The sequence below is a fragment of the Streptomyces sp. NPDC017991 genome (assembly GCF_044328075.1).
Lineage (GTDB): Bacteria > Actinomycetota > Actinomycetes > Streptomycetales > Streptomycetaceae > Streptomyces.
The window spans coordinates 883,014-932,838 of the sequence record NZ_JBIRGP010000003.1; the positions used below are offsets into that span (position 1 = coordinate 883,014).

42 protein-coding genes (1 of these 42 running past the window's edge) are annotated in these 49,825 nt (G+C 70.2%); 21 read left to right on the forward strand and 21 right to left on the reverse strand.

Features of this window, described 5'->3' with window-relative positions; genetic code table 11:
- Positions 1 to 275 carry the beginning of a PepSY domain-containing protein gene (locus ACH4DZ_RS12465; protein WP_398287003.1) on the reverse strand. 436 nt of this gene lie to the left of the window's left edge, so only the first 275 of its 711 coding nucleotides appear in the window; it begins with the start codon at positions 273 to 275; its stop codon lies off the left edge, out of view.
- A gap of 144 nt (positions 276 to 419) precedes the next feature.
- Between ACH4DZ_RS12465 and ACH4DZ_RS12470 the strand changes: the two genes are divergently transcribed.
- Both ACH4DZ_RS12470 and ACH4DZ_RS12475 read left to right on the forward strand, forming a co-directional pair.
- Positions 420 to 1,085: a response regulator transcription factor gene (locus ACH4DZ_RS12470; RefSeq protein WP_210889765.1), complete on the forward strand. Its 666-nt coding sequence runs from the start codon at positions 420 to 422 to the stop codon at positions 1,083 to 1,085.
- Positions 1,082 to 2,548 carry an ATP-binding protein gene (locus tag ACH4DZ_RS12475; RefSeq protein WP_398287004.1) on the forward strand — a complete coding sequence of 489 codons (1,467 nt, stop codon included), beginning with the start codon at positions 1,082 to 1,084 and terminating at the stop codon, positions 2,546 to 2,548. Before ACH4DZ_RS12470 ends, ACH4DZ_RS12475 begins: the two co-directional genes overlap by 4 nt.
- Before the next feature lie 78 nt (positions 2,549 to 2,626).
- On the opposite strand, the gene ACH4DZ_RS12480 is transcribed toward ACH4DZ_RS12475, so the two are convergent.
- The 4 genes from ACH4DZ_RS12480 to ACH4DZ_RS12495 form a co-directional block, all read right to left on the reverse strand.
- A complete protein-coding gene (locus ACH4DZ_RS12480; RefSeq protein ID WP_398287005.1) occupies positions 2,627 to 3,103 on the reverse strand; it encodes a MarR family winged helix-turn-helix transcriptional regulator in 477 nt (158 codons plus the stop codon).
- 93 nt (positions 3,104 to 3,196) lie between these two features.
- Positions 3,197 to 3,994: an AIM24 family protein gene (locus tag ACH4DZ_RS12485; protein WP_398287007.1), complete on the reverse strand. Its 798-nt coding sequence runs from the start codon at positions 3,992 to 3,994 to the stop codon at positions 3,197 to 3,199.
- Complete coding sequence (locus tag ACH4DZ_RS12490; protein ID WP_398287008.1) at positions 3,991 to 4,641, reverse strand: AIM24 family protein; 651 nt, start codon at positions 4,639 to 4,641, stop codon at positions 3,991 to 3,993. The genes ACH4DZ_RS12485 and ACH4DZ_RS12490 overlap by 4 nt, the downstream gene beginning before the upstream one ends.
- A 1-nt stretch (position 4,642) precedes the next feature.
- Positions 4,643 to 5,275 carry an AIM24 family protein gene (locus tag ACH4DZ_RS12495; RefSeq protein ID WP_398287009.1) on the reverse strand — a complete coding sequence of 211 codons (633 nt, stop codon included), beginning with the start codon at positions 5,273 to 5,275 and terminating at the stop codon, positions 4,643 to 4,645.
- A 189-nt stretch (positions 5,276 to 5,464) separates the two neighbouring features.
- Between ACH4DZ_RS12495 and ACH4DZ_RS12500 the strand changes: the two genes are divergently transcribed.
- The 4 genes from ACH4DZ_RS12500 (at position 5,465) to ACH4DZ_RS12515 (ending at position 10,492) form a co-directional block, all read left to right on the forward strand.
- On the forward strand, positions 5,465 to 5,809 hold the full coding sequence (locus tag ACH4DZ_RS12500; protein WP_398287010.1) for a DUF3817 domain-containing protein: 345 nt from the start codon (positions 5,465 to 5,467) through the stop codon (positions 5,807 to 5,809).
- The gene (locus ACH4DZ_RS12505) at positions 5,806 to 6,099 is read left to right on the forward strand and encodes an MTH1187 family thiamine-binding protein (protein ID WP_314414260.1); all 294 of its coding nucleotides are present in this window, start codon (positions 5,806 to 5,808) and stop codon (positions 6,097 to 6,099) included. The genes ACH4DZ_RS12500 and ACH4DZ_RS12505 overlap by 4 nt, the downstream gene beginning before the upstream one ends.
- Positions 6,100 to 6,700: 601 nt before the next feature.
- Complete coding sequence (locus ACH4DZ_RS12510; RefSeq protein ID WP_398287089.1) at positions 6,701 to 8,488, forward strand: glycosyltransferase family 2 protein; 1,788 nt, start codon at positions 6,701 to 6,703, stop codon at positions 8,486 to 8,488.
- Between the two features lie 3 nt (positions 8,489 to 8,491).
- Positions 8,492 to 10,492: a galactose oxidase-like domain-containing protein gene (locus ACH4DZ_RS12515; RefSeq protein WP_398287011.1), complete on the forward strand. Its 2,001-nt coding sequence runs from the start codon at positions 8,492 to 8,494 to the stop codon at positions 10,490 to 10,492.
- Positions 10,493 to 10,508: 16 nt separating this feature from the next.
- Here the strand turns inward: ACH4DZ_RS12515 and ACH4DZ_RS12520 are convergent, their stop codons facing one another.
- Entirely contained in the window at positions 10,509 to 11,567 is a 1,059-nt protein-coding gene (locus ACH4DZ_RS12520; protein WP_398287090.1) for a glycoside hydrolase family 6 protein, read from the reverse strand.
- Between the two features lie 120 nt (positions 11,568 to 11,687).
- Positions 11,688 to 12,671: a DUF5937 family protein gene (locus ACH4DZ_RS12525; RefSeq protein WP_398287012.1), complete on the reverse strand. Its 984-nt coding sequence runs from the start codon at positions 12,669 to 12,671 to the stop codon at positions 11,688 to 11,690.
- Between the two features lie 84 nt (positions 12,672 to 12,755).
- Here ACH4DZ_RS12525 and ACH4DZ_RS12530 point away from each other — a divergent pair, with 84 nt between their 5' ends.
- The 4 genes from ACH4DZ_RS12530 to ACH4DZ_RS12545 all read left to right on the forward strand — a co-directional run bounded on the left by ACH4DZ_RS12530 (position 12,756) and on the right by ACH4DZ_RS12545 (position 16,907).
- Positions 12,756 to 14,024 (forward strand): MFS transporter, encoded by a 1,269-nt coding sequence (locus ACH4DZ_RS12530; protein WP_398287013.1) that lies wholly within the window; start codon positions 12,756 to 12,758, stop codon positions 14,022 to 14,024.
- Between the two features lie 115 nt (positions 14,025 to 14,139).
- Positions 14,140 to 14,649, forward strand: coding sequence for a MarR family winged helix-turn-helix transcriptional regulator (locus ACH4DZ_RS12535; protein WP_398287014.1), 510 nt, complete (start codon positions 14,140 to 14,142; stop codon positions 14,647 to 14,649).
- A gap of 86 nt (positions 14,650 to 14,735) precedes the next feature.
- On the forward strand, positions 14,736 to 15,074 hold the full coding sequence (locus tag ACH4DZ_RS12540; protein ID WP_189773405.1) for a DUF3817 domain-containing protein: 339 nt from the start codon (positions 14,736 to 14,738) through the stop codon (positions 15,072 to 15,074).
- 132 nt (positions 15,075 to 15,206) lie between these two features.
- Positions 15,207 to 16,907: a methylmalonyl-CoA mutase gene (locus ACH4DZ_RS12545; protein ID WP_398287015.1), complete on the forward strand. Its 1,701-nt coding sequence runs from the start codon at positions 15,207 to 15,209 to the stop codon at positions 16,905 to 16,907.
- A 260-nt stretch (positions 16,908 to 17,167) separates the two neighbouring features.
- Here ACH4DZ_RS12545 and ACH4DZ_RS12550 read toward each other — a convergent pair whose 3' ends face one another.
- Entirely contained in the window at positions 17,168 to 17,791 is a 624-nt protein-coding gene (locus ACH4DZ_RS12550; protein ID WP_398287016.1) for a TetR/AcrR family transcriptional regulator, read from the reverse strand.
- A 262-nt stretch (positions 17,792 to 18,053) separates the two neighbouring features.
- Between ACH4DZ_RS12550 and ACH4DZ_RS12555 the strand changes: the two genes are divergently transcribed.
- The 4 genes from ACH4DZ_RS12555 to ACH4DZ_RS12570 all read left to right on the forward strand — a co-directional run bounded on the left by ACH4DZ_RS12555 (position 18,054) and on the right by ACH4DZ_RS12570 (position 22,261).
- Complete coding sequence (locus ACH4DZ_RS12555; RefSeq protein WP_398287017.1) at positions 18,054 to 19,043, forward strand: tetratricopeptide repeat protein; 990 nt, start codon at positions 18,054 to 18,056, stop codon at positions 19,041 to 19,043.
- 620 nt (positions 19,044 to 19,663) lie between these two features.
- Positions 19,664 to 20,299, forward strand: coding sequence for a DUF6230 family protein (locus ACH4DZ_RS12560; protein ID WP_398287018.1), 636 nt, complete (start codon positions 19,664 to 19,666; stop codon positions 20,297 to 20,299).
- 107 nt (positions 20,300 to 20,406) lie between these two features.
- Positions 20,407 to 20,958: a DUF6114 domain-containing protein gene (locus ACH4DZ_RS12565; protein WP_398287019.1), complete on the forward strand. Its 552-nt coding sequence runs from the start codon at positions 20,407 to 20,409 to the stop codon at positions 20,956 to 20,958.
- A complete protein-coding gene (locus ACH4DZ_RS12570) occupies positions 20,948 to 22,261 on the forward strand; it encodes a hypothetical protein (RefSeq protein ID WP_398287020.1) in 1,314 nt (437 codons plus the stop codon). The genes ACH4DZ_RS12565 and ACH4DZ_RS12570 overlap by 11 nt, the downstream gene beginning before the upstream one ends.
- Before the next feature lie 80 nt (positions 22,262 to 22,341).
- On the opposite strand, the gene pyk is transcribed toward ACH4DZ_RS12570, so the two are convergent.
- The 3 genes from pyk to pta form a co-directional block, all read right to left on the reverse strand.
- Complete coding sequence (gene pyk, locus ACH4DZ_RS12575) at positions 22,342 to 23,760, reverse strand: pyruvate kinase (protein WP_267027325.1); 1,419 nt, start codon at positions 23,758 to 23,760, stop codon at positions 22,342 to 22,344.
- A gap of 144 nt (positions 23,761 to 23,904) precedes the next feature.
- Positions 23,905 to 25,143 (reverse strand): acetate kinase, encoded by a 1,239-nt coding sequence (locus ACH4DZ_RS12580; protein ID WP_398287022.1) that lies wholly within the window; start codon positions 25,141 to 25,143, stop codon positions 23,905 to 23,907.
- Positions 25,140 to 27,290 carry a phosphate acetyltransferase gene (gene pta, locus ACH4DZ_RS12585; RefSeq protein ID WP_398287023.1) on the reverse strand — a complete coding sequence of 717 codons (2,151 nt, stop codon included), beginning with the start codon at positions 27,288 to 27,290 and terminating at the stop codon, positions 25,140 to 25,142. Before pta ends, ACH4DZ_RS12580 begins: the two co-directional genes overlap by 4 nt.
- 296 nt (positions 27,291 to 27,586) lie before the next feature.
- On the opposite strand from pta, the gene ACH4DZ_RS12590 reads away from it, so the two are divergent.
- A complete protein-coding gene (locus tag ACH4DZ_RS12590) occupies positions 27,587 to 28,612 on the forward strand; it encodes an ATP-dependent 6-phosphofructokinase (protein ID WP_398287024.1) in 1,026 nt (341 codons plus the stop codon).
- A 73-nt stretch (positions 28,613 to 28,685) separates the two neighbouring features.
- Here ACH4DZ_RS12590 and ACH4DZ_RS12595 read toward each other — a convergent pair whose 3' ends face one another.
- The gene (locus ACH4DZ_RS12595) at positions 28,686 to 29,414 is read right to left on the reverse strand and encodes a helix-turn-helix domain-containing protein (protein WP_398287026.1); all 729 of its coding nucleotides are present in this window, start codon (positions 29,412 to 29,414) and stop codon (positions 28,686 to 28,688) included.
- Positions 29,415 to 30,052: 638 nt separating this feature from the next.
- Between ACH4DZ_RS12595 and ACH4DZ_RS12600 the strand changes: the two genes are divergently transcribed.
- Complete coding sequence (locus ACH4DZ_RS12600; protein ID WP_398287027.1) at positions 30,053 to 32,443, forward strand: M4 family metallopeptidase; 2,391 nt, start codon at positions 30,053 to 30,055, stop codon at positions 32,441 to 32,443.
- Positions 32,444 to 32,492: 49 nt separating this feature from the next.
- Here the strand turns inward: ACH4DZ_RS12600 and ACH4DZ_RS12605 are convergent, their stop codons facing one another.
- From ACH4DZ_RS12605 to ACH4DZ_RS12625, 5 genes are all read right to left on the reverse strand, one after another.
- A complete protein-coding gene (locus ACH4DZ_RS12605; protein ID WP_398287028.1) occupies positions 32,493 to 33,338 on the reverse strand; it encodes a carbohydrate ABC transporter permease in 846 nt (281 codons plus the stop codon).
- A 1-nt stretch (position 33,339) separates the two neighbouring features.
- A complete protein-coding gene (locus ACH4DZ_RS12610) occupies positions 33,340 to 34,233 on the reverse strand; it encodes a carbohydrate ABC transporter permease (protein WP_398287091.1) in 894 nt (297 codons plus the stop codon).
- A gap of 100 nt (positions 34,234 to 34,333) precedes the next feature.
- Positions 34,334 to 35,701, reverse strand: coding sequence for an extracellular solute-binding protein (locus ACH4DZ_RS12615; RefSeq protein WP_398287092.1), 1,368 nt, complete (start codon positions 35,699 to 35,701; stop codon positions 34,334 to 34,336).
- A 209-nt stretch (positions 35,702 to 35,910) separates the two neighbouring features.
- Entirely contained in the window at positions 35,911 to 36,603 is a 693-nt protein-coding gene (locus ACH4DZ_RS12620; protein WP_398287029.1) for a response regulator, read from the reverse strand.
- Positions 36,600 to 38,489, reverse strand: a complete 1,890-nt coding sequence (locus tag ACH4DZ_RS12625; protein WP_398287030.1) for an ATP-binding protein — start codon at positions 38,487 to 38,489, stop codon at positions 36,600 to 36,602. The genes ACH4DZ_RS12620 and ACH4DZ_RS12625 overlap by 4 nt, the downstream gene beginning before the upstream one ends.
- 144 nt (positions 38,490 to 38,633) lie before the next feature.
- Between ACH4DZ_RS12625 and ACH4DZ_RS12630 the strand changes: the two genes are divergently transcribed.
- Positions 38,634 to 40,043: a cation:dicarboxylate symporter family transporter gene (locus tag ACH4DZ_RS12630; RefSeq protein ID WP_398287031.1), complete on the forward strand. Its 1,410-nt coding sequence runs from the start codon at positions 38,634 to 38,636 to the stop codon at positions 40,041 to 40,043.
- Positions 40,044 to 40,277: 234 nt separating this feature from the next.
- Here the strand turns inward: ACH4DZ_RS12630 and ACH4DZ_RS12635 are convergent, their stop codons facing one another.
- Positions 40,278 to 41,231, reverse strand: a complete 954-nt coding sequence (locus tag ACH4DZ_RS12635) for an NAD-dependent epimerase/dehydratase family protein (protein WP_398287032.1) — start codon at positions 41,229 to 41,231, stop codon at positions 40,278 to 40,280.
- Between the two features lie 110 nt (positions 41,232 to 41,341).
- Between ACH4DZ_RS12635 and ACH4DZ_RS12640 the strand changes: the two genes are divergently transcribed.
- From ACH4DZ_RS12640 to ACH4DZ_RS12655, 4 genes are all read left to right on the forward strand, one after another.
- Positions 41,342 to 41,863, forward strand: a complete 522-nt coding sequence (locus tag ACH4DZ_RS12640; protein ID WP_398287033.1) for an Lrp/AsnC family transcriptional regulator — start codon at positions 41,342 to 41,344, stop codon at positions 41,861 to 41,863.
- A 64-nt stretch (positions 41,864 to 41,927) separates the two neighbouring features.
- Positions 41,928 to 42,356: a MerR family transcriptional regulator gene (locus ACH4DZ_RS12645; RefSeq protein WP_398287034.1), complete on the forward strand. Its 429-nt coding sequence runs from the start codon at positions 41,928 to 41,930 to the stop codon at positions 42,354 to 42,356.
- Positions 42,353 to 42,685: a thioredoxin gene (trxA, locus tag ACH4DZ_RS12650; RefSeq protein WP_398287035.1), complete on the forward strand. Its 333-nt coding sequence runs from the start codon at positions 42,353 to 42,355 to the stop codon at positions 42,683 to 42,685. Before ACH4DZ_RS12645 ends, trxA begins: the two co-directional genes overlap by 4 nt.
- A gap of 206 nt (positions 42,686 to 42,891) precedes the next feature.
- The gene (locus ACH4DZ_RS12655; RefSeq protein WP_398287037.1) at positions 42,892 to 45,195 is read left to right on the forward strand and encodes a HelD family protein; all 2,304 of its coding nucleotides are present in this window, start codon (positions 42,892 to 42,894) and stop codon (positions 45,193 to 45,195) included.
- A gap of 237 nt (positions 45,196 to 45,432) precedes the next feature.
- Here the strand turns inward: ACH4DZ_RS12655 and glgB are convergent, their stop codons facing one another.
- The 3 genes from glgB to ACH4DZ_RS12670 all read right to left on the reverse strand — a co-directional run.
- Positions 45,433 to 47,934: a 1,4-alpha-glucan branching enzyme gene (gene glgB / locus ACH4DZ_RS12660; RefSeq protein ID WP_398287038.1), complete on the reverse strand. Its 2,502-nt coding sequence runs from the start codon at positions 47,932 to 47,934 to the stop codon at positions 45,433 to 45,435.
- A 43-nt stretch (positions 47,935 to 47,977) separates the two neighbouring features.
- Positions 47,978 to 49,426 (reverse strand): maltokinase, encoded by a 1,449-nt coding sequence (locus ACH4DZ_RS12665; protein WP_398287040.1) that lies wholly within the window; start codon positions 49,424 to 49,426, stop codon positions 47,978 to 47,980.
- Positions 49,427 to 49,519: 93 nt separating this feature from the next.
- The coding region (locus ACH4DZ_RS12670; RefSeq protein WP_398287042.1) for an alpha-glucosidase C-terminal domain-containing protein at positions 49,520 to 49,825 on the reverse strand (306 nt) is incomplete at its 5' end.

Genomic DNA, 49,825 nt, shown 5'->3' on the forward strand with positions numbered 1-49,825 from the left:
TTCTTCAGCGCCGCCGCGATCGCGTCGGCCGCCGTGACCTTCGCCGCCTTCGCGTCGGCGGCGTCCTCGGCCCTGTCGGCCTTGTCGTCGGCGCGGTCGTCACGGTCGTCGCTGTCGTCACGGTCATCGCGGTCGTCGCGGTCGTCGTCCGCGGCCCGCACGCTGGACTGCTTGGTCGGCGCGTCCCCGTCACCCGTGACGGCGAGGGCCGTCGCGGTACCGCCTCCGACGAGAGCGGCTGCGGCGACGGTGGCGATGACGATGTTGCGCTTCATGGGGATTCCTCCGAGATCATCGGCTTCGACCGGGGTCGAGCGTCTTCGGTGCGTTTCGACGTGTCCCAATCTGGCTGACCGACGCTGAAGCGGACCTGAAGCACCCTGAAGGCTTCTTCAGGTTCGGTTTGCGACTCTTTACCCATGCGCCTGTTGATCGTGGAGGATGAGAAGCGGCTCGCCCTGTCGCTCGCCAAGGGCCTGACGGCCGAGGGGTACGCCGTCGACGTGGTCCACGACGGCCTGGAGGGGCTGCACATGGCCGGCGAGGGCTCGTACGACCTCGTCATCCTCGACATCATGCTGCCCGGGATGAACGGCTACCGGGTGTGCGGCGCCCTGCGCTCCGCCGGGCACGACGTGCCGATCCTGATGCTCACCGCGAAGGACGGCGAGTACGACGAGGCGGAGGGCCTGGACACCGGCGCCGACGACTACCTCACCAAGCCGTTCTCGTACGTCGTCCTGGTGGCCCGGGTGAAGGCGCTGCTGCGCCGGCGCGGGCCCTCGGGCGGAGCGTCGCCCGTGCATGTGCTCGGTGACCTCAAGGTCGACACCGCCGCCCGGCGCGTCCACCTCGGCGAGGACGAGATCGCGCTCACCACCAAGGAGTTCTCGGTCCTCGAACAGCTCGTCGTGCGGGCCGGCGAGGTGGTGTCCAAGGCGGAGATCCTCGAACACGTCTGGGACTTCGCGTACGACGGGGACCCCAACATCGTCGAGGTCTACATCAGCACGCTGCGCCGCAAGCTGGGGGCCGCGCTGATCCGGACCGTACGCGGCGCCGGTTACCGCCTGGAGTCGCGATGAAACGCGTCCTCGGGTCCGTACGGGCCAGGGCGACCCTCGCCGCCAGCGTCGTGGTGGCCGTCGCGCTCGCCGCGGCCGGCGCCGCCGTCCTGCTGTCGCTGTGGACCAATCTGAGCGAACAGGCCGGTACGGAGGCGGAACGCGCCGCCCAGAAGGTCGCCACCGACATCGCGGCCGGACAGGCCTACGGCAACCTCTCACTGGACAACGACGACCAGCCGGTCCAGGTCGTGGACGAGGCGGGAAGACTCGTCGCCGTCACCGAGGACCTGGAGCGGATCAGCGGCACGGGCGTCGACCGGGTCAAGCCGCAGGCTCCCGGGGCCGTGAGCGGCGATGAGGACGACGATGACGGTGGCGACAGCAGCGACAGCGGCAGCGACGACGATCCGCACGAGGCCGGCGAGTTGGGCGAGGCCTCGTTCAGCGACGGCTCCGCGACCATCGACGGCGACACGGCGGACTACCGTTTCGCCGCCGTGCCGGTGGAGGTGGAGGGCAAGGGGACGCTCACCGTCCACGCCGGTGCGCCGCTGACCGCCGAACAGGAGGCCGTGAGCACGGCGCTGACCGTCATGCTCATCGGCTTCCCGCTGCTGCTGGCCGTCGTGGCGCTGGTGACCTGGCTCGTCACCCGCCGGGCGCTGCGCCCCGTCGAGGGCATCCGCGGCGAGATGGCCGCGATCACCGCCTCCGAGGACCTCACCCGCCGGGTTCCGGTGCCGGACACGCACGACGAGGTCGCGCGGCTGGCCCGGACGACCAACGAGACGCTCGCCGCCCTGGAGCAGTCCGTGGAACGGCAGCGCCGGTTCGTCGCCGACGCCTCGCACGAGCTGCGCAGCCCCATCGCCTCCCTGCGCACCCAGCTGGAGGTGGGCGCCGCGCACCCGGAGCTGCTCGACGTGGGAGGGGCCGTCGAGGACACCGTACGGCTGCAGCGGCTGGCCGCCGATCTGCTGCTGCTCGCCCGGCTGGACGCGGGGGAGCGGCCGGCGGACGCGCGGTTCGATCTGGCGGCGCTCGTCCGTACCGAGGCAGGACAGCGGACCGGGGACCGGGTCGCGGTGTCGGTGGCCGCGGACTCGGTGGACTCCCTGGAGGTCAGCGGGTCCCGCGGGCAACTGGCGCGGGTGCTCGGCAATCTGCTGGACAACGCCCAGCGGCACACCCGGTCGTCGGTCGCCGTGAGCGTACGGCGGGCGGGGGAGTGGGCGCTCCTGGAGGTCGCCGACGACGGCGAGGGCGTGCCCGCCGCCGAGCGTGAGCGGGTCTTCGAGCGGTTCGTACGGCTCGACGAGGCCCGTGCCCGGGATGACGGCGGGGCCGGGCTGGGGCTCGCCATCGCCCGGGATGTGGCTGCCCGGCACGGCGGCTCACTCACGGTCCGTGAGGCGCCGGCAGGCGGAGCCCTGTTCGAGCTCCGGCTGCCGTGGCCTGAGCGGCCTGCTGGAAGCCGGTGATCAGCCTGCGGGTCCGGCGGGGGCCGGTCGCGCCGTTCCCCGCGCCCTTCTAGGGCGCCCCTTGGCGGGGCGGTCCTGTTACGGGCGGCCTCGTTGGCCCCTGAGGTGTTCCGCGATCGGGGTCAGGGATGTGTGGAGTTCCTCCAGTGCCTCCGGCGAGAGGAGGTCGATGAAGTGCCGCCGCACGGACCCCACGTGGTGGGGCGCGACCTTCTGCATCGTCTCCATGCCGTGGTCCGTGAGTACCGCGAACAACCCGCGGCGGTCGGACTCGCAGTTCTCGCGCCGGACCAGGTCCGCGTTCTCCATGCGGGTGATCTGGTGCGAGAGGCGGCTCTTGGACTGGAGGGTGGCGGACGCGAGGTCGCTCATCCGCATCCGTACGCCCTCCGACTCGGAGAGGTTCACCAAAATCTCGTAGTCGTTCATCGTCAGCCCGAACGGCTGGAGGTCCTTTTCGAGCTGATACGTCAACAGCCTGTTGACCTCCAGGTGGGTGCGCCAGGCGCACTGCTCCGCATCGGTCAGCCAGCGGGTGGCCGTCTCGGTCTCCATGTATCAAGTCTACCTAAAAGGTTGAAAGGCGAACTAGTGAGGGTGGGTGTGACGACGTGCACACGTTCGACGTCACACTCTGCAGACTACCGCTCACAGCCCGAAGCGACGCTGGAGGTCTCCCAGCTGTCCGGGAAGGCGCGGTGCGCCCCCTTGCTGTCCCTGATGACCTGGCACCCCGCCACCGCCGGGCACCCCCGGCTCGTTCGGCACCACCCCCGCCGCCTGCTCCGCCATCAGCGCCTCGCTGGACTGCAGCAGCACCATGCCGGCCCCCACGAACTCGAATTGGTGCTCCTCGCCGGAGGCCCCGCCGATGCCCGTCATCGCACGTAGACCGCCCAGCAGGCCCGTCATGTAGCCGTGGTCGTAGTGATGGCAGGGCGAGGGGCAGTCGGCCCAGCCGACCAGGGCCTGCGGGTCGACGCGGATCGGGGGTTCCATGAACACCACCGGGCCGTTCGAGGCGGCGACGAACTTGCCCGTTCCGATGAGGGTCAGGAAGCCCGGCACGATCGACTGCTTGAGCGCGAGACTTGGCTGAAAAGCGAGGAGGTTGCCCGAGCGAATGGTCAGGTTGCCCTCCGTCAGGTCGAACGAATTCACGTCGAAGGCCCGGTCGCCGAGCAGCATCTTGCCCGAGCCGGACGCCACCACCCAGTCGCTCGCGTGCAACGGCGAATGGAACGACGTTCGCACGAGCCGGTCCAGACGGCCGTGCCCGATGCCGTTGAACTCCATCGAGCCGTAGTAGGCGATCATCTTGCCCTTCTGCAGGAACCACTCGCTCCCTTTGAGCTCCACGCAGAAGGTGTACGCGTTCACGTTGTCGTCGACCGGCAGGGTCGCCGGGTCGTGGATCACGGGGCCCGTGCCCGGGTAGGTGGTCACAGCTTCTCCTCCGACGCCTGCACGTACACCGCGCCACTGCCGCTCAGCTCCAGCTGGAAGGCCTCGCCCGAACCGCGGCCGACCAGATCGCGCAGACCGAGCGCGCTGGACAGCTTGTTGCGGACGTCCCCGTGGTGGGCGACGTACGCCTGCGGGTCGACATGCACCGGGCGCTGCGGGCTGATCGGGACCTCGATGACCCCGCCGTGCGCCATGACCGCGACCGAGCCGTGGCCCTTGAGGGTCGTGGTGAACAGGCCCTGCCCCGTCACCTGGCCGCGCACCATGCCCATCACCCCGCCCTGCGAGCCCATGAACATCGTGCCCTGCTGAAGGGTGCCGTCGAAGGCCAGGAGCCGGTCCGCCTCCACGTACAGGGTGTCGCCCGTGAGGCCGATCACCTGGATGTGGTGGCCGCCGTGCCCGAACAGGACCGTGCCGGAACCCTCCACGGTCATCAGGGGCGCGGCCTCGCCGGCGGCCCGGCGGCCGATCATCGACATGACCCCGCCCTGGCCGCTCTGCAGATTGGGGGTGAAGGAGACCTCGCCCTTGTAGGCGAGCATCGCGCCACGCTGGCTGAACAGCTTCTGGCCCGGTGCGACGGTGGCCTCGATCATCTTCGAGTTGATCTCACGGAAGGGCATGTCACACGTCTCCCGCGATCGAGTTGCGCTCACTGGGCTGCACGTAGACGACTCCGTCGCCCTCGAAGCGGATCTGGAAGGCCTCGCCGCCGCCCTCGCCCATGAACGTGCGGAACGTCACGCCGGACTGGAAGGACTGCCGCAGATCACCCTGATGGGCGATGTACGCGCCCGGGTCGACGGTCAGCGGGTACTGCGAGCTGACCCGCAGCACGACCGCCGGGCCGTCCGACATGATCGCGGCCTGGCCGTGTCCCTCGATCGTCGTCGTGAAGAGCCCGTTGCCCTGCGAGGCTCCCCTGAGCCCCGTGAAGGACGTGCCCGTACGCAGCCCCGCGTCGGTCGCGAGCAGGTTGCTCGACTCGACGAAGAGCTTGTCACCCTGGAGGCTCACCAGGTTGATCTCACTGGCCCGGTCGGCGAACCAGCACGTGCCCCGGCCCTTCACCTCCATGAGGGTCATCTGCTCGCCGGTGATCCGGCGCGTCACCATGCCGCGGATGCCTTCGCCGCCGCCGCTGAGTTTCTTGAAGGCCATCTGACCGTCGTACGCGACCATGGAGCCGTTCTTCGCCTTCACGGCGTCGCCGGTCATGTCGACGGCCAGCACCTTGCTGCCTTGTAGTCGGAACATCGCCACGAGGTGAAGGTATCGGGCGGGAAGTCTCCGCCGACAGGTCCCACGGGTGGAGAACGACCCGGAGCGTTCCCCTAGGGGCCTCGTCCAGTTATCGTCCCGGGACCCCTGAGGCGGCCCGTCGGCACTCCAATGCCACAATGGGCGGACGCTTGTGCGCTCATTCACAAACACCGAAGGTGACCCGTGGACATCAAGACCGCTTCCGCCCTACGCCGTCTCCGTCTGGTCTCCGCCCCGGAGGCCGTCTCGTTCCTGCTGCTGCTCGTCTGTTCGGTGCTGAAGCGGACCACGGACTTCAACGCGGTGCCGGTGATGGGCATGGTCCACGGAGTGCTCTTCGTGCTGTACGTGATCTTCTGGGCCGATGCGTGGAACCGGGCGAAGTGGGGTCCGAAGACCGCGGCGCTCTACTTCGTCCTGTCCGTGCTGCCGACGGGCGGCTTCTTCGCCGAGCGCAAGCTCAAGGGTGAGGCCGAGGCCGCGGTCATCGCGTCCCGTGCGCGCAACGAGGGGATCGTGGGCGCATGATCGTCGCCTTTTCCGTGACGCCGCTGGGGGTCGGGGAGGACGTGGGGGAGTACGTGGCGGACGCGGTGCGGGTCGTTCGTGAGTCGGGGCTGCCGAACCGGACCGATGCGATGTTCACGTCGCTTGAGGGGGAGTGGGACGAGGTGATGGACGTGGTCCGGCGGGCGGTGGCCGCGGTCGAGGCGCGGGCGCCTCGGGTGTCGCTCGTCCTGAAGGCGGACATCCGGCCGGGTGTGACGGACGGGCTCACGTCCAAGGTGTCGACGGTGGAGCGCCACCTGTCCGCATGACGCGGTCGGCTGCGCCCCTGTATGGGTGCGTGAGGTGACGCTGCCGGTCCGTTTCCGACTGCGGCCCGGTGGGGGTGCCCCGCGCAGTTCCCCGCGCCCCTTTGGGGCGCGCCGGCGCCGCGGGCCCGTCTCCGACTGCGCCCCGGCGGGGGCTGATCGCGCAGTTCCCCGCGCCCCCCAAAAGCCCCGCACCCGACCGCCGCTTTCAGACGCGCGGGGAACGCCGCACCCAGCCACACCCGGCCGCCGCTTTCAGGGGCGCGGGGAACGGCGCGCCCAGCCACGTACGGCTCGCACCCGGCCGCCGCTTTTAGGGGCGCGGGGAACTGCGCGCTCAGCCACACACGACCGGCACCCGGCTGCCGAGTTGAGGGGCGCGGGGAACGGCGCGGCCGGCCACATACGGCCCGCGCCCGGATGTCGGCTTCAGGGGCGCGGGGAACTGCGCGGCCAGCCATACACGACCCGCACCCGACGGTGGAGCCCCCCGCCCCGCCGTCGGAGACAACACCCACCTGGACCCTCTCCGTTCGACACGCCGACGTAATGCCACTTTTGTGTGGGTATCGGCTTGTTCGATCACTGGGCACTGGAGGGCGCTGTGCGGCCGGAGGGCTACGACTACGACACCCACAGCAGGTTGGCCGGACCGCTCACGGAGCCGTCCGGCTCGGCCTACCGGGTGCAGTACACCAAGCTCCTGTCGAGCGAGCCCCACCGAATACGAGCCGTCCTGCTCATGACGCTCGCCCCGGTGCTCACAGGACTGCTCCTGGTCTACCTGGTGTGGCCCACCCACTGGGTGGAGCGCGAGGGCGGCGCCCGCTGGCTGGTCGGCCTCGACGTCACGATGCTCGTGGCGATCGGCCTCATCGAACTCTTCATGGTCGTCAACGTCGTGTCGATCGCCCACGCGACGATGGTGGCCAGAGATCCCGTCCCCGTCACCCCCGCGAAGGGCACCCGGGTCGCGTTCCTGACCACCTTCGTCCCCGGCAAGGAACCGCTCTCGATGGTCCGCGCCACCCTCGAAGGGGCCGTCAGGGTCACCCACACCGGCCCGCTCGACGTCTGGCTCCTGGACGAAGGGGACGACGCGCAGGCGAAGGCGCTGTGCGAAGAGCTCGGCGTCCGGCACTTCACGCGGCACGGTGTTCCCGAGTGGAACAGGGCCAAGGGCGTCCACAAGACCCGTACCAAGCACGGCAACTACAACGCGTGGATCGCGATGCACGGCGGCAGTTACGACTTCTTCGCCTCCGTCGACACGGACCACGTCCCGCTCCCGGAGTTCCTGGAACGGATGATGGGCTACTTCCGCGACCCGGACGTCGCCTTCGTCGTCGGCCCGCAGGTGTACGGCAACTACACCACCCCCGTCACCAAGGCGGCCGAGTCCCAGCAGTTCCTCTTCCACGCCCTGATCCAGCGCGCCGGCAACCGCTACCGCGCCCCCATGTTCGTCGGCACCAACAACGTCGTACGGATCGCGGCCGTCAAGCAGGTCGGCGGCCTGTACGACTCCATCACCGAGGACATGGCCACCGGCTTCGAGGTGCACCGGCACAGGAACCCGAGGACGGGCCACCACTGGGAGTCCGTCTACACCCCTGACGTACTCGCCGTCGGTGAGGGCCCCGCCTCCTGGACCGACTTCTTCACCCAGCAGATGCGCTGGTCGCGCGGTACCTACGAGACGCTGTTCAAGCAGTACTGGAAGGCACCCTTCTCGATGCCGCCCGGCCGGCTGTTCTCGTACACGCTGATGCTCGTCTACTACCCGATGACGGCCGTCAACTGGCTGCTGGGCATCCTCAGCTGCGTCCTGTTCCTGTGCTTCGGCGCGTCCGGCACCCAGGTCTCGGCCTCCGTGTGGCTGATGCTCTACAGCGACGCCGCCGCACTCCAGGTCGGGCTGTATCTGTGGAACCGGCGGCACAACGTCTCCCCGCACGAACCGGAGGGGTCGGGAGGTCTGGCGGGCATGGCGATGTCGGCCCTCTCCGCGCCCATCTACCTGAAGTCCCTGGGCGCGGCCCTCATCCGCCGTCCCAGCCGTTTCGTCATCACCCCCAAGGGCGGCGACGCCAGCCCCGACCGCGTCGCGACCTTCCGTATCCATCTCTTCTGGGCGGCGGTCCTGACGTCGTCTCTGGTCGCGTCGTTCGTGCTCGACCACACCCACGCGGCCATGCGCACCTGGGCGGTCCTCGCGCTGGCCATCTCCCTCGCCCCGGTGGCGGTGTGGGCCGCCACCCGTGCCCGGACCCGCAGGGCCGACCGGCACCTCGTGCCCTCCGTCCGGATCGGCGAAGCGGCCGAGCCCGCCCCGGCCCTCGCGGGCAGCGCCGCCGCAACGGTCTCCAGCAGTACGACAGGAGGTAGCTAGGCCATGGCCCACCGGCCCTTGAAGACGGCGTCAGTGAAGAACGCGTCACTGAAGAGGACGCTTTCGAAGAAGACCCAGAAGCGGCTGCTCGGCGTCGGCGGTGTCGCGCTGCTCGCCGGACTCAACGCGCCGGCCGCCATCGGCTTCGCCTCGGAGCAGTACCACGAGTACAAGATCGCCCAGCCCGGCTACCAGGCGAAGTACGGCTCGTGGAAGCAGCTCGACATCCCCGACGAGTTCCGCACCAACGCCATCCACGCGGCGCTCCTGCACACCGGCAAGGTGCTGATCGTCGCCGGGTCCGGCAACGAGCAGAAGAAGTTCGACAAGGGGTCCTTCGACACGATCCTGTGGGACCCGAAGGCCGACACCTTCAAGAAGATCGCCACACCGGCCGACTTCTTCTGCGCCGGACACGCCCAACTGCCCAGCGGCCGCATGCTCGTGGCGGGCGGCACGGCCCGCTACGAACTGCTCGACGGCGAGGTCGAGCGGGCCGGTGGCGGTATGCGCGTGAAGAACGAGAACCCGGACCGGACCATCGCCCTCAGGAAGGGCACCCGTTTCCGCTCGCCCTCCGGCGTCGAGTACGTCAGCCGTTTCGACGTCACCGTGCCCAAGGCCAAGCGCACCCAGGAGATCACCTACAACAGGGCAGGCGTCATGCAGCCCTGGAAGACGAAGGTCAAGGCGAGCGAGGCCCGGGTCTTCGTCGAGGCCACCGAGGACGGCCCGGCCCCCGTCACGGACAAGAGCGCCCAGTACGAGATCCTCGGCCTCAAGGGCAAGGACGCCGACAACACGTACGGCCTCTCCGAGAAGATCACCATGGAGAAGCAGGACTTCCAGGGGATCAGGGCCGCCTACGAGTTCGACCCGACGGCGGAGAAGTACGTGCCCGTCGAGCCGATGGACAAGGCCCGCTGGTACCCGACGCTCGTCGGACTGCAGGACGGCAAGGTGCTCGCGGTCTCCGGACTCGACGACGTCGGTGTGATCGACCCCGGGGACAACGAGATCTACGATCCGGGGACGAAGAAGTGGAACCCCGGCCCCAAGCGCTACTTCCCCACCTACCCGGCCCTCTTCCTCACCAAGGGCGGCAAGCTCTTCTACCCGGCCTCGAACGCCGGTTACGGGCCCGCCGAACTCGGCCGTGACGCGGGGCTGTGGGACCTGAAGACCAACAAGTTCCAGAAGGTGCCCGGCCTGAGCGACCGGGACACCACGGAGACCTCGGCCTCGCTCCTGCTGCCGCCCGCCCAGGACCAGAAGGTGATGATCCTCGGCGGCGGAGGGGTCGGCGAGTCCAAGAAGTCGACCTCGCGCACGGCCGTCGTCGACCTCAAGAAGGCGAACCCCGCCTTCGAGGACGGCCCCGACCTGCCGCAGGGCACCCGCTATCTGAACAGCGTGATCATGCCGGACGACTCGGTGTTCACGTCCAACGGCGCCAAGGACTACCGCGGGCGCGGCGCCAGCAACATCCACAAGGCGCAGTTCTACGACCCGAAGTCCAACTCGTTCCGTACGGCCGCCGCACCGAAGGTCGGCCGCAACTACCACTCCGAGGCCCTCCTGCTGCCCGACGGCCGGATCGCCACCTTCGGCTCCGACCCGCTCTTCGACGACCAGCAGAACACCAAGCTCGGCCACTTCGAACAGCGCATGGAAGTCTTCACCCCGCCCGCCCTGCACAAGAACGGCAAGAGCCGCCCCGTCCTCGGGGACGGACCGCAGGAGGTGGACGGCGAGGGCCGCGCCACCTTCGCGACCCGGCACCCGGACAAGGTCGTGAACGCCCGGCTGATGCGGCCCAGCGCGGTCACGCACACCACGGACGTCGAGCAGCGGTCCATCGCACTGGGGCTCACCAGGTCCAAGGACTCGGTGACGGTGGACGTACCGAAGGACCGGACGCTGGTGCCGCCCGGCTGGTACATGCTGTTCGTGTCGGACGCGGACGGGACGCCGTCCGAGGCGAAGTGGGTGCAGGTGAAGTGATGAGGGCGCGGGCGGCCTACCGGGGCTCGGAGTTGCGGGCCAGACCCAGGGCGTAGTCCGCCCACCACTGTCCGGCCGCGGGGCCTCCGCGGCACTGCCCGTCCGACTCCCCGGGCCGTTTGATCCACAAGTAGGCGTCCACCACCGGGTCGCCGGTGTCGGTGGTGGGCGGGGTGCCGAGCGCCCGGCCCGGCGGATTGCACCAGGCCTGCGCGCGGTCGCCCCGCAGCGGGCCGTTGCCGTTGCGGCTGGTGTCCACCACGAAGTGCTTGCCCCCGAGAGCCTCCGAGAGGCGGCGGCCGTACTCCTTGGTGATCCCGTCCGTCTGGAAGTTGGAGACGTTCAGGGCGAAGCCGTCGGCGTGCGCGACACCGGCCCGCCCGAGGGGCGCCACGAGCTTCTGCGGCTCCTCGATCCAGTCCGGGTTGCCCGCGTCCAGGTACACCTTCGTGTGCGGTTGCTCCTTCAGTCGCACGATCGCCTCGGAGAGCAACTGCTCGCGCTGCGCGTGGTACTCGCCCGGTGTGCAGCCGTCCACGATGTGGGCGACCGCGTCGGGCTCAAGGACGACCAGCGCGGGACTGTCGCCCAGGGCCCGCGCGAACCGGTCGATCCAGTCCCGGTAGGCGGTCGCGTCGTGCGCCCCGCCCGCCGAGTGCTGACCGCAGTCGCGGTGCGGGATGGCGTACGCGACGAACACGGGCGTACGTCCTTCCCTTGCCGCCGCCCCCGTCGCCTCCCTGATCGTCGGCTCGGGGTGGTCGCCGGCCGGCCACAGCGCCGCGGGGCGGTCCGCGATGCGCTTGAGCAGTTTCGCGTCGTTCCCCCGTCCCTGCCGCTCCCACGCCCGGGCCTGCCGGGCGGCGGGGCTCTGCGGGTCGATCCAGAACGGGGAGCCGGCGGCGGGGCTCGCCTGCGCGCCGGTCTGCCGGGCGAGGGCGGCCGGGCCACCCTCGGACGGGGACGAGCAGCCGGTCACGAGCCCCAGCGCGGCGGACGCGGCGGACGCGGCGGACGCGACGAACACGGCGAGCGCCGCGCGGGTACGGCTGCGGGTACGGGTCGGCCGGAACATCCTGCCCCCTTGGGCGAAGGTGACCGTCAGTGACGGTTTTCCGGTCATCGTGACATAACGGATCTATCGGGCACTGGTACGACACCGCGAGGCCACGGGACCTCGCCCCCTGTCGGCCCGTCAGATCCCGCCCGAGGCCAGCGCGATGCCGAGCGGTGTCCTCTCGTACAGCACCTGGTGCCCGTACCGGTGCGAGACGAGCAGGCCGGCGTCACGCAGCGCCGACAGGTGCGCGGAGACGGACGAGGGCGCGAGGCCCAGGCGGTGCGCGAGGGCCGTGGTGGCGGTGGGTTCCGCGAGCGCGGCCAGTACGGCGGCCCGGCCCCGGCCCAGCAGCCGTACGAGGGCTTCGGGAGTGCGGTCGGACGGCTCGGCCCACAGGCCCCCGATGCCCCGCGCCGGGTAGACCAGCGCCGGCTGCCAGGGCGGATCGAAGCCGCTCACCACGTCCGGCCAGGTGAAGACGCTGGGCATCAGCACCAGTCCCCGGCCGCCCAGTTCGCGTACGTGCTCGCCCCGTGAGTCGACCGTGAGCCTGCCCGCGTCCCAGGCGACCCGCCGGTCCAGTTCGGGCAGCAGTCCGGCGAGACCCACCTCGGCGAGACGACGGGAGTGGAAGGCGATGTCCGCCTCCAGGAGGGCCCGGAGCCTCGGCCAGGCGGGTTCCACGAGGGTGTGCCAGGCCGCCTCCATCGTGTCCGCCAGCTCCCGCACCGCGCGGGCGGGGTCGGCGAGCATCGCCCGGCCGGCCGGGGACCCGGTGGCGCCCGGGGTGTCCGCTAGGGAGAGCGCGAGCTCGGCCCGCGCGACCTCGGGGCCCGTGGCGCGCACGGCGGCGATCTCCTCCTCGAAGGTGGCCGCGGGCCCGATCGGAGGCGGCATCAGACAGTCCGGGCTGTTCCCGCGCTGCGGCATCAGCAGCCACAGGGGCTCCAGGTCCAGCTCGGCCGCCGCCGCACGGATGCGGCGCAGCCAGGCGGGGTGGTAGCCCTGCCGCTCCGGTCGCCGCAGGGTGCGTACCGCCTCGTGCGTCTCCCACAGGGGCGACAGCGCGAAACGGCAGTTGAGGAAGTCGTCCTCCCCGAAGTGGAGGTGGTACGGCATCACGCCTCCCGGAGGTTCGGCTCGAAGATTCGGCCTGGGCCGAAACTCTATGGTGCCCGGCACGGTCACGCGACGCTGCTTCCCATGCCAGAGAAAACACAGACCGCGAGGCAGACCCCCGAGCCTTCCGTCGACGCGCGGGGGAGCGGATACGGCCGGGCCTTCGCCGTCGGGGAGTTCCGGTTCGTCTTCGCCGCGCACGCGCTGTCCCTGCTGGGCGTCGTCGTCAGCGAGATCGCCCTGACCGTACTCGTGTACGAGCTGACGGGATCGCCGCTGCTCAGCGCCCTGGCCTTCGCGCTGGGCTTCCTGCCGTACCTCGTGGGCGGGACGCTGCTGTCCGGGGTGGCCGACCGGTTCCCGGCCCGGCGCGTACTCGTCGTGTGCGACCTCGTGTGCGCCGGATGCGCGGCGCTGATGGCCCTGCCGGCCACCCCCGTCGCCGCCCTGCTCGCCCTGCGGTGCGCCATCGCGGCCGTCTCGCCGGTGTTCAGCGGCACCCGGATGGCCACGCTGGCGGAGATCCTCGGGGACGGCGACCTGTTCGTGCTTGGCCGCTCCCTGCTGCGGATCGTGTCGCAGAGCGCCGTGCTCGTGGGCTTCGGCCTGGGCGGTGTCCTGCTGGCCTTCGTACCGCCGCGCGGGGCGCTGGTCATCACCTTCGGCACCTTCCTCGCCTCCGCGCTGCTGCTGCGCGTCGGCACCCGGCGCAGGCCCGCGCGGACCGGCGGCGGACCGCTGATGCGGTACTCGCTCGCCGGCACCCGGCAGGTCCTGGCCGACCGCCGGATCCGGTCGCTGCTCCTGCTGCTCTGGGTGCCGCCGATGTTCGTCGTCGCGCCGGAGGCACTCGCCGCCGCGTACGCGGACGAGATCGGGGTGGGCACGGCCTGGGTCGGGCTGCTGATGTGCGCGATGCCCGTCGGGACGATCGCGGGGGAGCTGTACGCGGGCGCCGCCCTGTCACCGGCGGCCCGCTCCCGGATCGTGCTGCCCCTGGCCGGCTGCGGCCTGCTGCCGCTGCTCGCCTACCCGTTCCGTCCGGACCTCGGCTGGATCCTGCTCGCGCTGCTGCTCGCCGGGTCGACGGGCGCGTACACGCTGGGGCTCGACCGCTGGTTCGTGGACGCCGTGCCGGAGGAGCTGCGCGGGCGGGCCATGACCGTGCACACGGCCGGGCTGATGACCATCCAGGGCGTGGGTATGGCGCTGGCCGGGGCGGCGGCCGAGTTCTGGCCGGTCAGCACGGTGGTGGGCGCGGTCGGTGTGCTCGGGACGGTGTGCTGCCTGCTGCTGGCGGTCGAGGTGCGGCGAACGGGAAAGGTGGCGGGCGGGGCCGCCCGGAAGAGGTGAAGGAGAGGGGTGGGGCCGTTCGCAAGAGGTGACGGAGAGGGCTGGGGAAAGCGGGCGCATACCGAAAGGCGAGACGGGGCTGACCACGATATGACCGGCCGGTAGGGTCTTTGCCGTGCCGAAGCCGCTCAGCCTTGCCTTCGATCCCATCGCCCGAGCCGACGAACTCTGGAAACAGCGCTGGGGGTCCGTGCCGTCCATGGGCGCGATCACGTCGATCATGCGCGCGCACCAGATCCTCCTCGCCGAGGTCGACGCGATCGTCAAGCCGTACGGGCTGACGTTCGCCCGCTACGAGGCGCTGGTGCTGCTCACCTTCTCCAAGGCCGGTGAACTGCCGATGTCCAAGATCGGCGAGCGGCTGATGGTGCACCCGACGTCCGTGACGAACACCGTGGACCGGCTCGTACGGTCCGGGCTCGTCGACAAACGGCCCAATCCCAACGACGGACGCGGCACCCTCGCCTCCATCACCGACAAGGGCCGCGAGGTCTGCGACGCGGCCACCCGCGACCTGATGGCGATGGAGTTCGGGCTCGGCGCGTACGACGCGGAGGAGTGCCGGGAGATCTTCGCGATGCTGAGACCGCTGAGGGTGGCGGCGCACGACTTCGACGAGGAGTAGGGCGCGCGCGGCACCGCGGCTCCGCGGCGCCGCGGGACGCGGGGGCGCGCGAAGATCGTGGCAAACCGGTGGTTACGCTCGTAGCCATGAAAAAGAGCGTGCTGACCCGCTACCGCGTCATGGCCTACGTCACCGGTGTCCTGCTGGTCCTGCTGGTCCTCGGGATGATCGGCAAGTACGTGCTCGACCTGGACGGCGCCGCGGACTTCACGCGTGTCGTCAGCGTCGCGCACGGCTGGCTGTACGTCGTCTACCTGGTCTTCGCCTTCGATCTGGGTTCCAAGGCGAAGTGGCCGGTGCCGAAGCTCCTGTGGGTGCTGCTCGCGGGTACGGTCCCCACCGCCGCCTTCTTCGTGGAGCGCAAGGTCAGCCGCGAGCTGGAGTCCAAGGTCACAGAGGACCCGGGCGCGGTCGCGAAGGCGTAGCGCCGTACCGGCCTGACCAGCCGTACCGCGCTCGTCGGCCTCACCCGTTTCAGGGACCCCGCCACCGCCACGGACGTATCCGTGGCGGTCTGCCATCGACATTTACTAGGACGTCCTAGTAAATTCGAGAGTATGGATGCTGACGCCATCGAGGAGGGCCGCCGACGCTGGCAGGCCCGTTACGACGCTGCACGCAAGCGTGACGCCGACTTCACCACGCTCTCCGGGGATCCCGTGGAACCGGTCTACGGGCCGCGGCCCGGGGACGCCTACGAGGGGTTCGAGCGGATCGGCTGGCCCGGGGAGTACCCGTACACGCGGGGGCTGCACGCGACGGGCTACCGGGGGCGGACGTGGACCATCCGGCAGTTCGCCGGTTTCGGGAACGCCCAGCAGACCAACGAGCGCTACAAGACGATCCTCGCCAACGGCGGGGGCGGGCTGTCCGTGGCCTTCGACATGCCCACGCTCATGGGACGCGACTCCGACGACCCGCGCGCGCTCGGCGAGGTCGGCCACTGCGGGGTCGCGATCGACTCCGCGGCCGACATGGAGGTCCTGTTCGAGGATATCCCGCTGGGTGACGTGACGACGTCGATGACGATCAGCGGGCCGGCCGTGCCGGTCTTCTGCATGTACCTGGTGGCCGCCGAGCGGCAGGGCGTGGACCCGGCCCTGCTCAACGGCACGCTCCAGACCGACATCTTCAAGGAGTACATCGCGCAGAAGGAGTGGCTCTTCGAGCCCGAGCCCCATCTGCGGCTCATCGGCGACCTGATGGAGCACTGCGCGGCGAAGATCCCCGCGTACAAGCCGCTGTCGGTCTCCGGCTACCACATCCGCGAGGCCGGTTCGACGGCCGCGCAGGAGCTGGCGTACACCCTGGCGGACGGCTTCGGGTACGTGGAGCTGGGGCTCAGCCGTGGCATGGACGTCGATGTGTTCGCCCCCGGCCTCTCCTTCTTCTTCGACGCGCACCTCGACTTCTTCGAGGAGATCGCCAAGTTCCGGGCGGCGCGGCGGATCTGGGCGCGGTGGATGCGGGACGTGTACGGGGCGCGGTCGGACAAGGCGCAGTGGCTGCGGTTCCACACGCAGACCGCCGGTGTCTCGCTGACGGCCCAGCAGCCGTACAACAACGTGGTCCGTACGGCGGTCGAGGCGCTGGCCGCGGTGCTGGGCGGCACCAACTCGCTCCACACGAACGCGCTGGACGAGACGCTCGCGCTGCCGTCCGAGCAGGCGGCGGAGATCGCCCTGCGTACGCAGCAGGTGCTGATGGAGGAGACCGGCGTCGCCAACGTCGCGGATCCGCTGGGCGGTTCCTGGTACGTCGAGCAGCTGACCGACCGGATCGAGGCGGACGCGGAGAAGATCTTCGAGCAGATCAGGGAACGGGGCCTGCGGGCCCACCCCGACGGGCGGCACCCCATCGGGCCGATCACCTCCGGGATCCTGCGCGGGATCGAGGACGGGTGGTTCACCGGGGAGATCGCCGAGTCCGCGTTCCAGTACCAGCGGGCGCTGGAGAAGGACGACAAGCGGGTCGTGGGGGTGAACGTCCACCACGGGTCGGTCACCGGTGACCTGGAGATCCTGCGGGTCAGCCATGAGGTGGAGCGCGACCAGGTCCGTGAGCTGGGCGGCCGGCGGGCCGCGCGGGACGAGGCGGCCGTACGGTCCTCGCTGGCCGCGATGCTCGCCGCCGCGCGGGACGGGTCGAACATGATCGGCCCGATGCTGGACGCGGTGCGGGTGGAGGCGACGCTGGGGGAGATCTGTGACGTGCTGCGGGAGGAGTGGGGGGTGTACACGGAGCCGCCGGGGTTCTGAGCGGCCGTCTCCTTCCCGTCCCCGGTCGTACGGGTGTCAGGACGCCGCCCGCCGTCGGCCGTGCCGGAGGGGGCGATCGGAGGGAGCGCGGACTCCGTCAACCGGTCGAAGAGCGTGCGGTATCGGGACAGGTGCTCCTGAGTGTCACGGGAGATCGGCTCACTCGGATGTTCCCGTACGACCGCTGGGGCCACTGCCCCATGGGCCTGTCCCGGGCCGGCGGGAAACTCGTCCGGTGCGAGCTGGGCGGTTGACGGCGGTCAGGTGGGGGAGATCGTGGTCAGCCCGCCCAGCAGCAGCTGGGTGAAGTCGCGGGCCCAGTCGGTGTCCACCGGCTTCGAGCTGACCAGACAGCGGTGTACGACCGAGCCCGCGATCACGTCGAAGATCAGGTCCGTGCCGCGGGCGGCCGTCTCCGGGTCGTTCTCCACGGGCAACTCCCCGCGGGCCTGGGCGCGGGCGCGGCCCTGCGTGACGAGGTGCTTCTGGCGGTCGACGATGGACGAGCGGATCCGGTCGCGCAGCGGGGCGTCGCCGGTCGACTCGGCGACCACGGCCATCAGCGCGGTCTTGGCCTCCGGACGGCTCAGAATCGCCGCGAACTGGAGCACCACCACCTCGATGTCCGCGGCGAGACTTCCCCGGTCGGGCAGTTCCAGTTCGTCGAAGAGGGCCGCCACCGCGTCGACCACCAGCTCGTTCTTGCCCGCCCAGCGCCGGTATAGCGTCGTTTTCGCGACACCCGCGCGGGTGGCCACGTCGCCCAGTGTCAGACCCGACCAGCCCAGGTCCACGAGAGCCGCACGCGTCGCCGCCAGGATCGCCTCGTCGGCCTCGACGCTGCGCGGACGTCCCGTACGGGGGGCGGAACTGCGACTCTGCATGTCGGCGACCATATCCGGACGTTCCGCGTAGGGGGATCCTGTGGACGGGTGAGGGAGATCACCGGGACGGGCTTCCCCGGGCTGTCCCGGGACAGTTACGCTACGGCTCGTAGCGAAAGCGCGACGCGAGAGCCCGCGCCCAGCTTCGTACGTGAGCGACGACCACGCGGCGCCAGGTGGGGACCCGGCATCGGAAACACGTATCAGGACTGGCTTTCACAGCGCTTTTCACGCAGGCGCGCGGAGGGGGGAGGATAGACGCATGCAGCCACGGAACATGTCCATGAGCGGAGTCGTCGACCTCGCCGCGGTGAAAGCGGCCCAGGAGGCCAAGGCGAAGGCGGAGCAGGCGCGCGCCGAAGCGGTAAGGCAGGGGGGCGGGGCCGTTCCCGCCGTGTCCGCGTCGAGTCTCGTCATCGACGTCGACGAGGCGGGTTTTGAGCGGGACGTCCTGCAGCGCTCCACCGAGGTGCCGGTCGTCATCGACTTCTGGGCCGAGTGGTGCGAGCCGTGCAAGCAGCTCAGCCCGCTCCTGGAGCGGCTCACCGTCGAGTACAACGGCCGGTTCGTCCTCGCCAAGATCGACGTCGACGCCAATCAGATGCTGATGCAGCAGTTCGGGGTCCAGGGCATCCCGGCCGTCTTCGCGGTGGTGGCCGGCCAGGCCCTGCCGCTCTTCCAGGGCGCCGCTCCCGAGGCGCAGATCCGGGGCACCCTGGACCAGCTCGTCCAGGTCGCCGAGGAGCGGTTCGGGCTCACCGGCGTGACCGTGGACCAGAGCGCGGAGGACACCGGGCGTGACGACGCCGCCACGGCCCCCGAGGTCCCGGTCGGCCCGTACGACGCGCTGCTCGAAGCCGCCGTGCGGGCGCTGGACGCGGGTGACCTGGGTGGCGCGGTCCAGGCGTACAGGAACGTGCTGAGCGACGACCCCGGGAACACCGAGGCCAAGCTGGGTCTCGCCCAGGCCGAGCTGCTCCAGCGGGTGCAGGGCGCGGACCCCCAGCAGGTGCGCAAGGAGGCCGCGGACCGGCCCGGTGACGTACCGGCGCAGATCGCCGCCGCCGACCTGGACCTGGTGGGCGGCCATGTGGAGGACGCGCTGGGACGGCTCGTCGACACCGTGGCGCGTACGGCGGGTGACGACCGTGACGCGGCGCGCGTCCGGCTGCTGGAGCTCTTCGAGGTCGTCGGCGGCGATGATCCGCGTGTGACGGCCGCGCGCAGGGCGCTGGCGCGCGCTCTGTTCTGACCAGTCGCTAAACGCCGCGCCCGGTGATGCCCGGGTGAAGGATTTGCCGCCACGGCTGCACAGTGGCCGCGCTTTACCAAAACTTGGTAAACGCGGCCACTGTTACTGGGAGTAAGTCCAAGGCGGTGATCTGTCGGATTCCGTCCAATCTTCGATCACTTTGTCACCTCCCTCGGGGCCACCCTCGGTGGTCGGCCGACACCGACAGGTCGTTGTTCGGTTATCCGGCCGTTACTAGCCAGTAACGAACCCCCTTGTGCGGGCGGCGAGAATGCACCACGATCGGCGACGCTCGGTCCATTTCCCTCCCCCGACAACCACTCGGGTCAGCGGGTTTTCTTGGGTCCCCACCGAGTAGGGGCGGCGGCAGTGGCGCCGGTCCTTGGACAGGGGGGTCTTCGCCGCTCGGCGGAGCCTGTCCGGCAGGTTGTGCGTGAAGTGTTCAGGCGCGACCAGTGGTTGTCGCTCGGGGGTGATCGCCGGTGATTCGGGTGCGTTGCGCGCCTCCGGGTTCGGGCGCTCTCCTTCCCGAGGACGTAGCACTTCTCCCATCCCTGCCCGGCTGAGCCGCTGTCTGGCGGCGGCCAGGGCCGGAGATGTACGTCCGAGAAGGAGGAAATATGGAGTCCCAGGTGCGTGGCGGGACCAGATGGAAGCGGTTCGCCGTTGTCATGGTGCCCAGCGTGGCCGCCACGGCGTGCATAGGCATCGCCCTTGCACAAGGCGCTCTCGCCGCGTCGTTCAGCGTGTCGGGTCAGTCGTTCAAGGTGACGGCGGACGAACTGGTCGGTACCGGCTTCTCGCAGTACGGAGCCATCGACCAGGGGTACACGCTCAAGGGCGACAAGACGGCGCACCCGGTCGCGGTGTCGGCGTTCGAGAGTGCCACGATCACGAACATGTGCCAGTCCGTGGTCACCCCGAACATCCCGTTGCTCGGTTCGGTGACCCTGCGGCTGAATGCGGGCGGCAAGGGCCACGACGCGGTCGAGGCCAAGCAGCTCTACATCGACGTCGAGGACCTGGAGGCCGATGCGACCTTCACCAACATCGACATCGGTGTTGCGGCGAAGGACGCCACCAAGGGTCCGGGAATCGCCAAGGGTGACCAGGCGAACCCCTACGGCTTCGCCCAGCAGGCCGACAAGGCCGTGCTGACGGGTGTGAAGCAGACGGCGTGGGCGACCACCGCCGGCACCTTCAAGCTCAGCGGCCTGAAGATGTCGCTGTCCAAGGGTGTCAACGAGTGCTACTAGGCACTCTTCGGGCGGGTGGGGGAGCTTCTGCTGCCTCGCCCGCCCGTCCCCCTACTTCGTAGTACGTGAACCTCTCACAGCAACGCCGTTCCAGGGAGCTGTTTTCCATGAGCGCCGAGACTCCTGCAGGGAATCCTGCCGCGCGCGGTCAATTCACCTACTGGCGGCTGCGGTTCCGTGTCTGGCGTGGTGGCCGTCCCTTCTGGGCCGGCCTGTTCATCCTCCTCGCGGGATTCCCGATCGCGTACTTCCCGTACGCGAACCTTCAGATCGGGCATCTCACGCTGGCCATGGCGACGACCGCGGGTGCCGGTTCGCTCATCATCGGAGTGCTCCTGGGCGTTCTCGGAATCAGCCTCTGGTACCAGAAGCACGTGCGGGTCTTCGCCGGTGTCGCGTCGATCCTGCTCGGGCTGGTCTCCATCCCCGTGTCGAACATCGGCGGCTTCCTGATCGGCTTCCTGCTGGCCCTGGTCGGCGGCGGGATGGCGGTCGCGTGGGTGCCGGGCGACCAGTCGGCCGCACACCGGACCGAGACGGACCGTACGGACAAGGGAGGCGTTCCGCAGGCCGCGCCGGCCGACGGGGCGAGCGAGCCGAACGATCTGTCAGGAACGAGCCCCACCAACGGGGCGAACGGGAGGCACAGTGCCGGCTGACGAGGTCCAATACGCGGACTCCGCGGGCGAGTCCCGTGAGAGAACCGGGCCGCGGCACGCAGCCCCCAGGAAACCGCTGTTCACCAGGCTGCACGTGCCCGCGGGCAAGGCGATAGCCATAGCGTCGATGCCGACCGCGATCCTCATAGGCATGGGGTTCACGCCGACCCTCGCCCAGGCCGACGACAAGCCGTCGGCGAAGAACCTCACGATCGACGAGTACAAGGACTGCGTCGAGGCGCTGGACGACAGCGCCAAGGACGACAAGGCCGACGAGGAGCAGGACGCGACGGCGACCCCGTCGCCCTCTGCCTCGGCCTCGGCTTCGGCGAGCGCTCCCGCCTCGGACGACGACTCCGCGGGCGACGGCTCGACGGGTGACGGCTCTTCCTCGGATTCAGGTTCCGAGGACAAGCCCGACCCCACGCCGTCCGCCTCGACGAGCAAGCCGGCCGAGTCCGGGGGCGGGGCGTCCACGCCGACGCCCAGCCCCTCGCAGAGCAGCGGCAACGTCCTGGACGAGATCGGCGACGCGCTTGAGGACATCCTCACGCCCGGCGGGAAGGAGACCGCGACCCCCACCGCGGAACCGTCCGCCACGCCCAGCCCCTCGGCCACGAAGAGCGCGTCCGACACGGTCGACGACGCGAAGGACGCGGTCAAGGACACGGCCGGCAAGGCCGAGGACACGGTCGAGGACGTGACCGGCACGGCGTCCGAGGCCGCGAAGGACGCCACGGAGAAGGCCGAGGACGCGGCCGACGAGGCCACCGCCTCCCCGACGCCCAGCCCGTCCGCCAGTTCCACCACGGACCCGGACGACTGCCCGGCCGCCACGGACGACGAGAGCGGTGTCGAGCAGGGCATCCCCGCCCTGGCCGACGACCCGTGGATGCTGGAGGCCAGCTCCCTGACCCTCAAGGGCGCCGACTACCAGGGCATCGTCAAGGTGAAGACCGCCAACGGCTCGGTCAAGAAGGTCCTGAAGTACGTGATCTCCAACGGCACCGACATCGGCGACCTGCACCAGACGGTCGACGACAAGGACGCCGGGGTGCGTTACCACGTCCAGGCGGGCAGCGGCACGACGTCCACCATCAAGGGCGGCAAGACGGTCATGTACACGGAGAGCATCTCCGGGAACCTGCTCGGTCTGATCCCGATCACGTTCGACCCGGAGAACCCTCCGCCGCTGAACATCCCGCTGATCTACTTCACAAAGGTGAAGGTCGTCCAGGCCGCCCAGTTCGGCGGAGACCTGACGATCCCCGGGATGCGGCAGTACAACACGCCGCTCGGCTAGGACGGTTCGTTCGGCATGAGGAACGGCTGAGGGCGCTCCCTGCGCGGCAGGGAGCGCCCTCAGCTGCGTACCGGAGGCGGTCAGCCGCCCAGGTGGTGTACGCGGACCATGTTCGTGGTGCCCGTGACGCCGGGGGGCGAGCCGGCGGTCATCACGACGATGTCGCCGTCGCTGAAGCGGTTGAGCTTGCGCAGCTCGCTGTCGACCAGTTCGACCATCTCGTCGGTGCTGTGCACGAACGGCACGACGTGCGACTCGACGCCCCAGCTCAGCGCGAGCTGGTTGCGGGTGCCCTCGTCCGTGGTGAACGCCTGGATGGGCTGGGCCGCACGGTAGCGGGAGAGGCGGCGCGCGGTGTCACCGGACTTGGTGAAGGCCACCAGGCCCTTGCCGCCCAGGAAGTCCGCGATCTCGCACGCGGCACGGGCGACGGAGCCACCCTGCGTACGCGGCTTCTTGCCCGGCACGAGCGGCTGCAGGCCCTTGGAGAGCAGCTCCTCCTCGGCCGCGACGACGATCTTCGACATCGTCTTCACGGTCTCGATCGGGTACGCGCCGACGCTGGACTCCGCCGACAGCATGACCGCGTCGGCCCCGTCGAGGATCGCGTTGGCGACGTCGGACGCCTCGGCGCGCGTCGGGCGGGAGTTGGTGATCATCGACTCCATCATCTGGGTCGCGACGATCACCGGCTTGGCGTTGCGCCGGCACAGCTCCACGAGGCGCTTCTGCACCATCGGGACCCGCTCCAGGGGGTACTCGACGGCCAGGTCGCCACGGGCCACCATGACGCCGTCGAAGGCCGCCACGACGGCCTCCATGTTCTCCACCGCCTGGGGCTTCTCCACCTTGGCGATGACGGGGACCCGGCGGCCCTCCTCGTCCATGATCTTGTGGACGTCGTTCACGTCGTGGGCGTCGCGCACGAAGGACAGCGCGACCAGGTCGCAGCCCATCTGCAGGGCGAAGCGCAGGTCGTCGACGTCCTTCTCGGACAGCGCCGGCACGTTGACGGCCGTACCGGGCAGGTTGATGCCCTTGTGGTCCGAGATGACGCCGCCCTCGATGACGATCGTCTTCACGTTCGGGCCGTCGACCTCGACGACCCGCAGCTCGACGTTGCCGTCGTTGATCAGGACCTGGTCGCCCTTGGAGACATCGCCCGGCAGACCCTTGTAGGTGGTGCCGCAGATCGACTTGTCGCCCGGGACGTCCTCGGTCGTGATGGTGAACTCGTCACCGCGCTCCAGCTCCACGGGGCCCTCGGCGAAGGTCTCCAGCCGGATCTTCGGGCCCTGGAGGTCGGCCAGGACGCCGATGGCGCGGCCGGTCTCCCGGGCGGCGGAGCGGACCCGCTCGTAGCGGCCCTGGTGCTCGGCGTGGGAGCCGTGGCTGAAGTTGAAACGGGCCACGTTCATGCCGGCCTCGATCAGCGAGACGAGCTGTTCGTGGGAGTCGACGGCGGGACCGAGTGTGCAGACGATTTTGGAACGGCGCATAGGGCGATCCTATCGGTTTGTTTCGCTTCGGAATATTCCGTCTGGTGGAAGATACAAATGGGCGGGTGCGCGCTCAGGCGTGGACCTGACCGGCTGTTTTCCCGTCGTTCTCCCGGCAGACTTTCTAATGTTTTCGAGGCTTTTTCAGGCGGCCCCGGCGTTTCCGTCCTCCACGAGCGCGTACGTCTGGTTCGCGATCTCCAGTTCCTCGTCGGTCGGCACGACGGCCACCGCGACCCGCGCGCCCCCGGGCGAGATCAGCCGCGGCGCGTCGGACCGTACGGCGTTCAGGCCGCCGTCGACGGCCAGGCCGAGCGAGTCCAGGCCCGCGATCGCGGCCTCGCGCACCGGGGCCGCGTTCTCCCCGACGCCGGCGGTGAAGACCACCGCGTCGACGTGGCCCAGTACCGCGTAATACGCGCCGATGTACTTCTTCAGTCGGTGTATGTAGATGTCGAAGGCGAGCTGTGCCGGTGCGGCGTCCTCGCCGCCCTCGTCGATACGGCGGCGGATCTCCCGCATGTCGTTGTCGCCGCACAGTCCGAGCAGCCCGCTCTTCTTGTTGAGCAGAGTGTCGATCTCGTCCGTGGACATGTCGCCAACACGCGTCAAATGGAAGATGACCGCCGGATCCACGTCTCCGGAGCGCGTACCCATCACGAGTCCCTCCAAGGGCGTCAGTCCCATGGAGGTGTCCACGCACCGGCCCCTCTCGACCGCGGAGGCCGAGGCGCCGTTGCCCAGATGCAGCACGATGACGTTCACGTCCTCCGGGGCCCGGCCGAGCAGCCGCGCCGTCTCGCGGGACACGTACGCGTGCGAGGTGCCGTGGAAGCCGTACCGGCGGATGCGGTGCTCGTCGGCCGTCTTCACGTCGATGGCGTAGCGGGCCGCGGACTCCGGCATCGTCGTGTGGAACGCCGTGTCGAAGACGGCGACCTGGGGGAGGTCCGGGCGCAGCGCCTGAGCGGTACGGATGCCGGTGAGGTTGGCCGGGTTGTGCAGCGGTGCCACCGGGATGAGGCGCTCGATCTCGGCGAGGACCGCGTCGTCGACGACGGTCGGCCGGGTGAACTTCCGGCCGCCGTGCACGACCCGGTGGCCGATCGCGGCCAGCTCGGGGGAGTCGATACCGAGCCCGTCGCGGGACAGCTCCTCGGCGACCGCCTTCAGCGCGGCCTCGTGGTCGGCGATCCGTCCGTCGCTCTCGCGGGCCTCGCCGCCCGCGGCCAGCGGGGAGTGCTTGAGCCTGGAGGTCTCCTCGCCGATCCGCTCGACGAGGCCCGCGGCCAGCCGGCTGCGGTCGCTCATGTCGAGCAGCTGGTACTTCACCGAGGACGAACCGGAGTTGAGGACGAGGACGCGGACACGGTTGGCACTCACTGGGCGGAAACCTTCGGGGTCGGGGTCGCGGTCTGGGTGGAGTCGGGGGAGGGGTCCCCGTGCACCGCGCCGGCCGGGGGCTGTGCCTGGGCCTGGATCGCGGTGATGGCGACCGTGTTCACGATGTCCCCGACGAGCGCGCCCCGGGACAGGTCGTTGACCGGCTTGCGCAGGCCCTGCAGGACCGGTCCGACGGCGATCGCGCCGGCCGACCGCTGCACGGCCTTGTACGTGTTGTTGCCGGTGTTGAGGTCCGGGAAGATCAGCACGGACGCCTGCCCGGCGACCTTCGACCCCGGCAGCTTGGTCGCCGCGACGGACGGCTCGACGGCCGCGTCGTACTGGATCGGCCCCTCGACGCTCAGATCGGCACGGCGGGAGCGGACCAGCTCGGTGGCCGTGCGCACCTTGTCGACGTCCGCGCCCGAGCCGGACGTGCCGGTCGAGTACGAGAGCATCGCGATCCGCGGCTCGACCCCGAACTGCTCGGCGGTGGCGGCGGCCTGGATGGCGATGTCGGCCAGCTGCTCCGCGTCCGGGTCGGGGTTGACCGCGCAGTCGCCGTACACGAGGACCTTGTCGGCGAGGCACATGAAGAAGACCGAGGAGACGATCGAGGCCTCCGGCTTGGTCTTGATGATCTCGAAGGCCGGGCGGATGGTGGCCGCCGTGGAGTGCACCGACCCCGAGACCATGCCGTCGGCGAGGCCCTCCTGGACCATCAGCGTGCCGAAGTAGTTCACGTCCGAGACGACGTCGTACGCCAGCTCGACGGACACGCCCTTGTGGGAACGCAGTTCGGCGTACCGCTCGGCGAACCGGTCGCGCAGTCCGGAGGTCTGCGGGTCGATCAGCTGGGCGGCGCCGAGGTCGATGCCCAGGTCGGCGGCCTTCTTGCGGATCTGGTCGACGGGGCCGAGCAGGGTGAGGTCGCAGACACCGCGGCGCAGCAGCACCTCGGCGGCGTGCAGGACGCGCGGCTCGGTGCCCTCGGGCAGCACGACGCGCCGCTTGTCGGAGCGGGCCTGCTCCAGGAGCTTGTGCTCGAACATCATCGGCGTGACACGGCCGCTGCTGGGCGCCGAGACGCGCTTGAGGAGGCCGCCGGTGTCCACGTACCGCTCGAAGAGGCCCAGCGCCGTCTCCGCCTTGCGAGGCGTGGCCGCGTTCAACTTGCCTTCCATGGCGAAGAGTTCGGACGCCGTGAGGAAGGACCCCGTCTCGACCGCGATCACCGGGGTGCCGGGGGCGAGGCGGGCGGCCAGGGTGAGGACGAGGTCGCTCGGGCGCTCGTTCAGGGTGAGCACCACGCCCGCTATGGGAGGGGTGCCGGCGCTGTGCGCGGCGAGGGCGCCCACCACGAGGTCGGCGCGGTCGCCGGGGGTGACGACCAGGCAGCCCGGGGTCAGCGCGCCCAGGAAGTTCGGCAGCATGGCGCCGCCGAAGACGAAGTTCAGCGCGTCGCGCGCGAGCCCCGCGTCGTCGCCGAGGAGCACCTTGCCGCCGAGGGCGTGGGTGATCTGGGCGACCGTCGGAGCGGAGAGCGCGGGCTCGTCCGGCAGTACGTAACACGGCACGGGCAGGCGGTTGTCGAGCAGTCCGTGGATGTCCCCGCGGTCGGCGGGGGCGACCCGGTTCACCACCATCGCGAGGACGTCGCAGCCCAGGCCGTCGTAGGCGCGGAACGCGTTGCGGGTCTCCGCGAGCACCGACTCCACGGTCTGCTTGCGGCCGCCCACTACGGGGATCACGGACGCGCCGAACTCGTTCGCCAGACGGGCGTTGAGCGCCAGCTCGTCCGGGAACTGCGTGTCGGCGTAGTCCGTACCGAGGACGAGGACCACGTCGTAGTCGCGGGCCACCCGGTGGAAGCGGTCGACGAGCTGCGAGACCAGTTCGTCGGTGCCCTGGTCGGCCTGGAGCGCGGACGCCTCGTGGTAGTCCATGCCGTAGACCGTCGCGGGGTCCTGCGCGAGGCGGTAGCGGGCGCGCAGCAACTCGAAGAGCCGGTCCGGTCCGTCGTGGACGAGGGGGCGGAACACCCCCACCCGGTCCACCTGGCGGGTCAGGAGCTCCATGACTCCCAGCTCGATGACCTGGCGGCCGTCACCTCGGTCGATCCCGGTCACGTACACGCTGCGCGTCACGCGTGCTCTCCGTTTCCTCCGATATCGGTAAAAACGCAGCCGACGTCGTCGGCTGAGCCCTCTTGACAATACCTCCGGGCATGGCTAAGGCGCCCGTCAGGCCCGGGGCGGACGGGCGCTCCGGAGGGGCGGATGAGGGGCTCGCAGGGCTTGACGGGGGCTTGAGGGGGGCGCGGCAGCGGTCGCGGGGGCGCGAAGGGTGCGGACAGCGGCCCCCCGTGGCCCATGAAACAATCGGACTGGCTCTCAGGCACCACAGGAGACACGGCCCCACAGCGAGCAGGAGACACAGCACGATGCGTATCGGAGTTCTTACCGCAGGCGGCGACTGTCCGGGACTGAACGCCGTCATCCGGTCGGTCGTGCACCGGGCCGTCACCAACTACGACGCCGAGGTCGTCGGGTTCGAGGACGGCTACGCGGGACTGCTCGAAGGCCGCTACCGCAGCCTCGACCTGGACGCCGTCAGCGGCATCCTCGCCCGTGGCGGCACCATCCTCGGCTCCTCCCGGCTCCAGCGCGACCGTCTCCGCGAGGCCTGCGAGAACGCTCAGGACACCGCGCGCGAGTTCGGTATCGACGTCCTCATCCCGATCGGCGGCGAGGGCACGCTGACGGCGGCGCGGATGCTGTCGGACGCGGGCCTGCCCGTGGTCGGGGTCCCCAAGACGATCGACAACGACATCTCGTCGACGGACCGCACCTTCGGCTTCGACACCGCCGTCGGGGTCGCCACGGAGGCGATGGACCGCCTCAAGACGACCGCCGAGTCCCACCAGCGGGTGATGGTCGTCGAGGTCATGGGCCGCCACGCCGGCTGGATCGCCCTGGAGTCCGGCATGGCCGCCGGCGCCCACGGCATCTGCCTGCCCGAGCGGCCGTTCGACCCGGCCGACCTGATCAAGATGGTCGAGGAGCGCTTCGCGCGCGGGAAGAAGTTCGCGGTCATCTGCGTGGCCGAGGGAGCCCACCCCGTCACGGGCAGCATGGACTACGGCCACGGCGAGATCGACCAGTTCGGCCACGAGCGCTTCCAGGGCATCGGCACGGCACTGGCGTACGAGCTGGAGCGCCGCCTCGGCAAGGAGGCCAAGCCGGTCATCCTCGGCCACATCCAGCGCGGCGGCACGCCGACCGCGTACGACCGGGTGCTCGCGACGCGCTTCGGCTGGCACGCGGTGGAGGCCGCGCATCGCGGTGAGTTCGGCCGGATGACGGCGCTGCGCGGCACGGACGTCGTGATGGTGCCGCTGGCCGAGGCGGTCACCGAGCTGAAGACCGTCCCGAAGGACCGGATGGACGAGGCGGAGTCGGTCTTCTAGGCACGCGGGCTGACGCGCGCCGTCAGCCCGAGCGAATCCTCAGCCGTCGCGAACCCTCAGCCCGCGCGAACTCTCAGCCGTCGCCGTACCTCTCGCGGTCGCGCCGGATCGTCGTCCAGAAGCGGTCGACGATCCGGTCCAGGAAGTCCCGGCCCGCGTCGTCGGCCTCGGCCGCCGCCGGGCCGGCGCCCCAGCTCAGGGTCGGCACCATCCGCCCCTGGTACTCGGTGTGCAGTGCCCGCAGCGCGTGCCCCACGATCCGCCGCTCCAGCGTCAGCAGCTTGCCCACCGGGCGGACGTACGCCTGCCAGCGGGTCGTCACCGCGCCGCGCAGCATCATCGCCAGCTTCGGCTCGCGGCCGGTGACCGTGACGTGGTCCGCCGGGGAGAGTTCGAGTACCTGGGCGAGCGCCGCCGACTGCCGCTCGCTGCCGCGCCATTCTCCCGCCTCCTCCATCCGTACGTACGCGAGGAGTTCGAGCCCCACGGCGCGCGCCACGTCCTCGGCCGGCAGGCCGCGTGCGATCCGGTGCTCGCGCAATGTCCGGGGCGCGCCGATGAGTTCGCTGGGTGAGCACCACAACACGCCCGCCAGGGCGATGAGTTCACTGTTGCCGGGAGTGACCAGGCCCCGCTCCCAGGCGTGGACCAGGTCGGGCGTCACATGGGGCAGTCCGAACGAGGTCCGTATCCCGTACGCGACATGCTCGGGACCCATGCCGAGGGCGATACGCAGGTTCCGGGCGGTCGGGGCGTCGAAGGGCGGGGTGGGCTGCGGGGCCGACGTCTGGTGCACGGGCACAACGTATGGGCGCGGGGCTGCGGTGACTACGGTCTGTTCGGCCAGGATCACGGATTGTGCGAACCTACTGTTTCGGACAGTTGTCCAGGGAACGCGCACATAGGCCGTCCTGTCTGGAGAGCGGCGCGCACGCGGGCGGACGGTCGCGGCGCGTGGGCCCCGGGCGGCTCCGGCATGCGCCATGAGCAGCGTCGACGGGCATATGCGGGACGAGTCCACCGATAGTGGAGCGCGGGCCTCCGGTGGGCGGGGCGAAGGGCCGGTGATGACCGGTTCCGCCGCCTCTTGGGGTCCCTGGCGCGCTCGGCGGCGGCGCGGGCCCCGGAAACGCGCGGCGCGAACCATTCGGTGCCCGGGGTGTCCACGGGCGGTGACGGCGGCCGAACACACAGTGCCGGCACAGGGGGAGCACAGGTCCGCCGAGGGTCACAGAGGGATAACCCTCGGATCATCTGACGGGCACTGACATGTATAGGTCAACGGTGCCATTCTTCCCCCAGCCACGGCCCCCGGCTTCCCCCACGGCCTGCCCGCGGTCACGGACCCGCACCCCCTGCTCAGCTCGTCCCGGGCAGCACATCCCGTCTGCCCGGGCTGTCACCGGCCGCCGACCCGCGGCCGTCGCAGTAGGAGTACGAGTGAGACGAATCCCCCGCCAGGCGGCCGCAGCCGGAGCCCTGGTGGCCACCGCCGCCCTCCTGGCCGTCGGTGTACAGACAGTCCCCGCGTCCGCCGAGCCCGCCGCCCCCCACCCGAGCCCCGTACGCGCCGGGGGCCTCACGGCCGAGCTGACCCCGGCCCAGCGCACCGCGCTGATCAGGAGCGCGGCGAAGAAGACCGGCGTGACCGCCGACTCCCTGGGCCTCGGCGCCAAGGAGAAGCTGCTCGTCAAGGACGTCGTCAAGGACAACGACGGCACCCTCCACACCCGCTACGAGCGGACCTACGCCGGGCTCCCGGTCCTCGGCGGCGACCTGGTCGTGCACACCCCGCCCGCCTCCGTGGCCACCGGCACGGTGAGCACCACCTTCGCCGGCAAGCGGACCCTCAAGGTCTCCTCCACCACCGCGACCTACACCAAGTCGGCCGCCGAGACCAAGGCCCTCAAGGCGGCCGAGGCGCTCGACGCGCAGGACCCCACCGCCGACAGCGCACGCAAGGTGATCTGGGCCGGCGACGGCACCCCGAAGCTCGCCTGGGAGACGGTCGTCGGCGGTCTCCAGGACGACGGCACGCCCAGCAGGCTGCACGTCATCACCGACGCGGGCACGGGGGCGAAGCTCCACGAGTTCCAGGACGTCAAGACCGGCACCGGCAACAGCCAGTACAGCGGCACGGTCACGCTGAACACCACGCTGTCCGGCTCGACGTACCAGCTGTACGACACCACGCGTGGCGGCCACAAGACGTACTCGCTCAACAACGGCACCTCGGGCACCGGCACCCTGATGACCGACGCCGACGACGTGTGGGGCACCGGGTCGGGCTCCAACACCCAGACCGCCGGCGTGGACGCCGCCTACGGCGCCCAGACGACCTGGGACTTCTACAAGAACACGTTCGGGCGCAGCGGCATCAAGAACGACGGTGTCGCCGCCTACTCCCGCGTCCACTACAGCTCGGCGTACGTCAACGCCTTCTGGGACGACGACTGCTTCTGCATGACGTACGGCGACGGCACCAGCGGCACCCACGCGCTGACCTCGCTCGACGTGGCCGGCCACGAGATGAGCCACGGGGTCACCTCCAACACCGCGAACCTCAACTACACCGGTGAGTCCGGCGGGCTGAACGAGGCGACCTCCGACATATTCGGCACCGGCGTCGAGTTCTACGCCGCCAACTCCAACGACGTCGGCGACTACCTCGTCGGCGAAGAGATCGACATCAACGGCGACGGCACCCCGCTGCGTTACATGGACGAGCCCGACAAGGACGGCGGCTCCTCCGACAGCTGGTACTCCGGCATCGGCAACCTCGACGTCCACTACTCCTCGGGCCCCGCGAACCACATGTTCTACCTGCTCTCCGAGGGCAGCGGCAGCAAGGTCGTCAACGGCGTCAGCTACAACAGCCCGACCTCCGACGGCGTCGCCGTCGCGGGCATCGGCCGCGCCGCCGCCCTGCAGATCTGGTACAAGGCGCTGACGACGTACATGACGTCGACGACGAACTACGCGGGCGCCCGCACCGCGGCCCTGAACGCCGCGACCTCCCTGTACGGGGCCGGCTCCACCCAGTACGCGGGCGTCGCGAACGCCTTCGCCGGCATCAACGTGGGCAGCCACGTCACCCCGCCGACCGGCGGTGTCACCGTCACCAACCCGGGCAGCCAGTCCTCCGTCGTCGGCACCGCGGTCAGCCTCCAGGTCACGGCCAGCAGCACCAACAGCGGGTCGCTGACCTACGCCGCCACCGGACTGCCCACCGGCCTGTCGATCAGCGGCTCCGGCGCGATCACCGGGACCCCGAGCGCCGCCGGGACCTACAGCACCACGGTCACCGTCACCGACAGCACCGGCGCCACCGGCACGGCGTCCTTCACCTGGACCGTCAGCTCGACCGGCGGCGGCACCTGCACCTCGGCGCAGCTGCTCGGCAACGCCGGCTTCGAGTCCGGCAGCACCACCTGGACCGCCACCAGCGGTGTCATCACCAACGACACCGACCAGGCGGCCCACGGCGGTTCGTACAAGGCATGGCTGGACGGGTACGGCAGCACGCACACCGACACGCTGTCCCAGTCGGTGACCGTCCCCAGCGGCTGCAAGGCCAGCTTCACCTTCTGGCTGCACATCGACAGCGCGGAGACGTCCACCAGCACCGCCTACGACAAGCTCACCGTCACCGCGGGCTCGGCCACCCTGGCCACCTACTCCAACCTCAACAAGGCCACCGGGTACGTACAGAAGACCTTCGACCTGTCCTCGTACGCGGGCTCCACCGTCGCCCTGAAGTTCAGCGGCGTGGAGGACACCTCACTGCAGACCAGCTTCGTCATCGACGACACGGCCGTGACGACCAGCTGATCCCTCGGTAGATCCGGTACGAGTCCGGTACGAGTCCTGGGCGGGGCGGTCACCCCTTGACCGCCCCGCCCAGTGCGAACCCCCCGCCCAGGCGCCGGGCCACCAGCACGTACAGCAGGATCACCGGTGTCGAGTAGATGATCGAGAACGCGGCCAGCTGTCCGTAGACCACCGTCCCGCGGTTGCCGAAGAAGTCGTTGATGCTCACCGACGCCGGCATCTGCTCCGGCGAGAGCAGCAGCATGAACGGGACGAAGAAGTTCCCCCACATCGCCACGAACGAGAAGACGGTCACCACCGCGATCCCCGGGCCCATCAACGGCAGCACGACACGCAGCAGCGACTGGAACGACGACGCCCCGTCCGTCCAGGCCGCCTCCTCCAGCTCCTTCGGTACGCCGTCCATGAAGTTCTTCATCAGCCAGATGGCGAACGGCAGTTGGGACGCCGTGAAGAAGAAGATCGTGCCCTGCATGGTGTCGATCAGGTTCACCTGGACGAACAGCGCGTACACCGGAACCATGATCGCCGTGATCGGCAGGCTCGTCGCGAAGATGATCGTGAGCAGGAACGGGCGGTTCAGCCGGGACCGGAAACGCGAGAGCGGATACGCGGCCAGCGCCGCGCAGACCACCGTCAGCAGGGTCGCGCCGCCGCACAGGATCAGGCTGTTGAGCAGCGGTGTGAAGGTGATGTCCGGCTTCAGGACCGCGTCGAAGTTGTCGAGCGTGACCCCGTCGGGCAGCTTCACCTTCAGCCCGGCGTGCGGGTCGAGGGCGGACAGGATCACCCAGGCCAGCGGCAGGACGAAAGCGGCGGCGACGAACAGGAGGCTCGCGTCGGCGGCGTAACGCCGGCCGGCGCGGCGGGTGTTGAGGGTCGTACGCGCGGCCATCTCAGACCTCCGTCCGCAGCAGGCGCAGATAGACCAGGGAGAAGAGGGAGCCGACCACCAGCAGGAGGAGGGCGACGGCGGTCCCGTAGCCGATCATGCTCTTCTGGAAGGCCTGCTCGTACATGAACAGGGGGAGGGTCTGGCTGCGGTTTCCCGGACCACCCCTCGTCATCACCCAGATCAGACCGAACACCGACAGCGTCTGCAGGGTGTTGAGCATCAGGTTCGTGCCGATGGACCGGCGGATCATCGGCAGCGTGATGTGCCACATCCGGCGCCAGCCGCCCGCGCCGTCGACCTCCGCGGCCTCGGTGATCTCCTTCGGGATCTCGTTCAGGGCGGCCGAGTAGACCAGCATCGAGAAGGCCGTGCCGCGCCACACGTTCGCGAACGACACCGCCAGGATCGGCAGCGTGAACAGCCAGTTCTGGGACGGCAGATGCAGCCAGTCGAGGATCGCGTTCAGTGTGCCCTCGCGGCGGAAGAAGGCGTACAGGAGGAAGCCGGCCACGACCTCGGGCAGCACCCAGGCCGTGACGACGATCCCGCCGGTGACCGTACGGACCGGCTTCGACGCGCGCTGCATCAGCGCGGCCAGGGCCAGGCCCAGCGTGTTCTGGCCGACGATCGAGCTGAGGAACGTGAAGACGAGCGTCAGCCATACGGCGTTGAGGAACGCGTCGTCCTTGAAGGCCGTACGGAAGTTGTCGAAACCGGTGAACGACGACTCGGCCTGGCCGGTGAGCTGCAGATCGGTGAAGGCGATGTAGGCGCAGTACGCGATCGGCCCGGCCAGGAAAAGAACGAGGATGACGAGGGCGGGGGTGACGGGGAGGGCCCGGGTGAGGGCGCGCAGCCGCGGAGCGCGGTTGTTGCCGCGCTCCTTGACGACCACCGCGCGCTCACCGGGACCGGCTCCCCGCTGGCTTACGACCACACTGTGCTCACTTCTTGTCTTGCGGCGCCTTGTTCCGCGGTGTCCGGTCCCGCACCGCTCACTTCTTGATGACCTGGTTGTCCGTGACCGACTTCAGTTCCTCGTCGTAGCCGCTGGCCGCCTCCGCGACCGAGCTGTCGCCCGTCGTCACACCCTCCATGGCCTCCTGGATGGCCGTGGAGACCTTCGGATACGCGGGGTAGGCCGGGCGGTAGTGCGTGTTCGCCACCAGGCCCGTGAAGAACTCGATGCCGGGCTGCGCCTTCGCGTACGCCGGGTCCTCGGCCACGTCCGTGCGCACCGCGATGCCGGAGTTGGCGATGTACCACTTCTGGGCGTTCGCCTTCGTCTGCATGGTCTTGATGAACTCGAAGGCCAGGTCGGGGTTGGCCGCCTTGCTCGGGACGGCCCAGGTCCAGCCGCCCGACATGCTCACCTTCCCCGGTGACTGGCCCGCCTGCGTGGGCATGTACGCGAGGCCCAGCTTCTTGGACCACTCCGGCCACTCGTGGCCGCTGCCCTTCAGCCAGTCCTGCGGGAGCCAGGAGCCGTCGAGGTTGATGCCGAGCTTGCCCTCGGGGAGGAGTTCACCGCGGACACTGGTCGCGAAGTTGGGGTCGAGGGCGTCCGAGACGTCCGGGCCGAGCTTCTCCTTGAAGACCGTCTCGACGAACTCCAGCGAGTCCTTGAACCCCTGGCTGCCGGTGATCCACTTCTTGGACGCCGTGTCGTACAGCGGGCTCTCGGTGGCGCCGGTGGCCGTCCCGTACAGGAGCATCTCGAAGCCCTGCATGGTGGCCGCCTCGCCCGCGGGCTTGCCCGTGTACACGTTCATGGGCGTGACGTCGGGGACCTTCTCCTTGATCGTGCGGGCCGCGTCGAGGATGTCGTCCCAGTTCCTCGGCTGCCAGTCGGCGGGCAGGCCGGCCTTCGCGAAGATGCCCTTGTCGAACCAGAGGCCCCGGGTGTCCGTGCCGTCCGGGACGCCGTACGTCTTCCCGTCCTCCGCCTGCGCCGCAGACTTCGCCGTGTCGATGAACTGGCCCCAGTCGTCCCACTTGTCGAGGTACGGGTCCAGGGGCTTGAGGTAGCCGCTCGTGATGTCGGAGTTGATGAGGAACGTGTCCTCGTAGACCAGGTCCGGCGCGGTCTTGGGGGAGCGGAGCATCTGCTGGAGCTTCGTGTAGTACTCCGAGTCCGGGGCCTTGATCGGGACCAGCTTGACCGTCTTGCCCGGGTTGGCCTTCTCGAACTGCGTCTTGATGTCCGCGAGGTACTCGTCCATGACACGGACCGAGTTGTCCGTCGACTGTTTGTAGGAGATCTCCACGGTGTCCGGATCGCTGCCGGAACCGCTGCCGCAGGCGGTGAGCGCGGTGGCGGTGAGCAAGGTCGCGAGAAGGAGCGGAGTGGGGGTGGGACGCACGGGTACGACCTCCTGCCGGCCGACGTCTTTGTGGCCGTTGTTCGATGGCCCGAACGTAGGAGCAGTGGTCATGCCAGGTCAATGACCTTGCGCGACTGCTCCGTTACGGTCGTGTCTCATCGTGCCCTGTCGCGGCCCGTCGTGGTCCCGTAGCGCCGTGTAGTCCCGCATATGGCCTGATTGTTCGGCCACGGGTACGTGTCCGCCGCCTACCCCTTCACCCACCGGTACTGCAGCTCCGGCCGGCCCACCTGTCCGTACTGGGGGCTCCGCCCGGCGCGTCCCGCGTCCACCAGATGCTCCAGATACCGCCGGGCGGTGATCCGCGAGATGCCGACGGCCTCCGCGACGCCGGTCGCGGTCAGCCCCTCGGCGCGGTCGCGCAGCGCGCGCGTGACCTTCTCCAGGGTGGGCGCGCTCAGCCCTTTCGGCAGAGCGGCCGGTCCTGGCGCCCGGAGCGTGGCCAGGGCCCGGTCGACCTCGTCCTGACCGCTGGCCTCGCCGGCCGCGGCGTGGAACTCGGCGTAGCGGATGAGCCGGTCGCGCAGGGTGGCGAAGGTGAACGGCTTCAGTACGTACTGCACGACCCCGAGTGACACGCCCTCCCGTACGACCGCGAGGTCGCGTGCGGACGTCACCGCGATCACGTCCGCGTGGTAGCCGGCGGCGCGCAGTGAACGGGCCAGCTGCAGGCCGTGTACGTCCGGGAGGTGGAGGTCGAGGAGGAGGAGGTCCACGGGTGTGCGGTCCAGCGCGCGTCTGGCCTCGGCGCCCGTGTGCGCCTTGCCGACCGCGACGAAGCCGGGCACGCGCCCCACGTACAGGACATGCGCGTCCGCCGCGACGGGGTCGTCCTCGACGACCAGGACGCGGATGTCCTGCCCGGGGGAAGGCGTGCTCATGGGGTGCCTCCGTGCGGTGTGGGCGGGGCTTGGGTTTGCGCCCCTGCCTCGGCCCGGGTCCCGGTCCCGGATTCGGTCCCGGTCCCGGTCTCGGGTTCGGGGTGCGGGTTGGTGGGGGCTTGTCGCGCAGTTCCCCGCGCCCCTTCAGGGCGGGGGATTGCGTCGTTCCCCGCGCGCCTGGAGGGATCAGCCTCGGGTTCGGGTTCGGGTTCGGGGTGCGGGGCCGTGGGGGCTGGTCGCGCCGTTCCCCGCGCCCCTTCAAGGCGCGGGGGTGTGGCGGGTTTCGGGGTTGTGGGGGGTAGTGGCAGGCGTGCTTCGAAGGATGCGCCGCCTCCGGGTGCCGTCGTCACGGTCAGGGTGCCGTCGTGGCGGGCCACCGCCTGCCGTACGAGGGCGAGGCCGAGCCCCCGTCCACCGGGCCCCGCCGGCTTCGTGGACCAGCCGCGCTGGAAGACCTCCTCCGTGTGGGCCGGGTCCACCCCCGCCCCGGTGTCGGTGACCCGCAGGACGAGGCCCTCGATGTCCGCGAGCGCGGTGACGGTGACCCGGGCGCCCACCGAGCCCTGCGCCGCGTCCACGGCGTTGTCGATCAGATTGCCCAGGACCGTCACCAGGTCACGGGCGGTGAGGGCGGCCGGGAGCAGGCCGTCGTCGATGCTGCTGTCCTCGGAGACCACCAGCTCGACACCGCGCTCGTTCGCCTGCGCCGTCTTGCCCAGCAGCAGCGCGGCGAGGACCGGCTCGCTGACCGCCGCGACGACCTGGTCGGTCAGGGCCTGCGCCAGCTCCAGCTCGGCGGTGGCGAAGTCGACCGCCTCCTCGGCCCGCCCCAGCTCGATCAGCGAGACGACCGTGTGCAGCCGGTTCGCGGCCTCGTGGGCCTGCGAGCGCAGCGCCGTGGTGAAGCCCCGCTCGGAGTCCAGCTCGCCCATCAGGGACTGCAGCTCGGTGACATCGCGCAGGGTCACGACCGTGCCCCGGCGCTCACCGCCCGACACCGGCGAGGTGTTCACGACCAGCACCCGCGACTCGGTGAGATACACCTCGTCCACCCGCGGCTCACCCGACAGCAGCGCCCCCGTCAGCGGAGCCGGCAGTTCCAGCTCCGCCACCGAGTGGCCCACGACGTCACCGCCCACCCCCAGCAGCTCGCGCCCGCCGTCGTTGATCAGCGCCACCCGGTACTGCCCGTCCAGCATCAGCAGCCCCTCGCGCACCGCGTGCAGCGCGGCCTCGTGGTAGTCGTGCATGCGGCTCAGCTCGGCCGCGTTCATCCCGTGGGTGGAGCGGCGCAGCCGGGCGTTGATGACGTACGTACCGACCGCGCCCAGGGCCAGCGCGGCGGCGGCCACCCCGAACAGCGCCTTGACCTGCCCCTCGACCCGCTGACTGATCTCGTCGACCTTTATCCCCGCACTGACAAGACCGACGATCCGGCCACCGTCATGGATCGGCGTGACCGCCCGCACGGACTCCCCGAGCGTCCCGGTGTACGTCTCGGTGAAGGACTGGCCCAGCAGCGCACGGTCCGTGTGCCCCAGGAAGTGCTTGCCGATCAGTTCCTCGTTGGGGTGGGTCCAGCGGATGCCCTCGGGGTTCATGATCGTGACGAAGTCGACCTGTGCGCCGCGCTGCACCGCCAGCGCGTACGGCTGGAGCGTCCTCGTCGGGTTCGCGGTGCGGATGGCCTCCCGTACGGAAGGGGAGTCCGCGACCGAGCGCGCCACCCCCATCGCCTGGCGGCCCGCCGCGTCCTCGGCCTGGCTGCGGTCGCTGATGTACGTGAAGAGCGCGCAGCCCGCGACGACGACGGCGACGAGCACGGCCTGCATGGCGAAGAGCTGGCCGGCCAGGCTGCGAGGTCGTGGGGCACGGGGGAGGCGCATGGAAACAGTCTGCCTGGCCGGAAATGCGTGAACGTAATGAACGGAAGGGTGACCGCCCTCACACGCTACGAGATAGTCACCGTCAACCCCCGGACGTGAGCCGCACGCCGGATGATGCCGACGACGTCGTCAAGGAGGGCAGCCGTGACCAGCACACCCGATACGGCACCTGCCGCTCCCGCAGCCAAGCGGGACCGCACGCACTATCTGTACATCGCGGTGATCATCGCCGTGGCCGCCGGTATCGCGGTGGGTCTGATCGCCCCCGATTTCGCGGTGAAGTTGAAGCCGATCGGTACCGGCTTCGTGAACCTGATCAAGATGATGATCTCGCCGATCATCTTCTGCACGATCGTCCTGGGCATCGGCTCGGTACGCAAGGCCGCCAAGGTCGGCGCGGTGGGCGGCATCGCCCTCGGCTACTTCGTGGTCATGTCGTTCGTCGCGCTCGCCATCGGCCTGGTCGTCGGCAACATCCTGGAGCCCGGGACGGGCCTCGCGGTGACCGACGCGATCAAGGACGCGGGCCAGGGGCAGGTCGTCGAGGCCAAGAACACCGAGGAGTTCCTGCTCGGGATCATCCCCACGACGATCGTCTCCGCGTTCACCGGCGGCGAGGTCCTGCAGACCCTGCTCGTCGCGCTGCTCGCCGGCTTCGCGCTCCAGGCCATGGGGTCGACCGGTACGCCGGTCCTGCGCGGGATCGAGCACATCCAGCGGCTCGTGTTCCGCATCCTCGCCATGGTGATGTGGGCGGCGCCCATCGGCGCGTTCGGCGCGATGGCGGCGGTCACCGGCTCGGCGGGTGTGGACGCGCTCAAGAGCCTCGCCGTCCTGATGCTCGGCTTCTACACCACCTGTTTCCTCTTCGTCTTCATCGTGCTCGGCGCGATGCTGCGGATCGTCGCGGGCCTCAACATCTTCCTGCTGTTCAAGTACCTGGGCCGTGAGTTCCTGCTGATCCTGTCCACCTCCTCCTCCGAGTCCGCGCTGCCGCGGCTCATCGCGAAGATGGAGCACCTGGGCGTCAGCAAGCCGGTGGTCGGCATCACCGTCCCGACCGGCTACTCCTTCAACCTCGACGGCACCATGATCTACATGACCATGGCCTCGCTGTTCATCGCCGACGCCATGGGTACACCGATGTCGATCGGTGAGCAGATCCCGCTGCTCCTCTTCCTGCTCGTCGCCTCCAAGGGCGCGGCGGGTGTCACCGGTGCGGGTCTGGCCACCCTGGCGGGCGGTCTCGCGTCCCACAAGCCGGCGCTGGTGGACGGCATCGGTCTGATCGTCGGCATCGACCGCTTCATGAGCGAGGCGCGCGCCCTGACGAACTTCGCGGGCAACGCGGTGGCGACGGTCCTGATCGGTACGTGGACCAAGGAGATCGACCGGCCCCGGGTGGACGAGGTGCTGGCGGGGCGGATCCCGTTCGACGAGACGACGTTGCTGGACGACGGCCACGGGGGTCGTGCCGACGGCGACGAGTCGGCCGGGTCCGCCGGTGTGCCGGAGCAGCCGGGGCCCGGCGACAAGGCGCTGGCGAAGGCGTAGCCGCGCGGCTTGCGCGGGCGCGGTGGGGGTTGCCCGCGCCGTTCCCCGCGCCCCTGAAAGACAAAAGACTGCGCCGTTCCCCGCGCCCCTGATGGGGCGCAGCCCCGCCTTGGGGGCGCGGGGAACGGCGCGGGCAACCCCCACCGCGCCCGCACGATGCCCCCAGGGGCGCGGGGAACCGCGCGACAAGCCCCCGCCGGCCCGCAGGCGTACGACGGCCGGGGGGACGCGCGGTCAGTGAAGGGTCTCGGTCACGGCGCGCGGCAGCCACTCCCGGACGTGGCCGAAGGCGAAGCCGAGGCGCGTGGCGCGCGCGTTGTCCATCCCGTACGAGCGTGGGAAGGAAAGCGGCGACAACCCCCCATCCCCACCCCCACTCCCATCCCCGCTTCGCAGAAGCACCTTCCCGCCAGGAACCCCCGCCGCCACCACTCCACACAACTCCTCGGTCCCCAGCACCCCGTGCGACGCCGCGTTCACCGGCCCGGTGAATTCCCGGCCCACCACCCACGCGAGGAAATCCGCGATCTCCTCGACATGGATGTACGTGGCCGGATGATTCACCGCGGGCACAACGATCGGCTCCCCCGAGCGGATCCGCTCCGCGTAGTGCGCGAGCCGCCCCGTGAAGTCGTCGTCCCCGCCCAGCACATGGGCCACCCGCACGGCCACATACGGAAACTCCGCGTCCGCGGTATCTGTGGCATCTGCGATATCAGCGGTATCCGCCGACCCCGTCGCGAAGACCGCCTCGGCTTGCCGCTTCCCCTCGCCGTAGTGGGCGTCGCGGAACTCCGGGTCCCCCCAAGGAAGCCCGAGGTCGACGCGGACCGTACGCGGGTCCACGGCGTCCTCGCCCACAAGGCCCGCCGAGTCCTCGTGCTCGTACACCTCGACCGTGGACGTCATGACGTAGCGCCGGGTGCGTCCCGCGAAGACCCGGCGGGCGATCGCCGCCTGGACGGGGGTGTAACAGACCTGGTCGACGACGACGTCGAAGGTGCGGGAACCGAGCGCCCGCTCCAGGGACTCCTCGTCGTCGCGGTCGGCGACGAGGTGGACCGCCCCGGCGGGCGGCGCCGCCGAACCGCGATTGACGACGGTGACCCCGTCCCCGGCGGAAAGCAGCCGGTCGATCAGCCGCTTGCCGAAATACCGGCTTCCGCCTATGACACACACGTCACGCACGCTGCCCCTTTTCCTGAGATCCCGACCGGAGCAGATCGGACCAGCTCGAACCGGACCGGACCCGCGGTCATAATTCTCGTGCCGTACGTGTGCGGTCTGAAGGGGGAGACATGGGAGATCCGGTAGCGGCACAGAAAGAACCACGGCATTCGCGAGCGGGCGCCGCCGAAACGTCGGTGGGCTTCGACGCCCTGGACCGGCAGATCCTGGAGCTGCTGCAGAGCGACGGCCGGATCAGGCTCAGCGAGCTGGGCCGCCGGGTCCGGCTGTCCCCGGCGGCCGTCGCCGAACGCGTCCGCCGTCTGGAGTCGGCCGGCGCCGTCACCGGCTACGGCGCCCATGTGTCGCCACCGCGCCTCGGCTACGGCATCCAGGCCTTCATCCGGGTCGACCCGCACGGCGGCTACACCCTGAAGCATCCGAGGACACTGGAGCTGCTCGCCCGCCCCGAGGTCACCGAGGCCCACCACGTCGTCGGCGAGGACTGCTGGATCCTCAAGGTCGCGGTGGAGGACACCGTCCACCTGGAGGACGTACTGGAGCAGACGTCGGCGCTGGGCCGTACGACGACGTCGATCGTCCTGTCGTCCCCGGTGGAGCGCAAGCCATTGCTGCCACCCGTCACGCGCTGACGCGGCGGGGAAGCGGTCCCGGACCGTTTGCCTTGACGTCGGCGTCAAGGATTACCGTCACGGCATGCGAATCGGCGAGCTGGCGGAGCGGGCCGGGACCACCACGCGCACGCTCAGGTACTACGAGTCGCGGGGGCTGCTGCCCGCGCAACGCGGGAGCAACGGGTACCGGACGTACGACGAGGACGATCTGAAGCTGCTGCGGCAGATCAGGACGCTGCAGGACTTCGGGTTCGACCTGGAGGAGACGCGGCCCTTCGTGGAGTGTCTGCGGGCCGGCCACCCGGAGGGTGACGCCTGTCCGGCCTCGCTCGCCGTGTACCGGCGCAAGCTGGGTGAGCTCGACGCGCTGATCGACGAGCTGCGGTCGGTACGTGAGCAGGTCGGCGGGCAGTTGGCGCGCGCCGAGCGGGCGATGGACGAGCTGGCGGCCGAGGCGGTGGTTCCGGGCGGTCCGGAACCCGTATGCGAACTGGGAGGGCGGACGGGGTGATCAAGGCAGTGGGTGTGGCCGAGGTGACGGACGACAGCTTCGAGGCGGAGGTGATCCGGGCGGAGCTGCCCGTGCTGGTGGAGTTCACCGCGGACTGGTGCCCGCCGTGCCGGCAGATCGCGCCGGTGCTGAGCGCCGTCGCTGCCGAGGAGGGGGACCGTCTGAAGGTGGTGCAGCTGGACGTGGACACGAACCCGGAGACCACGAACGCGTACGGGGTGCTGTCGATGCCCACGCTCATCGTGTTCCGTGACGGGCAGCCGGTGAAGTCGATGGTGGGCGCCCGCCCCAAGCGCAGGCTCCTTGAGGAGCTGGCGGACGTGCTCTGACGGAGACGGAATAAGGAAATCCCCCGTCGGCAATTGCCGACGGGGGATTTCCTTGCGTATATTGAATGGTTCGCGACTTACATAAAGCAGGTCACGAAGAAGTTCACTGTTCGCAGTATATCCGGCCGGGAGCGGAATTGTCAAACAGGGCCCCGAACACAGACGCAGAGACAGACACAGGCGCAAAGACAGGCACAGACGCAGATATGAACTCGACCGATGGATTGCCGGACGACGAATTGCGCCGCGAGCAGGAATTCATCGACGGCCTGTACACGCGCGTCGACGCGTTGCGCGGCGGCACCGAGGCCTCGGTGACCGACGCCCTCGCGCAGGGCAGCACCCCCATGCAGGCCCGCCTCGAACGGGACGTCCTCGTCGCCGAACGCTCCGGCCTGCTCGCCGCGCTGAACGCGGTGGACGGCTCGCTCTGCTTCGGCCGAATCGACCTGGCCACTCCTACCGATTCGGCTTCCGACCCCACTTCCGACTCCACGTCCGACCCGTCCGGCCTCACCCACCACATCGGCCGTATCGGCATCCGCGCCGACGACGCCGAGCACACCCCGATCCTGATCGACTGGCGGGCCCCGGTCGCCCGCCCCTTCTACCTCGCCACCGGCCACACCCCCATGGGCCTGCGCCGCCGTCGGCACATCACCACCGAGGGACGTACCGTCACCGCTCTGCACGACGAGATCCTCGACCTGGGCGACCGGCTGCGCACGGGCCATGAGGACCCGACCGGCGACGCCGTGCTGCTCTCGGCGCTCAACTCCGCGCGGACCGGCCGCATGAGCGACATCGTGCAGACCATCCAGGCCGAGCAGGACCGCATCATCCGCGCCCCGCACCGCGGCATCCTGGTGGTGGAGGGCGGCCCCGGCACCGGCAAGACGGCCGTCGCGCTGCACCGGGCGGCGTACCTCCTCTACGAGCACCGGGAACTGCTCGCCAAGCGGGCCGTCCTGATCGTCGGCCCGAACCCCGCCTTCCTCGGTTACATCGGCGAGGTGCTGCCCTCGCTCGGTGAGACGGGCGTCCTGCTGGCGACCGTCGGCGAGCTGTTCCCCGGCGTACGGGCGACCGCCTCCGACATCCCCGAGGCCGCCGCGGTGAAGGGCCGCGCCGACATGGCCGACGTCCTCGCCGCCGTCGTACGCGACCGGCAGGCGCTGCCCGACCCGGTGATCGCCATCGAGCACGACCGGGACATCCTGATGCTCGACGCCGGTCTCGTAGGGGTCGCCCGCGACCGCACGCGTGAGGCGCGGCTGCCGCACAACGTGGCCCGCGAACACTTCGAGGGCCACATCTTCAACACCCTCACCGACATGCTCGCCGAGCGGATCGGTACGGACCCCTTCGACGGCACGAACCTGCTCGACCCCAGTGACATCACCCAGATCCGCGACGATCTCGCCGAGAACCCCGAGGTCTGGGCCGCCATCGACCAGTTGTGGCCGCGCGTCACCCCGCGGCGCCTCGTCGCGGACTTCCTCGCCGAGCCCGACGCGTACCTCACCGCGGCGGACGCGGAGGCCGTCCGGCGCCCGGTGACCCGGGCCTGGACGACCTCCGACGTCCCCCTCCTCGACGAGGCCGCCGAACTCCTCGGCGAGGACGACCGGTTGACGCGCGCCGCCGCCGAGCAGGAACGGGACCGGCAGGTCGCCTACGCGCAGGGCGTCCTGGACGTCTCCTACGCGTCAAGGACGTACGAATTCGAGGACATGGACGTCGAGGACGCGGAGGTCCTGTCGGCGCACGACATCATCGACGCCGAACGGATGGCCGAGCGCCACGAGGAGGACGACCACCGCAGCGCCGCCGAGCGGGCCGCCGCCGACCGGACCTGGGCGTTCGGGCACATCATCGTCGACGAGGCGCAGGAGCTGTCGCCGATGGCCTGGCGGCTGCTGATGCGGCGCAGTCCGACGCGGTCGATGACGCTGGTCGGGGACCCGGCCCAGACGGCCGAGGCGGCGGGTGTCGGCTCCTGGTCCGACATCCTCCACCCCTATGTCGAGGACCGCTGGGAGCACACCCGCCTCGCCGTCAACTACCGCACACCGGCCGAGATCATGGAGGTAGCCGCGGCGGTTCTCCGTGCGGAGCGCGCAGACTTCGAACCGCCGAGTTCCGTGCGGTCCACGGGGGTGCGGCCCTGGGCCTGCGAGACGTCCGATCTCGCCGGGGCGGTGGAGAAGGCTGTCGCCGATCTTGCCCCTGTGGAGGGGCGGTTGGCGGTGATTGCGCCGCGGGCGCTGCACGGGGCGCTGGCCGCGCGGCTCGACGGGGTCGTGGCGGGGGAGTCGCCCGATCTCACCCTCGGGGTCGTGCTGCTCGACCCGCGTCAGGCCAAGGGGTTGGAGTTCGATGCGGTGTTGGTGGTGGAGCCTGCGGGATTCGGGACGAGTGACTTGTACGTGGCGCTGACCCGTGCGACCCAGTCACTGGGGATCATCCACACGACCCCACTCCCGAAGCCCTTGGCAGAGTCCTTCTGACCTCTCCTCGCCCCCGTCGCCCCTACCCGTTCCCGTCCACACATGGGGGCTGCGCCCCCTCGCCCCCCTTTGTCCTCAAACGCCGGACGGGCTGAGATGTCGCCGGGCGGCCGGAGATCTTCAGCCCGGCCGCGAATCTTTCAGCCTGTCCGGCGTTTGAGGACCGGGGGTTCGGGGGCAGCGCCCCCGAGGCAGTGACGGGACGGGTAGGGGCGGCGGGGGCGAGGGAATCCGGGGCTATGCCGGGCGCAGCCACAGCGTCGACAGTGGCGGCAGCGTCAGGCGGATGCTGGCCGGGCGGCCGTGCCAGGCCAGATCGTCCGGCTTCACGGGGTCGGCGTTCGCGACACCACCCCCGCCGTACCGCCCCGCGTCCGTGTTCAGCACCTCGTGCCAGGCAGGCACATCGTCCGGCACCCCGAGCCGGTACTCCTGCCGCACCACGGGCGAGAAGTTGGACACCGCGAGCAACGGCGAACCATCCGCCGCGTACCGCAGGAAAGCGAAGACGTTGTCCTCGGCGGCGTCCCCGGCGACCCACCCGAACCCGGCGGGATCGGTGTCCAGCTCCCAGAGCGCCGGCACCCGCCGGTACACGGAGTTGAGGTCGCGGACGAGATCGCGTACACCCCGGTGGTCGGCCTCGGCCCCGTACGACGGGTCGAGGAGCCACCAGTCGGGCCCGTGCGCCTCGGACCACTCGGCGCCCTGCGCGAACTCCTGGCCCATGAAGATGAGTTGCTTGCCGGGGTGGGCCCACATGAAGCCCAGATAGGCGCGGTGGGTGGCACGCTGCTGCCACCAGTCGCCCGGCAGCTTCGACACCAACGACCGCTTGCCGTGGACGACCTCGTCGTGGGAGATGGGCAGGACGTAGTTCTCGCTGTACGCGTACACCATCGAGAACGTCATCTCGTGGTGGTGGTACCTGCGGTGGACCGGCTCGTGCGAGACGTAGTCCAGCGAGTCGTGCATCCAGCCCATGTTCCACTTCAGGCCGAAGCCGAGACCGCCGAAGCCGCCGGGCCCGATGTGGTGGGTGGCCCGGGTGACACCGTCCCACGCGGTCGACTCCTCGGCGATCGTGACGACACCGGGCTCGCGGCGGTAGACGGTGGCGTTCATCTCCTGGAGGAAGGCGACGGCGTCGAGGTTCTCCCGGCCGCCGTGGACGTTGGGTGTCCACTGGCCGGCCTCGCGCGAGTAGTCGAGGTAGAGCATGGAGGCGACCGCGTCGACGCGCAGCCCGTCGATGTGGAACTCCTCGCACCAGTACACGGCGTTGGCGACCAGGAAGTTACGCACCTCGCGGCGCCCGTAGTCGAATTCGAGGGTCCCCCAGTCGGGGTGCGCGGCCCGCAGCGGGTCCTCGTGCTCGTACAGCGGCCGTCCGTCGAACTCGGCCAGCGCCCACTCGTCCCGCGGGAAGTGCGCGGGCACCCAGTCCATGATCACGCCGATGCCTGCCCGGTGCAGCGCGTCGACCAGGTACTTGAAGTCGTCGGGGGTGCCGAGCCGGGCGGTGGGGGCGTAGAAGCCGGTGACCTGGTAGCCCCAGGAGCCGCCGAAGGGATGCTCGGCGACCGGCATCAGCTCGACGTGCGTGAAGCCGAGGTCGGAGATGTAGACCGGCAGCTGTTCGGCCAGCTGACGGTACGTCAGGCCCGGTCGCCAGGACGCCAGGTGGAGTTCGTAGACCGAGAAGGGGGCCTGGTGTGCGGGGCGGTCGGCCCGGCGCGCCATCCACTCCTCGTCCTGCCACTCGTGACGCGAGGCGTGGATCACGGACGACGTGGCGGGCGGCAGCTCCGTGCGCCGCGCCATCGGGTCGGCGCGCATCGTCTTCGTCCCGTCGGGGCGCGTGATCTCGAACTTGTAGAGCTCACCCTCCCGCACACCGGGGGCGAACAGCTCCCACACACCGGAGGAGCCCAGCGAGCGCATCGGGAACGCGGTCCCGTCCCAGAAGTTGAAGGACCCCGAGATCCGTACACCGCGGGCGTTCGGCGCCCAGACCGAGAAGCGGGTGCCGGGCACGCCCTGGTGCTCCATGGGCTCCGCGCCGAGCATCGTCCACAGCTGCTCGTGGCGCCCCTCCCCGAACAGGTGCAGATCGAACTCGCCGAGCGTGGGCAGGAAGTGGTACGCGTCCGCGACCTCCTGCACCGCCCCCTCGTACTCCACCAGCAGCCGGTACTCCGGCACCTCCCGCAGCGGCAGCACGGCGGAGAAGAACCCGTCCCCGTCGTCCCGCAGTTCGGCCCGCAGCCCTTCGGCGACGACGGTCACGGCGAGCGCGTACGGCCGCAGGGCCCGGAAGACCACACCGTCCGGCACGGGGTGGGCCCCGAGCACGGCGTGCGGATCATGGTGCGCGCCCCCGAGCAGCCGTTCCCGGTCGGCCCGGTCCAGCACGGCCTGCGACCGCACCTCCTGGACGGGCTCCGGAACCGGTACAGGCACGACGGGGGCGTCAGGAGAAGCGGGGGCGTCGGGAGGAGCGGGGGCGTCGGGGGCGGCGGTGGGCGTGACGGGTGCGGGCTCCGTGACCTCGGCCCGTACGTCGGCCCGTACGTCGGCCCGTACGTCCTCCACCGCCGGCTCGGCCTGCACCTGGTCGGCGGCCTTGCCGGTGACCTTGCCGGTGACCTTGGCCTTGTCTGCGGCCTTGTCCGCGGCCTTGGCCTTGGCCTTCGAGCTCTTCGGCTTCTTGGCGGGTGGGTTCGGGCGGGGCGTCACGGGCGGAGCCTCCTCGGCACGGTGAGAGGTGGAGCGGGTCGGGTCAGGACGGTTCGGGAAGGGCCAGCCGGCGGACTGCCGCCATCGGCACGGGCAGCCAGTCGGGCCGGTGCCGTGCCTCGTACACGACCTCGTAGATCGCCTTGTCGGTCTCGTACGCGCGCAGCAGCACCGGGTCCGTACGCGGATCACGCCCGCCGGCCTCGGCGTAACCGGAGCAGTACGCGGCCCGGCACGCGTCCGCCCAGCCGGGCACGGCGGACACAGGAGTCCCCTCGGCCCGGAGCGAGTGCGCGGCGTAGTCGAAGGAGCGGAGCATGCCGGCCACGTCCCGCGCGGTCGGCTGGGGCAGGCGCCGTTCGGCGAGCGGCTTGGAGGGCTCACCCTCGAAGTCGATCAGCGACCAGCTTCCGGACGGCGACCGCAGACACTGGCCCAGGTGCAGGTCCCCGTGGATCCGCTGGGCCGTCCACGTCCGGCCCTCGCTCGCCAGGTCGGCGAGCGCGTCGAACGCGGACCGCAGACCGGGCGCGTACGGCAGCAGCGAGGGCACCGTCTGGACGGCCGCCGTCAGCCGCTCGGTCATGCCCTCTACCAGCAGTTCCATCTGGGCGCGTCCCATGGTCACCTCGGGCAGCGCACGGGCCAGCGCGGTGTGCACCTCGGCCGTGGCCCGGCCGAGCGCCCGCGCCGCACCGCTGAAGTCCTCGCCCTTGGCGAGCTCGCGCAGTGCCAGGTCCCAGCCGTCCGAGGCGCCCTGGAGAAAGGGTTGCAGGACACCCAGGACGTACGGGTCGCCGGGATCGCCCGGGACCGCGGGGTCGTCGGCCAGATCCGCGAGTATCCAGCCGGCGGGCGCCGGAACCCGTGAGCAGCCCTCGCGGGCCAGTGCCAGCGGCAGCTCCAGATCGGGATTGATCCCGGGCACGATCCGGCGCAGGAGCTTCAGGATGAACGTATCTCCATAGACGAGAGAAGAGTTGGACTGCTCGGCGGTCACCAGGCGCGGCACCAGATCGCCCCGGATCTCCTGCGCCATGTCCCGCTCGAAGCGCAGCTCACCGATGTGTGCCCGTTCCCGCAGGGCCTCCAGGAGGACATCGGCGGGGCGCGGGTCGTGCAGGGCCTCGTACACGGTCAGTCCGGCCAGCGGCCCCTGTGCCGGATGGCCGATCAGCGCGGGCGCCAGCCGTGGCGGCAGTGTCTCGCGCACGCCGAGCAGCAGCTGGTAGCAGTCGGCCGGATGCGCGGGCGCGCTCTGTGTGGGCACGAGCGGCTGATGGGCCCGTACGAGCAGATGGAGCAGGCCCAGTCTGGAGTTCAGTGGCAGCACCTCGGTCGCCGAGACCAGGGAGAACCCGGTGACGGGACGGCCTTTTCCCGCGAACCACCGCTGCCGTGGAAGCCACTCGCGAAGCAGTGGATCGAGGGACGCGAGAAGGCCGGGGCTTGTCGAAGCGGAGTGCACTGAGTGGGTGACGGCTTCGGACATGGCGTCGCGTCCTTTCCCCGGAGTCGGGGTGTTACTACTGCGTGCCCAGGGCGGGGCGGGGGAAACCGCCCCGCCGTCCGTTGTGCGAGTCCTCTAGACCGCGTCCTTGCGGAGGCGGAACCAGTAGAAGCCGTGGCCGGCGAGGGTGAGGAGGTAGGGGAGTTCGCCGATGGCGGGGAAGCGGACGCCGCCGATGAGTTCGACGGGGTGGCGTCCGGTGAAGGTCTGGAGGTCGAGTTCGGTGGGCTGGGCGAAGCGGGAGAAGTTGTGGACGCACAGGACGAGGTCGTCCTTGTATTCGCGCAGGAAGGCGATGACGGCGGGGTTGGAGGAGGGGAGTTCGGTGTAGGTGCCGAGGCCGAAGGCGGGGTTCTGTTTGCGGATCTCGATCATGCGGCG

What these genes read in the sequence shown, in the direction of transcription:
- ACH4DZ_RS12655 (WP_398287037.1), top strand. Translation starts at nt 42,892, where the DNA reads ATGAACTCGACCGATGGATTGCCGGACGACGAATTGCGCCGCGAGCAG.
- ACH4DZ_RS12550 (WP_398287016.1), bottom strand. Translation starts at nt 17,791, where the DNA reads ATGCAGAGTCGCAGTTCCGCCCCCCGTACGGGACGTCCGCGCAGCGTC.
- ACH4DZ_RS12665 (WP_398287040.1), bottom strand. Translation starts at nt 49,426, where the DNA reads ATGTCCGAAGCCGTCACCCACTCAGTGCACTCCGCTTCGACAAGCCCC.
- ACH4DZ_RS12540 (WP_189773405.1), top strand. Translation starts at nt 14,736, where the DNA reads ATGAAAAAGAGCGTGCTGACCCGCTACCGCGTCATGGCCTACGTCACC.
- ACH4DZ_RS12520 (WP_398287090.1), bottom strand. Translation starts at nt 11,567, where the DNA reads ATGTTCCGGCCGACCCGTACCCGCAGCCGTACCCGCGCGGCGCTCGCC.
- ACH4DZ_RS12625 (WP_398287030.1), bottom strand. Translation starts at nt 38,489, where the DNA reads ATGCGCCTCCCCCGTGCCCCACGACCTCGCAGCCTGGCCGGCCAGCTC.
- pyk (WP_267027325.1), bottom strand. Translation starts at nt 23,760, where the DNA reads ATGCGCCGTTCCAAAATCGTCTGCACACTCGGTCCCGCCGTCGACTCC.
- ACH4DZ_RS12620 (WP_398287029.1), bottom strand. Translation starts at nt 36,603, where the DNA reads ATGAGCACGCCTTCCCCCGGGCAGGACATCCGCGTCCTGGTCGTCGAG.
- ACH4DZ_RS12590 (WP_398287024.1), top strand. Translation starts at nt 27,587, where the DNA reads ATGCGTATCGGAGTTCTTACCGCAGGCGGCGACTGTCCGGGACTGAAC.
- ACH4DZ_RS12505 (WP_314414260.1), top strand. Translation starts at nt 5,806, where the DNA reads ATGATCGTCGCCTTTTCCGTGACGCCGCTGGGGGTCGGGGAGGACGTG.
- ACH4DZ_RS12480 (WP_398287005.1), bottom strand. Translation starts at nt 3,103, where the DNA reads ATGGAGACCGAGACGGCCACCCGCTGGCTGACCGATGCGGAGCAGTGC.
- ACH4DZ_RS12560 (WP_398287018.1), top strand. Translation starts at nt 19,664, where the DNA reads ATGGAGTCCCAGGTGCGTGGCGGGACCAGATGGAAGCGGTTCGCCGTT.
- ACH4DZ_RS12495 (WP_398287009.1), bottom strand. Translation starts at nt 5,275, where the DNA reads ATGTTCCGACTACAAGGCAGCAAGGTGCTGGCCGTCGACATGACCGGC.
- ACH4DZ_RS12640 (WP_398287033.1), top strand. Translation starts at nt 41,342, where the DNA reads ATGGGAGATCCGGTAGCGGCACAGAAAGAACCACGGCATTCGCGAGCG.
- ACH4DZ_RS12645 (WP_398287034.1), top strand. Translation starts at nt 41,928, where the DNA reads ATGCGAATCGGCGAGCTGGCGGAGCGGGCCGGGACCACCACGCGCACG.
- ACH4DZ_RS12605 (WP_398287028.1), bottom strand. Translation starts at nt 33,338, where the DNA reads ATGGCCGCGCGTACGACCCTCAACACCCGCCGCGCCGGCCGGCGTTAC.
- ACH4DZ_RS12555 (WP_398287017.1), top strand. Translation starts at nt 18,054, where the DNA reads ATGCAGCCACGGAACATGTCCATGAGCGGAGTCGTCGACCTCGCCGCG.
- ACH4DZ_RS12470 (WP_210889765.1), top strand. Translation starts at nt 420, where the DNA reads ATGCGCCTGTTGATCGTGGAGGATGAGAAGCGGCTCGCCCTGTCGCTC.
- ACH4DZ_RS12475 (WP_398287004.1), top strand. Translation starts at nt 1,082, where the DNA reads ATGAAACGCGTCCTCGGGTCCGTACGGGCCAGGGCGACCCTCGCCGCC.
- ACH4DZ_RS12530 (WP_398287013.1), top strand. Translation starts at nt 12,756, where the DNA reads ATGCCAGAGAAAACACAGACCGCGAGGCAGACCCCCGAGCCTTCCGTC.
- ACH4DZ_RS12515 (WP_398287011.1), top strand. Translation starts at nt 8,492, where the DNA reads ATGGCCCACCGGCCCTTGAAGACGGCGTCAGTGAAGAACGCGTCACTG.
- ACH4DZ_RS12565 (WP_398287019.1), top strand. Translation starts at nt 20,407, where the DNA reads ATGAGCGCCGAGACTCCTGCAGGGAATCCTGCCGCGCGCGGTCAATTC.
- ACH4DZ_RS12490 (WP_398287008.1), bottom strand. Translation starts at nt 4,641, where the DNA reads ATGCCCTTCCGTGAGATCAACTCGAAGATGATCGAGGCCACCGTCGCA.
- ACH4DZ_RS12525 (WP_398287012.1), bottom strand. Translation starts at nt 12,671, where the DNA reads ATGCCGTACCACCTCCACTTCGGGGAGGACGACTTCCTCAACTGCCGT.
- ACH4DZ_RS12545 (WP_398287015.1), top strand. Translation starts at nt 15,207, where the DNA reads ATGGATGCTGACGCCATCGAGGAGGGCCGCCGACGCTGGCAGGCCCGT.